The 56,249-nt window shown below is 52.3% G+C and carries 55 protein-coding genes, 10 tRNA genes and 1 other RNA gene (2 of these 66 running past the window's edge); 26 read left to right on the top strand and 40 right to left on the bottom strand.

Translation table 11 applies throughout. The annotated features are described in order from the left end of the window. A protein-coding gene (gene mrcB, locus LN341_RS02195) for a penicillin-binding protein 1B (protein WP_255783092.1) crosses the window boundary here: on the top strand, positions 1-471 show its 3' end. It extends 1,956 nt beyond the left edge of the window; 471 of the gene's 2,427 nt are visible here — the last part of the coding sequence; the start codon falls outside the window, past its left edge; its stop codon occupies positions 469-471. Positions 472-506: 35 nt separating this feature from the next. Here mrcB and LN341_RS02200 read toward each other — a convergent pair whose 3' ends face one another. From LN341_RS02200 to mutY, 16 genes are all read right to left on the bottom strand, one after another. Next, positions 507-1,772, bottom strand: a complete 1,266-nt coding sequence (locus LN341_RS02200) for an HD-GYP domain-containing protein (RefSeq protein WP_046220523.1) — start codon at positions 1,770-1,772, stop codon at positions 507-509. 237 nt (positions 1,773-2,009) lie between these two features. Beyond that, positions 2,010-2,085 (bottom strand) — tRNA-Thr (locus tag LN341_RS02205). 143 nt (positions 2,086-2,228) lie between these two features. Next, positions 2,229-2,304 (bottom strand) — tRNA-Asn (locus tag LN341_RS02210). A gap of 149 nt (positions 2,305-2,453) precedes the next feature. Next, a tRNA-Phe gene (locus LN341_RS02215) sits at positions 2,454-2,529 on the bottom strand. A gap of 254 nt (positions 2,530-2,783) precedes the next feature. Next, positions 2,784-4,409, bottom strand: coding sequence for a methyl-accepting chemotaxis protein (locus LN341_RS02220; RefSeq protein ID WP_046220522.1), 1,626 nt, complete (start codon positions 4,407-4,409; stop codon positions 2,784-2,786). Between the two features lie 276 nt (positions 4,410-4,685). Then, positions 4,686-5,852 (bottom strand): lytic polysaccharide monooxygenase, encoded by a 1,167-nt coding sequence (locus LN341_RS02230; RefSeq protein ID WP_304622694.1) that lies wholly within the window; start codon positions 5,850-5,852, stop codon positions 4,686-4,688. Between the two features lie 563 nt (positions 5,853-6,415). Further along, a tRNA-Asn gene (locus tag LN341_RS02235) sits at positions 6,416-6,491 on the bottom strand. A 6-nt stretch (positions 6,492-6,497) separates the two neighbouring features. Further along, positions 6,498-6,573, bottom strand: a tRNA-Phe gene (locus tag LN341_RS02240). 139 nt (positions 6,574-6,712) lie between these two features. Beyond that, positions 6,713-6,788, bottom strand: a tRNA-Asn gene (locus LN341_RS02245). 48 nt (positions 6,789-6,836) lie between these two features. Further along, positions 6,837-6,912, bottom strand: a tRNA-Phe gene (locus LN341_RS02250). Positions 6,913-6,945: 33 nt separating this feature from the next. After that, positions 6,946-7,021, bottom strand: a tRNA-Thr gene (locus LN341_RS02255). Between the two features lie 116 nt (positions 7,022-7,137). Then, positions 7,138-7,213: transfer RNA gene (locus tag LN341_RS02260), tRNA-Asn, on the bottom strand. 43 nt (positions 7,214-7,256) lie between these two features. Further along, a tRNA-Phe gene (locus LN341_RS02265) sits at positions 7,257-7,332 on the bottom strand. 151 nt (positions 7,333-7,483) lie between these two features. Then, positions 7,484-8,620 (bottom strand): membrane-bound lytic murein transglycosylase MltC, encoded by a 1,137-nt coding sequence (gene mltC / locus LN341_RS02270; protein ID WP_046220635.1) that lies wholly within the window; start codon positions 8,618-8,620, stop codon positions 7,484-7,486. Between the two features lie 130 nt (positions 8,621-8,750). Further along, positions 8,751-9,023 carry an oxidative damage protection protein gene (locus tag LN341_RS02275; protein ID WP_046220520.1) on the bottom strand — a complete coding sequence of 91 codons (273 nt, stop codon included), beginning with the start codon at positions 9,021-9,023 and terminating at the stop codon, positions 8,751-8,753. Between the two features lie 114 nt (positions 9,024-9,137). Continuing rightward, positions 9,138-10,151 (bottom strand): A/G-specific adenine glycosylase, encoded by a 1,014-nt coding sequence (gene mutY, locus LN341_RS02280; protein WP_234203958.1) that lies wholly within the window; start codon positions 10,149-10,151, stop codon positions 9,138-9,140. 292 nt (positions 10,152-10,443) lie between these two features. Here mutY and trmB point away from each other — a divergent pair, with 292 nt between their 5' ends. Beyond that, positions 10,444-11,181: a tRNA (guanosine(46)-N7)-methyltransferase TrmB gene (gene trmB, locus LN341_RS02285; RefSeq protein WP_046220519.1), complete on the top strand. Its 738-nt coding sequence runs from the start codon at positions 10,444-10,446 to the stop codon at positions 11,179-11,181. A 116-nt stretch (positions 11,182-11,297) separates the two neighbouring features. Continuing rightward, entirely contained in the window at positions 11,298-12,218 is a 921-nt protein-coding gene (gene glsB, locus LN341_RS02290; protein WP_046220518.1) for a glutaminase B, read from the top strand. A gap of 68 nt (positions 12,219-12,286) precedes the next feature. Here glsB and hemW read toward each other — a convergent pair whose 3' ends face one another. From hemW to LN341_RS02325, 7 genes are all read right to left on the bottom strand, one after another. Further along, positions 12,287-13,447 carry a radical SAM family heme chaperone HemW gene (gene hemW / locus LN341_RS02295; RefSeq protein WP_234203959.1) on the bottom strand — a complete coding sequence of 387 codons (1,161 nt, stop codon included), beginning with the start codon at positions 13,445-13,447 and terminating at the stop codon, positions 12,287-12,289. Next, a complete protein-coding gene (locus LN341_RS02300; protein ID WP_234203960.1) occupies positions 13,447-14,040 on the bottom strand; it encodes an XTP/dITP diphosphatase in 594 nt (197 codons plus the stop codon). The genes hemW and LN341_RS02300 overlap by 1 nt, the downstream gene beginning before the upstream one ends. Positions 14,041-14,144: 104 nt before the next feature. Beyond that, positions 14,145-14,573 carry a DUF4426 domain-containing protein gene (locus LN341_RS02305; protein ID WP_046220515.1) on the bottom strand — a complete coding sequence of 143 codons (429 nt, stop codon included), beginning with the start codon at positions 14,571-14,573 and terminating at the stop codon, positions 14,145-14,147. Positions 14,574-14,698: 125 nt separating this feature from the next. Beyond that, positions 14,699-15,004, bottom strand: a complete 306-nt coding sequence (yggU, locus tag LN341_RS02310; RefSeq protein WP_370643725.1) for a DUF167 family protein YggU — start codon at positions 15,002-15,004, stop codon at positions 14,699-14,701. Beyond that, on the bottom strand, positions 14,989-15,546 hold the full coding sequence (locus LN341_RS02315) for a YggT family protein (protein WP_046220514.1): 558 nt from the start codon (positions 15,544-15,546) through the stop codon (positions 14,989-14,991). Before LN341_RS02315 ends, yggU begins: the two co-directional genes overlap by 16 nt. A 9-nt stretch (positions 15,547-15,555) precedes the next feature. Further along, complete coding sequence (proC, locus tag LN341_RS02320) at positions 15,556-16,374, bottom strand: pyrroline-5-carboxylate reductase (protein ID WP_046220513.1); 819 nt, start codon at positions 16,372-16,374, stop codon at positions 15,556-15,558. Positions 16,375-16,420: 46 nt separating this feature from the next. Beyond that, positions 16,421-17,122, bottom strand: a complete 702-nt coding sequence (locus LN341_RS02325; RefSeq protein ID WP_234203961.1) for a YggS family pyridoxal phosphate-dependent enzyme — start codon at positions 17,120-17,122, stop codon at positions 16,421-16,423. 23 nt (positions 17,123-17,145) lie between these two features. Here LN341_RS02325 and LN341_RS02330 point away from each other — a divergent pair, with 23 nt between their 5' ends. The 3 genes from LN341_RS02330 to LN341_RS02340 all read left to right on the top strand — a co-directional run bounded on the left by LN341_RS02330 (position 17,146) and on the right by LN341_RS02340 (position 20,811). Next, on the top strand, positions 17,146-18,180 hold the full coding sequence (locus LN341_RS02330) for a type IV pilus twitching motility protein PilT (RefSeq protein ID WP_046220511.1): 1,035 nt from the start codon (positions 17,146-17,148) through the stop codon (positions 18,178-18,180). A gap of 16 nt (positions 18,181-18,196) precedes the next feature. Next, on the top strand, positions 18,197-19,303 hold the full coding sequence (locus LN341_RS02335) for a PilT/PilU family type 4a pilus ATPase (protein ID WP_234203962.1): 1,107 nt from the start codon (positions 18,197-18,199) through the stop codon (positions 19,301-19,303). 191 nt (positions 19,304-19,494) lie between these two features. Then, entirely contained in the window at positions 19,495-20,811 is a 1,317-nt protein-coding gene (locus LN341_RS02340; RefSeq protein ID WP_046220509.1) for a YjiH family protein, read from the top strand. A 154-nt stretch (positions 20,812-20,965) separates the two neighbouring features. On the opposite strand, the gene ruvX is transcribed toward LN341_RS02340, so the two are convergent. The 4 genes from ruvX to rsmE all read right to left on the bottom strand — a co-directional run bounded on the left by ruvX (position 20,966) and on the right by rsmE (position 23,802). Beyond that, positions 20,966-21,394, bottom strand: coding sequence for a Holliday junction resolvase RuvX (gene ruvX, locus LN341_RS02345; RefSeq protein WP_046220508.1), 429 nt, complete (start codon positions 21,392-21,394; stop codon positions 20,966-20,968). Then, positions 21,391-21,954 (bottom strand): YqgE/AlgH family protein, encoded by a 564-nt coding sequence (locus tag LN341_RS02350; RefSeq protein ID WP_046220507.1) that lies wholly within the window; start codon positions 21,952-21,954, stop codon positions 21,391-21,393. Before LN341_RS02350 ends, ruvX begins: the two co-directional genes overlap by 4 nt. A 150-nt stretch (positions 21,955-22,104) precedes the next feature. After that, positions 22,105-23,055 carry a glutathione synthase gene (gene gshB, locus LN341_RS02355; RefSeq protein ID WP_046220506.1) on the bottom strand — a complete coding sequence of 317 codons (951 nt, stop codon included), beginning with the start codon at positions 23,053-23,055 and terminating at the stop codon, positions 22,105-22,107. Between the two features lie 15 nt (positions 23,056-23,070). Further along, positions 23,071-23,802 carry a 16S rRNA (uracil(1498)-N(3))-methyltransferase gene (rsmE, locus tag LN341_RS02360; protein WP_234203963.1) on the bottom strand — a complete coding sequence of 244 codons (732 nt, stop codon included), beginning with the start codon at positions 23,800-23,802 and terminating at the stop codon, positions 23,071-23,073. 260 nt (positions 23,803-24,062) lie between these two features. On the opposite strand from rsmE, the gene LN341_RS02365 reads away from it, so the two are divergent. Then, a complete protein-coding gene (locus LN341_RS02365) occupies positions 24,063-25,376 on the top strand; it encodes a hypothetical protein (RefSeq protein WP_234203964.1) in 1,314 nt (437 codons plus the stop codon). Between the two features lie 45 nt (positions 25,377-25,421). Here the strand turns inward: LN341_RS02365 and LN341_RS02370 are convergent, their stop codons facing one another. The 3 genes from LN341_RS02370 to metK form a co-directional block, all read right to left on the bottom strand. Then, positions 25,422-26,141: an endonuclease gene (locus LN341_RS02370; protein WP_234203965.1), complete on the bottom strand. Its 720-nt coding sequence runs from the start codon at positions 26,139-26,141 to the stop codon at positions 25,422-25,424. Positions 26,142-26,243: 102 nt separating this feature from the next. Further along, on the bottom strand, positions 26,244-26,741 hold the full coding sequence (locus LN341_RS02375) for a SprT family zinc-dependent metalloprotease (protein ID WP_234203966.1): 498 nt from the start codon (positions 26,739-26,741) through the stop codon (positions 26,244-26,246). Positions 26,742-27,132: 391 nt separating this feature from the next. After that, a complete protein-coding gene (gene metK, locus LN341_RS02380; RefSeq protein WP_046220500.1) occupies positions 27,133-28,287 on the bottom strand; it encodes a methionine adenosyltransferase in 1,155 nt (384 codons plus the stop codon). Positions 28,288-28,926: 639 nt separating this feature from the next. Between metK and epd the strand changes: the two genes are divergently transcribed. The 4 genes from epd (at position 28,927) to mscS (ending at position 33,561) form a co-directional block, all read left to right on the top strand. Next, positions 28,927-30,003 carry an erythrose-4-phosphate dehydrogenase gene (gene epd, locus LN341_RS02385; protein ID WP_046220499.1) on the top strand — a complete coding sequence of 359 codons (1,077 nt, stop codon included), beginning with the start codon at positions 28,927-28,929 and terminating at the stop codon, positions 30,001-30,003. A 44-nt stretch (positions 30,004-30,047) separates the two neighbouring features. Beyond that, positions 30,048-31,211 carry a phosphoglycerate kinase gene (locus LN341_RS02390; RefSeq protein WP_046220498.1) on the top strand — a complete coding sequence of 388 codons (1,164 nt, stop codon included), beginning with the start codon at positions 30,048-30,050 and terminating at the stop codon, positions 31,209-31,211. A 126-nt stretch (positions 31,212-31,337) separates the two neighbouring features. After that, positions 31,338-32,414, top strand: a complete 1,077-nt coding sequence (fbaA, locus tag LN341_RS02395) for a class II fructose-bisphosphate aldolase (protein ID WP_046220497.1) — start codon at positions 31,338-31,340, stop codon at positions 32,412-32,414. 262 nt (positions 32,415-32,676) lie between these two features. Beyond that, complete coding sequence (mscS, locus tag LN341_RS02400; protein WP_234203967.1) at positions 32,677-33,561, top strand: small-conductance mechanosensitive channel MscS; 885 nt, start codon at positions 32,677-32,679, stop codon at positions 33,559-33,561. 71 nt (positions 33,562-33,632) lie between these two features. Here mscS and LN341_RS02405 read toward each other — a convergent pair whose 3' ends face one another. Beyond that, positions 33,633-34,265, bottom strand: coding sequence for a LysE/ArgO family amino acid transporter (locus LN341_RS02405; protein WP_234203968.1), 633 nt, complete (start codon positions 34,263-34,265; stop codon positions 33,633-33,635). 141 nt (positions 34,266-34,406) lie between these two features. Between LN341_RS02405 and LN341_RS02410 the strand changes: the two genes are divergently transcribed. Together LN341_RS02410 and LN341_RS02415 are read left to right on the top strand one after the other, a co-directional pair. Continuing rightward, on the top strand, positions 34,407-35,303 hold the full coding sequence (locus LN341_RS02410) for a LysR family transcriptional regulator ArgP (RefSeq protein ID WP_046222257.1): 897 nt from the start codon (positions 34,407-34,409) through the stop codon (positions 35,301-35,303). A 166-nt stretch (positions 35,304-35,469) separates the two neighbouring features. After that, positions 35,470-36,165 carry an oxidative stress defense protein gene (locus tag LN341_RS02415; RefSeq protein ID WP_234203969.1) on the top strand — a complete coding sequence of 232 codons (696 nt, stop codon included), beginning with the start codon at positions 35,470-35,472 and terminating at the stop codon, positions 36,163-36,165. 66 nt (positions 36,166-36,231) lie between these two features. Here the strand turns inward: LN341_RS02415 and serA are convergent, their stop codons facing one another. The 5 genes from serA to LN341_RS02440 form a co-directional block, all read right to left on the bottom strand. Further along, complete coding sequence (gene serA, locus LN341_RS02420) at positions 36,232-37,461, bottom strand: phosphoglycerate dehydrogenase (RefSeq protein ID WP_234203970.1); 1,230 nt, start codon at positions 37,459-37,461, stop codon at positions 36,232-36,234. Positions 37,462-37,713: 252 nt separating this feature from the next. After that, positions 37,714-38,373, bottom strand: a complete 660-nt coding sequence (rpiA, locus tag LN341_RS02425) for a ribose-5-phosphate isomerase RpiA (RefSeq protein ID WP_046222260.1) — start codon at positions 38,371-38,373, stop codon at positions 37,714-37,716. 108 nt (positions 38,374-38,481) lie between these two features. Next, positions 38,482-39,114 (bottom strand): 5-formyltetrahydrofolate cyclo-ligase, encoded by a 633-nt coding sequence (locus tag LN341_RS02430; protein ID WP_234203971.1) that lies wholly within the window; start codon positions 39,112-39,114, stop codon positions 38,482-38,484. Positions 39,115-39,183: 69 nt separating this feature from the next. Continuing rightward, positions 39,184-39,365: non-coding RNA, 6S RNA (gene ssrS, locus LN341_RS02435), on the bottom strand. Positions 39,366-39,372: 7 nt separating this feature from the next. After that, a complete protein-coding gene (locus tag LN341_RS02440) occupies positions 39,373-39,675 on the bottom strand; it encodes a cell division protein ZapA (protein WP_046222262.1) in 303 nt (100 codons plus the stop codon). Between the two features lie 290 nt (positions 39,676-39,965). On the opposite strand from LN341_RS02440, the gene LN341_RS02445 reads away from it, so the two are divergent. The 4 genes from LN341_RS02445 (at position 39,966) to gcvH (ending at position 43,593) form a co-directional block, all read left to right on the top strand. After that, entirely contained in the window at positions 39,966-40,541 is a 576-nt protein-coding gene (locus LN341_RS02445; RefSeq protein WP_046222263.1) for a UPF0149 family protein, read from the top strand. Between the two features lie 26 nt (positions 40,542-40,567). Continuing rightward, positions 40,568-41,755, top strand: coding sequence for a 2-octaprenyl-6-methoxyphenyl hydroxylase (gene ubiH, locus LN341_RS02450; RefSeq protein ID WP_234203972.1), 1,188 nt, complete (start codon positions 40,568-40,570; stop codon positions 41,753-41,755). Positions 41,756-41,757: 2 nt separating this feature from the next. After that, positions 41,758-42,969, top strand: coding sequence for an FAD-dependent 2-octaprenylphenol hydroxylase (locus tag LN341_RS02455; RefSeq protein WP_234203973.1), 1,212 nt, complete (start codon positions 41,758-41,760; stop codon positions 42,967-42,969). Positions 42,970-43,197: 228 nt separating this feature from the next. Next, the gene (gene gcvH, locus LN341_RS02460) at positions 43,198-43,593 is read left to right on the top strand and encodes a glycine cleavage system protein GcvH (RefSeq protein WP_046222266.1); all 396 of its coding nucleotides are present in this window, start codon (positions 43,198-43,200) and stop codon (positions 43,591-43,593) included. A gap of 48 nt (positions 43,594-43,641) precedes the next feature. Here gcvH and LN341_RS02465 read toward each other — a convergent pair whose 3' ends face one another. The 3 genes from LN341_RS02465 to ygfZ form a co-directional block, all read right to left on the bottom strand. Beyond that, on the bottom strand, positions 43,642-43,845 hold the full coding sequence (locus LN341_RS02465; protein WP_046222267.1) for a DUF1107 domain-containing protein: 204 nt from the start codon (positions 43,843-43,845) through the stop codon (positions 43,642-43,644). Between the two features lie 460 nt (positions 43,846-44,305). After that, a complete protein-coding gene (locus LN341_RS02470; protein ID WP_144409113.1) occupies positions 44,306-44,770 on the bottom strand; it encodes an aminoacyl-tRNA deacylase in 465 nt (154 codons plus the stop codon). After that, positions 44,770-45,753, bottom strand: coding sequence for a tRNA-modifying protein YgfZ (ygfZ, locus tag LN341_RS02475; protein ID WP_046222268.1), 984 nt, complete (start codon positions 45,751-45,753; stop codon positions 44,770-44,772). The genes LN341_RS02470 and ygfZ overlap by 1 nt, the downstream gene beginning before the upstream one ends. A 244-nt stretch (positions 45,754-45,997) precedes the next feature. Here ygfZ and LN341_RS02480 point away from each other — a divergent pair, with 244 nt between their 5' ends. The 3 genes from LN341_RS02480 (at position 45,998) to LN341_RS02490 (ending at position 48,675) form a co-directional block, all read left to right on the top strand. Continuing rightward, positions 45,998-46,258 carry a succinate dehydrogenase assembly factor 2 gene (locus tag LN341_RS02480; RefSeq protein WP_046222301.1) on the top strand — a complete coding sequence of 87 codons (261 nt, stop codon included), beginning with the start codon at positions 45,998-46,000 and terminating at the stop codon, positions 46,256-46,258. Continuing rightward, positions 46,230-46,640, top strand: a complete 411-nt coding sequence (locus LN341_RS02485; protein WP_160296985.1) for a protein YgfX — start codon at positions 46,230-46,232, stop codon at positions 46,638-46,640. Before LN341_RS02480 ends, LN341_RS02485 begins: the two co-directional genes overlap by 29 nt. A gap of 208 nt (positions 46,641-46,848) precedes the next feature. Continuing rightward, positions 46,849-48,675, top strand: coding sequence for a methyl-accepting chemotaxis protein (locus LN341_RS02490; RefSeq protein ID WP_046222270.1), 1,827 nt, complete (start codon positions 46,849-46,851; stop codon positions 48,673-48,675). Between the two features lie 52 nt (positions 48,676-48,727). Here LN341_RS02490 and nadB read toward each other — a convergent pair whose 3' ends face one another. Further along, the gene (gene nadB / locus LN341_RS02495) at positions 48,728-50,347 is read right to left on the bottom strand and encodes an L-aspartate oxidase (protein ID WP_046222302.1); all 1,620 of its coding nucleotides are present in this window, start codon (positions 50,345-50,347) and stop codon (positions 48,728-48,730) included. A gap of 317 nt (positions 50,348-50,664) precedes the next feature. Between nadB and rpoE the strand changes: the two genes are divergently transcribed. From rpoE to lepB, 6 genes are all read left to right on the top strand, one after another. After that, positions 50,665-51,243: an RNA polymerase sigma factor RpoE gene (gene rpoE, locus LN341_RS02500; RefSeq protein ID WP_027253576.1), complete on the top strand. Its 579-nt coding sequence runs from the start codon at positions 50,665-50,667 to the stop codon at positions 51,241-51,243. Between the two features lie 24 nt (positions 51,244-51,267). After that, positions 51,268-51,909, top strand: a complete 642-nt coding sequence (locus LN341_RS02505; protein ID WP_234203974.1) for a sigma-E factor negative regulatory protein — start codon at positions 51,268-51,270, stop codon at positions 51,907-51,909. Between the two features lie 14 nt (positions 51,910-51,923). Continuing rightward, complete coding sequence (gene rseB, locus LN341_RS02510; protein WP_046222272.1) at positions 51,924-52,895, top strand: sigma-E factor regulatory protein RseB; 972 nt, start codon at positions 51,924-51,926, stop codon at positions 52,893-52,895. Further along, the gene (locus LN341_RS02515) at positions 52,892-53,404 is read left to right on the top strand and encodes a SoxR reducing system RseC family protein (RefSeq protein WP_046222273.1); all 513 of its coding nucleotides are present in this window, start codon (positions 52,892-52,894) and stop codon (positions 53,402-53,404) included. The genes rseB and LN341_RS02515 overlap by 4 nt, the downstream gene beginning before the upstream one ends. A gap of 73 nt (positions 53,405-53,477) precedes the next feature. Next, positions 53,478-55,274, top strand: coding sequence for a translation elongation factor 4 (gene lepA / locus LN341_RS02520; protein ID WP_234203975.1), 1,797 nt, complete (start codon positions 53,478-53,480; stop codon positions 55,272-55,274). A 99-nt stretch (positions 55,275-55,373) separates the two neighbouring features. Then, on the top strand, positions 55,374-56,249 hold the 5' portion of the coding sequence (gene lepB, locus LN341_RS02525; protein WP_234203976.1) for a signal peptidase I. Its footprint extends 24 nt past the window's final position; only the first 876 of its 900 coding nucleotides appear in the window; the start codon lies at positions 55,374-55,376; its stop codon lies off the right edge, out of view.

Genomic DNA, 56,249 nt, shown 5'->3' on the forward strand with positions numbered 1-56,249 from the left:
CGCCAGGTGGTGCCGGAGCAGGCGGCCTGGCTGACAACGTATGCGATGAAGCGGGTGGTCAGCCAGGGGACTGGACGGTATCTGCAGCCTCGCTTTGGCTGGGCCGCTCTGGCTGGCAAAACCGGCACCACAGATGATACCCGTGATAGCTGGTTTGTTGGGGCGGACGGCCGGGAAGTGGTGACGGTCTGGATTGGCCGGGATGACAATCAGCCGGTGAAACTGACTGGCGCCAGCGGCGCATTACGTCTCTACGGTGGTTATCTGGAGCGTCGTCAGCCAGAGCGGCTGCAGCTGAACTGGCCGCAGAAACTCAGTACGCTCAAGTATCACAGGTTGCAGAACGGCGCGCTGGGCCTGGATTGCCGGGGCGAGCAGTCGTTGCCGGCCTGGGATCCGAACGGCCAGTTGGCCGCACAATGCCGGGAAAGCAAGCCCGAAGGCTGGATCAAAGAGATGTTTACCTGGTAAGGCGCTGTGCCTTACCAGATTCAGGCGGGAACCGGTTAATTTTCCGGATCGAAGTAGTAGGAAATACGGGCTCTGGGATTGAGGTACTGGCGAATGGGTTCGGGCAGTTTCTGGGGATGCAGTGCCCGCTCGATCGTCAGTTCACTTTGTTCCAGATCAAGCACTGGCGCCTCATTGGATGGCACACTCGGGTCATAAATTAAAATGTTGGGGTAAAGCAGGCGTTTGGCATTCACGGAAATCACCATGCCAAGTTGCTGATTGGACAGCAGCACCACACTGCCCGGTGGGTAAACGCCCATCATACGCACCATTAACGCGATGAACTCCTCACTGTATTGCCCTTTCTTGTGTTTAAACAGGTAAGACAAGGCGCTGTAGGGGATTTTGGCTTTACCGGGATCCATCGGGTGACATAAGTTGTCGTAGGCGTTCACGACAGCAACCAGCTGGGCAAAGCGATTGATCTGGTTGCCCCGCAGCCCCAGCGGATAACCGCTGCCATCCATCAATTCATGGTGCTGACTGAGAATCGGTTTGGCGGCCTCCGGGAAGTCGCTACTCAACTCGGCCAGTTCAAGGCTGTACTTTGGGTGTAGTTTGAGAAAATTCGCTTCTGGCTCTGTCAGCGGGGATATTTTGCGCAGGATATGTGTCGGTATTTTTTGTTTCCCGATGTCATGAAACAATGCACCGAGCGCAATGGTCTTAATATCACTGGCTGGCATCCCGTTTGATTTGGCCAGCAACATGGACAGGACGGCGACATTCAGAGAGTGGTAGTAAATATCTTCCGATTCTTTCGCATCGCTCATCAGGTGCAACACCAGATTATCGTTATCCAGCAAAGCGTCCACCATGTCATTGACCAGCTCTTTCGCATCAGCAAAGGCTGTCACCGGACGGTTTTTTATCTTTTGTGAAATCGCACGTAACTTGGATAGAGAACGCTGAAAGTTCTTCTCACAACGCTGAAGATTGCGTTTGTAGTTTTTCAGGTGCTCAATGCGTCGCTGCTTTTCTTTCCAGAGCTTATCAGCCTGTTTATTGATAAAGCGGGCTTCTTGTTCTGAGAGGGGAGCGGGTTCTGTCTTGTCCGATGTTTCCGTGAGCGGGTGCGTGTCGCTTTTATCCGGATAGAGAATCACAAACTTCAGCCCGAGGTTTTTAATCATACGGATCTGCTGGTTATCTTTAATCTTGAAGTGATTCAGCATAAACGGATGTTCCGTCCACTGCAGCGGTAGCTTGATATACAGACCAGGAGTTAAACACTCGGTAGGGAGTTCTATGCTTGTCATTACCTTGTTCTATGTGTTCACTATTTCAGGCAGGCAATGCACGGTGCATCCTGTGTCTGTCATGCTTTGACAGTCGAGTCAGAGAGAGGTTATTCCGTGCTGTGTGAAATGTTTATCACAATCGTGTTCTGAAATCGATGATTAAGAAGATCGTTAATAAAAAATGGGCTTAATGTCGTGAAAACTGTGCAAAAGAGACAGATAAAAAAAACCTCGCTATAAGCGAGGTTTAAAAGATGGTGCCGACTACCGGAATCGAACTGGTGACCTACTGATTACAAGTCAGTTGCTCTACCTACTGAGCTAAGTCGGCGATTTTTTTGTTCTTAAGTTATTCTTAAAAACTAAACTGGCTCCCCCTGCTGGACTTAACGCGGCCGGCCAGGCCAGCGACATTAAGCACTAAGTGCTTACCAGTTTGGAGGACATACACTGCAGTGAAGCAATGTAATTAATTGGCTCCCCCTGCTGGACTTGAACCAGCGACATACGGATTAACAGTCCGCCGTTCTACCGACTGAACTAAGGGGGAATTGTTCTTTTTTATGACGTTACCAGAACACCATAAAGAATTATGGTGCCTCGAGGCGGAATCTACCGCGCCCGGCCAGGGACCGACACGTTGTCGCATCGCGACAAACAGATATCGTTGCTGCTTAGTAGCACCATACTATTGAATTATGGTGCCTCGAGGCGGAATCGAACCACCGACACGAGGATTTTCAATCCTCTGCTCTACCGACTGAGCTATCGAGGCAACGGGGCGCATTAAAAAGGTTTTGCGTTATACCGTCAATGGTTTTTTTTAAAAAAACGAACAAGATTCCTTTTTTTGTACGGATTGTCTGGATTTTAATCTTTCAGTCCGGCGAGAAAGTGAAAACTGGCAGATTCCAGCGTTGCTGGTCAATCTGCTGATGGTTGTGAATGGAGACGTTTCTCGTGTTTTCGTGAAACATTCAGCCCCCGCAGAAGCATGGGGGCTGTGATCCTTTGCTCGGGGAAATCCAATCAGGATTTCAGACTGAATTTGCCGGTCCAGGTTTCCAGTTCATGATAGAGCTCTTGCAGCGAGCGGGTACTGCTATGGCTTTGATTGACCACCTCAGATAGCTGGTTGCCGTTTTCTTCAATCATATTGATCCGCGCCGAGATATCGTCACTGACCTGTGTCTGCTCGGCGGCCGCAGTGGCAATCTGGTGACTCATTTCGGTAATGCTCTCCAGGGCTGAGACTATCTGGTTCAGTGCATCTGAGGCTTCCTGGGATTGCTGCACAGTGGTCTGGCTGGTTTCGGCACAGGTTTCCATGGTTTGAATGGCATTGCGCGATCCACTTTGCAGGCGGCTGATCATCTGCTGAATTTCCTTGGTGCTGTTTTGCGTACGGCCCGCCAGGTTACGTACTTCATCGGCCACCACCGCAAAACCGCGTCCCTGCTCGCCGGCACGAGCTGCTTCAATTGCGGCATTTAAGGCCAGCAGGTTCGTCTGCTCAGCAATATCACCGATGACCTCCAGCACTCTGGCGATACTGTTCACTTCGGTATCCAGATGGGCAACTGCCTGACTGGCGATGCCTAACTGATCAGCCAGCCCCTGAATATTATCGACGGTTGATAAGATTAGGTTCTGAGTGACCTGGCTTTGCTGATCAGCACGCTCAGTATTGCTGGCCGTTTCGCTGGCCGATTCGGCGACATTATTGGCTGAAGAGGCCATTTCAGTCATCGCGGTGGCAATCATCACGGTCGATTGCTGCTGGCTGTCGGTCAGGCCGGTAATCATGCCGGAACGTGACGTGACCTGGTCAATTTCGCTGCGCAGCGCTGACATGGATTGCTTGAGATTATTGATCAGTTCTGCCAGCGACAGGCTCATGGTCTGGACGGCATAGTAAATGCTGCCCGGCGCCGCCCGGTGGGCAAAATGCGTGGTGATCTTGCCATCTGCCACCGCCTGAACCGCGGCCTGCACATCGTCGGGTTCGCCGCCCAGCAGATGAATCATGCGTTGACTGGCAAAAATCAACACACTGAGAATGGCCACAGTGATGAACAGACACAGAACGAGCTGCCAGCTGGTGGTTGACCAGAAACGCTGATTCACTTCGTTATAGCCAATCCCTGTCCCGACATACCAGCCCCAGTAAGGTGTCTGGCGGGCAATCGATAGTTTTTCTTCAATGCTGCCGTCAGGCTGCTTCTGGGTCCAGGTGTATTGAGCGAGCTTGCCCCCGCTGGCTGCCACGGCCTGCTTGAGAATGTTACCGACACTGTTACCTTGGCCGTCTTTGAAGTCATGGAAACTGGTACCGTGCAACTGAGGATCCAGCGGCGCAGCAATAAACATCAGTTTGCTGTCCGCCACGTAGACATATTCATTGTCTTTATAGATATTTTTTTGTAACAGGCGGGTCGCCAGTGCTTTGGCCTGAGTCTCATCGAGAATGCCTTCCTGCGACATCTTCTCGATTTCAGTCAGGATATTATAGGTACTGCTAAATAACTGCGTGACTCTGGACTCATTGTCCTGATTGCTGGCCATTCGCAGCGTCCACAGGCCAGTCATCATAATCAATAATAAAGCGAACAATATGATGCCGGATAGCCAATATGTTTGTGTCCTGAGTTTCATTCCCTGCTCTCTTGGTAATGCATAAGAGGCCTCCTGACATGCGGTCAGGAGGAGTTATTTTACATCGTGAAAAAATAGTAATTCAGGTTGCGAAACGTTCAGAGAAGGAAAGTGACAAAACATGATCTGGCTTAAGAGGATAAGTTTTCGCTATTTACCTTTTGAATGAATTATGGTTAATGATTGATATAACAATAGCGTTCCGGGCTGGTCATGGCAGGTGCTGCAGAGCGAACAAAGGGTGGTATTTTACAGCTCATACCACCCAGAGTCCGGTTAGTTTAACTGCCAGACATCAGCCTGACCGGGTTGATCGCCTTTCGTCCACCATTTCGCAGTGTAAAGCTGGCCCTGGTAGAGCACCTTGTCGCCGGCGACATAAACCTGACTGGCAATCCACTCAGGGGCAGCCGGGACCACTTTGATATCCAGCTGGTAGGTGTATCCCTGATTTTTCAGGAAAACCTGGTTGCCGAACAAATCCTGAGCATCAAAAGCGATCGTACCACCGCTGTCTTGCTTGCCGACCTGGACCATTTGCGGATAAGTCTGGTTGATTGTGGCAGCCAGATCTTCCGCCCAGATTCCCTGAGCCTGATTGGCTGTGGTAATGGCTAACTGCTCTGAGACAGTTTCCTGACCATTGTGATCAAAAATACGGAACCAGGCTGACTCACCGGGCTGTGCTATGTCTGTTGCTTTGACATAAGCGCCCGCGCTGGTCCAGCTATCCGGTTGACCGCTGTCTGTGCCTGCAAAGCGGATGTCACTGCAGTTATAAAAACCTTCACCGGCCGGGTCGGCGCGCTGCCAGCGTGTGAATAACACGGCATCGCCGGTACGATCCGTCGGCAGGGTGATGGTCATCTGGTAATACTTGAGGCCATTGATTGTGGTGGTCGGCACATTCCCCACTTCAGCCACCAGATCCAGATCTGACCAGGCTAACGGTTGTGCCGCACTGTCGAAACCAGGCTTGCTGAGATAAAACTTCCAGAAGCTGGGACTGTGCGGTGTTTCAGCACGGTACAGCAGTGTCAGCTGGCCATTGTCAGTAAGTTCGACCAGGGTTTTCTGCCAGTAAGGGGAGGGGAGATCGATGCCGGATTTTTTACTATCGGCACCTGAACACAGCGAGCCATCAGGAATGGCTTGCTCGACTGCAGCCTGATTATTGTAATCGGACACCAGGCGGGCAAACTCAGGTTTTTGGATAAAAGGATACCAGCCTGATTGTAAAAATGCGGCCCGGCAGGCGGCGTTTGGAATGGTTGAGCCGTCTGTGGTGTCCCAGTAGCCACCGTCACGGTCGCAGATTTCCTGTCTGGCCGGTGGATAGTCCATATATCCATGGGCGTGAACCGTCGCTGACAGTGAGCTGAGCACTGAAGTGATCGCAAAGCACAGCAGCCCTTTCCTCCATGAAGCGTGTTGAACTAACATTCTCTCTCCTTAAAACAAGTTGAATAGTGCGTCATTGCACCTAAGGGTTTGGACGAAGTGTGCTCGACAGGCAATTCATGGAATGTAAATAAGGGAAGTGATTCAAAACCTGAGATGATAATTTGCATCGCGTATTAAATACTTGGGACTAAAAGCGGGTTTCTTAGATGCCGTTGCTACTTTACTCGTTGATAGAGATCATATCAGTCACTCAGCCAGGTCGACAAAAAGCGGGCTGTGAGGCTTTGCAGCGCGTCCGAGCGGCTTTGGTGACAGCGATGCATCTGATGGCGTGAATGTGGCGACCAGGTGCGGCCGGCCAGGCCAGCGACAATGAATGCACTGCATTCAGGATGTCGAAACGCTGATGGCTGAGGAGAAGAGGATCTGATAGCTCTTGAGGTTTGTCGGGACACATAAAGAAAAACCCCGGTCTTTCGACCAGGGTTTCTGAAGTGGCTCCCCCTGCTGGACTTAACGCGGCCGGCCAGGCCAGCGACATTGAGCACGAAAGTGCTTACCAGTTTGGAGGATATACACTGCAGTGAAGCAATGTAATTAATTGGCTCCCCCTGCTGGACTTGAACCAGCGACATACGGATTAACAGTCCGCCGTTCTACCGACTGAACTAAGGGGGAATTGTATGGTGCCTCGAGGCGGAATCGAACCACCGACACGAGGATTTTCAATCCTCTGCTCTACCGACTGAGCTATCGAGGCAGAACAAAGATTAAAATCTTCGTTTTGCTTGTTTGGCTCCCCCTGCTGGATTTAACGCGGCCGGCCAGGCCAGCGACATTGAGCACATCGTGCTCACCAGTTTGGAGGTCATACACTGCAGTGAAGCAATGCATTTAATTGGCTCCCCCTGCTGGACTTGAACCAGCGACATACGGATTAACAGTCCGCCGTTCTACCGACTGAACTAAGGGGGAATTGTTTGTTATTGTTTTGTCACTATCTGATGACACCACAATGAAATATGGTGCCTCGAGGCGGAATCGAACCACCGACACGAGGATTTTCAATCCTCTGCTCTACCGACTGAGCTATCGAGGCAGGGTAAAGCATGACTGCTTTACTCTCAATAAATGGTGCCGACTACCGGAATCGAACTGGTGACCTACTGATTACAAGTCAGTTGCTCTACCTACTGAGCTAAGTCGGCACACGAATTTGTGCCCCCCTGCTGGACTTAACGCGGCCGGCCAGGCCAGCGACATTGAGCACGAAAGTGCTTACCAGTTTGGAGGATATACACTGCAGTGAAGCAATGTAATTAATTGGCTCCCCCTGCTGGACTTGAACCAGCGACATACGGATTAACAGTCCGCCGTTCTACCGACTGAACTAAGGGGGAATTGTCTTGCTTATGACGTTACCAGAACACCATAAATAAATAATGGTGCCTCGAGGCGGAATCGAACCACCGACACGAGGATTTTCAATCCTCTGCTCTACCGACTGAGCTATCGAGGCAACGGAGCGCTATTAAACGGGTTTTGGCTCTCATCGTCAATACCTTTTTCCATAAAAAAGTGCGATTGTCGATTGCTTGCTCGCTTTTTGTTCGCTGCGGTTCAGGAGTCAGCACTATTCCTGTCATTTAGCGCAAAGTGATTACTCTGTATCAGGTTTTTCCGTTGTTGAACTCTTTTTGATAGCGGGTCACTTTCTCTAAATAACGGCGCGCTTCTGCTTTGGGATGCTTGTTGGTTAGTGCCCAATAAACCTGATTCGGCTGCAGCTGATTTAAATCCTGCATGGCCCGTTTACGGTTGCGATTGAACGCGCTCAACACGCCGCCGGTGCCGCCATTATAGGCTGAGATCATACTGTAGTGCAGCGACAGCGGGTTGCGGACCTCTTTCAGATAGCGGTTTTGCAGCAGGTAAAAATAGGCGGTGCCAGTATCGATATTTTTCGCCGGATCAAACAAATATTGCGGGGAAGGCTGCCCGGCTTGCTTTTTCACCAGCTTAAAGACATCTGCGCCGGCGGTTTTCGGCACAACCTGCATCAGGCCATAGGCATTGGCCGGGCTGACGGCATAAGGGTTGAAGCTGCTTTCAGTTTTAATGATGGCGTAAATGAGGTCTTCTTTAATGCCATAACGGCGAGCGGCATCCCGCACAATGTCAGCGTATTTGTAGCTTCGCTTACTGACGTGATCGGCCACCATGGGGATATCGACGTAGTAGGCCTGCTGAAAGCGCACCTGCTTTTTCTTGAGCTGGTTGTTGACCAGATACTCGGCATAACGCTTCGCCCGCCAGGACCATTCAATGGATTTACCATCCTGATCCAGCACCTGGCCCAGTAAAAACGGGCTGCCGCTCAGGGCAAAATCCTGGGCAGAATACAGATCGACTTCCGCAGGATCGGCCGGCGTGAGCAGTGTGGTTGCGATGGCATTGATCAGGTGTTGTTTGGGGTTGGTGGTCGCGACGGTTTCAATGGTCACGACCCCTTTATCGAAATCAACATGGGCCCGGCTCTGGTAGCCATCGGTATATTTGACGTAGTGGCGCTTGCTGGCAATGAGGACGTTATCATCCCCCCAGCGTTGCTTCACCTGGCCACTGAAAGTATGGATGAGACGGTCAAGAGCCGCGGTATCTTTGGTAAATTGTCCGGGCAATGGCGCCAGATTTTTGGCAAACCGATTGGTCGGTGCGTAATTCACACCATAGATATTTTCAACCAGTTCACGGCTGCAACCACTCAGGCTTAGTGCCAGTGTGGCAAGAAAGAGTATTTTTTTCATGTGATTCATATAAAAAATGACATTACTTGCGTTGAGCAAATCATGTCATTTTATGATTGTTCACGGTACGTTTTTCAGGCATCGGCGCCTGAGAACGTGACATTCGTGCACATGAAACCGGCGTTGAGTGTTACTCGCTTGGCGGTGTGTAACCGTCGATGATCACATCCTGACCTTCGAACAGGAACTTCACCATTTCTGTTTCCAGCAGCTTGCGGTGCTCCGGATCCATCATGTTCAGTTTTTTCTCATTGATCAGCATGGTCTGTTTGCTTTGCCACTCAGCCCAGGCTTCTTTTGAAATGTTATCGAAAATACGTTTACCCAGTTCACCCGGGTACAGCTGGAAATCCAGACCATCGGCTTCTTTCTTCAATCGGGCACAAAATACAGTACGGCTCATGGGATCCTCAATTTTGATGAGTGGGCAGCCTGCATGGCTGCCTGAATCGAATTTCTGGGGCTAGTTTCCTGCTTCTGTCTGCAGGATTCAAGTTTGTTGCGTGCAGGATTTGCCTCAGGCGCGTTTTTCAATGAATTTACGGATTGGCGTCGGCAGGCCTAAATCACTCAGGGCATCCATGGCAAACCACTGCTGGTTACCGGTCTGATCGCTCAGGCGATCCACCGACCAGACGCTGGCGTTCAGTTTGTAATGGGTGAAGGTATGTTTGAAGGTGCCTTTGAGCTCAACATGGCCTCCGAGCTGTTCGGGTTCCAGGTAGATTTGCGGCAGACACCAGAGTGCCCCCCAAATGCCATTCTCTTCCCGTTTTTCCAGTAGCAGCTGACCCTCAGATTCGATCCACAGAAACTGGCCGGGCCGGGTCGGGACAACTTTTTTCGGTTTGGGTGTCGGCAGGTCGGCGACGCGGTCGGTATTAAAGGCGATACATTGGTCCTGAAAAGCGCAGTCACCGCAGGTTGGATTTTTCGGTTTACAGACGGTTGCTCCCATGTCGAGCAGCCCCTGTGCAAACGCCCGGTTGTTTTGCTGCGGGGTGAATTGTTCAGCATGGTGCCAGAGCTGTTTGTCGACCTGAGTGGTGCCCGGCACGCCTTCAATGCCAAAGAAACGACAGAACAGACGTTTAACGTTGCCGTCAACAATCGGGCCATAGGTATTGTAGGCAAATGAAGCAATGGCTCCGGCGGTATAGCGGCCGACGCCCGGAATTTTCAGCAGTTGATCAACCTGTGCCGGAAACTCGCCCGCACAGGCATCGGTGACATAAAGGGCGGCTTTTCTCAGATTGCGGGCACGGGAGTAATAGCCCAGTCCCTGCCAGTGGTTCATGACGTCATCTTCGGTGGCGGCGGCCAGTGCTTCAATGGTCGGGAAGCTGTCCATCCAGCGTTCAAAGTAGGGGATAACCGTGGCCACCTGCGTTTGCTGAAGCATGATTTCGGAGACCAGCACCCGGTAAGGGGTTGGATTGAGCTGCCAAGGCAAGTCATGGCGGCCATGGGTTTGCTGCCATTGGATCAGACGATCCTGAAAGGTTTCGGGTGGCAAAGGAAATTGCTTCATAAAATTATCTTCACAGTGCTGCTGAATCTGACCGCGCTTCAGTATGAACAACATCATCTGAGTGCCGCAGTGCATTGATATTCTTTGACTTGAGCCCGGTTGTCGCACGATGGTTTATCTACGACCCTGAGCCTGCTTTATTCGAGTTGACCATCCGGCCGACATTGCGGTGACGATTGCACCACATTCCGGGGCCGGCTTCAATGCGAAGACGGCACTTGCACTCAGCCGTGAACTTTGGATAATGCCGGATCCATTAGTGCCAAACACTCCAAATTTTAGGTAAGGACCCATGAGCCAAGAATCCAGAACAAACGCTGACGTCACCCTGACGGAATATACAGAAGACGGTAAGCTGGTACGCAAGATCCGCAGCTTTGTGCGTCGTGAAGGCCGTTTAACCAAGGGCCAGCAACTGGCGCTGGAAAATAACTGGTCGGCTATGGGGATTGATTTTGATAAGCAGCCGCTGAACTGGACAGAGGTGTATGGCCGTGAAGGCCATGTGGTGCTGGAAATTGGCTTTGGGATGGGCGCCTCTCTGGTTGAAATGGCAAAGAATGCGCCAGAGAAAAACTTTATCGGGATTGAAGTGCACAGCCCGGGCGTCGGAGCCTGTCTGATGGCCGCAGAAGCGGAAGGTCTGACGAATCTGCGCGTGATGTGTCATGACGCCGTCGAAGTGTTTGAGTATATGATCCCGGATGGCAGCCTGGACACAGTTCAGTTGTTCTTCCCGGATCCATGGCACAAAGCCCGTCACCACAAGCGCCGTATTGTGCAGCCTGCTTTTGTGGAAATGGTGCGTAAAAAGCTGAAAATCGGCGGTATTTTCCATATGGCAACAGACTGGGAAAACTACGCTGAGCATATGGTGGAAGTGATGAAAGCTGCACCGGGTTATGAGAACACGGCCACTGACGGGGATTACATTCCGCGTCCGGACGAACGTCCGCTGACTAAGTTCGAAGCCCGCGGGCATCGTCTGGGTCACGGTGTGTGGGATATGAAGTTCGCGCGTACAGAATAATGTGCTATGGTTCAAAGCCATTGCGGGGCAACATAGAGTAAGATGTTGACCTGAAAACATGATTAGCCTGAAAAGCCAGCCTCTGCGTTGGCTTTTTTGTCCTCTGGAGAGAGTGAATGAAGCCCAGTAAGCAGTTGCTGAATGACATTCTGGAAGAAGTCAGACCCTTAATCGGCCAGGGCAAAGTTGCCGACTATATCCCCGCGCTGGCACAGGTTCCCGCGAACAGGCTGGGTATTGCCGTTTGCTATAACGATGGTGAAATTATTCAGGCTGGCGACAGCGAAGAAGGCTTCTCCATCCAGTCGATCTCCAAAGTGCTGAGTCTGACGCTGGCTATGACTCTCTATGAGGCCGATGAAATCTGGTCCCGGGTCGGAAAAGAGCCGTCGGGACATGCGTTTAATTCCATGATCCAGCTGGAGCTGGAGCAGGGGATTCCGCGTAATCCTTTCATTAATGCCGGTGCGCTGGTGGTGTCGGATCTGCTGCACAGCCGTCTGTCGGCACCGCAATACCGGATGCTGGAGCTGGTGCGCAGTCTGGCGTGTAACCCGGATGTTGCCTACGACAAGGACGTGGCTGCATCGGAAATGCAACACAGCGATCGCAATGCGGCGATTGCCTATCTGATGCGGGCATTCGGCAACTTCAACAACGATGTTGTGCCTGTGCTGGGGAATTATTTCGGCTACTGTGCACTCAAAATGAGTTGTGTTGATCTGGCCCGGACCTTCAGCTACCTGGCCAACAAAGGCATGCCACTGGGCACAGATACCCCGCTGATTTCGCCCACACAAAGCAAACAAATCAATGCACTGCTGGCAACCTGCGGTCTGTATGATGGTGCCGGTGAGTTTGCCTATCGTGTCGGCATGCCGGGTAAATCCGGAGTGGGGGGCGGTATTGTTGCGATTGTGCCGGGGGAAATGTCGATTGCCGTCTGGTCGCCCGAGCTGGATGCCTCGGGCAATTCAGTGGCCGGCACTGCCGCGCTGGCGCTGCTGGCAGAGCGCATCGGCCGCTCTATTTTCTGACCGTCCCCGAACTTCTGTGTGGACGAGTAACAATCGCTGGCAGCAGGCTGCCAGCGAATCATAGCCTGTTACTGGTCTTCCTCGACAAAAGCGGCCAGTAAATCATTCAAAAAGAGCTTTCCCTGTTCGGTGATTTGCCAGTGATCGCCCTGATCCAGCAGATATTGTTTGTCCAGCGCCCAGCTGATCGGCTGTTGAATACTGTCCAGCGACAGGCCGGTCCGCTCGACATAGTCCCGTTTCGGACAGGCCTCCAGCAAGCGGAAACGGTTCATGAAAAACTCGAACGGACGCTCTTCATCACCGACCTGGGTTTCCTGATCCAAATATGCTTTTTTCGGATTGAGATAACCGCGCGGGTGCTTCACTTTCACGGTACGGGTGATGCGACCGTCAGCAAAGCTCACCTTGCCGTGGGCGCCGCAGCCGATGCCAAGGTAATCCCCAAAGCGCCAGTAATTGAGGTTGTGCTGGCACTGCATGCCGGGTTTGCTGTAACCGGAAATTTCATACTGCTGATAACCGGCCTCGGCCAGCAGCACATGGCCCTGTTCGAAAATATCCCACAGATCATCGTCATCCGGCAGAGTCGGCGGTTTGGAATAAAACAGCGTATTGGGCTCGATCGTCAGCTGATACCAGGACAGATGCGGCGGGTTCAGGGCGATTGCTTGCCTGAGATCCGACATGGCATCTTCAACGGACTGATCCGGCAGGCCATGCATCAGATCCAGGTTAAAGCTGTTCAGCCCGGCCTCTTGAGCCAGCCCGGCTGCGCGCACCGCTTCACCTTTGCCGTGAATCCGGCCAAGGCGTTTGAGCTTGTCATCCTGAAAACTCTGCACGCCGATAGAGATCCGGTTGACGCCCACCTCGCGGTAGGCCTGAAACCGGCCGGCTTCCACTGTGCCTGGATTGGCTTCCATGGTGATTTCAATCTTGTCACTGAACGGGATTCTGGCCTCAATGCCTGCCAGCAGCCGTCCGATCTCCGGTGCGGAAATCAGGCTCGGGGTGCCGCCACCGATAAAAATGGAATGCAGCGCCCGGCTGCCATCGGCCAGCTGATAGCGATCAAGATCGATCGCCAGATCCTCTAGCAGGGCGTCAATGTAATCCAGCTCGGGAATGTCGTGCTTCAGCGCATGAGAGTTGAAATCGCAGTAGGGACATTTCTGGACACACCAGGGAATGTGGACATACAGGCTCAGTGGTGGCGGTACTAACATCAGGCGTCCTTCAGAGCAGCAAAGAGGTGTTGCAAGGCTTTGCCGCGGTGTGACAATTGCTTTTTATGTTCAGGGGAGAGCTCGGCTGAGGCGCAATCGGCTTCCGGTACCCAGAAAATCGGATCATAGCCAAAGCCATTCTCGCCTCTGGCCTGGCGGAGAATACGGCCTTCCCATTTACCGTGGCAAACCAGCGGTGTCGGATCATCGGCATGGCGCATCATCACCAGCACACAGTGGAAGCGGGCGGTGCGTTCAGCCTCCGGTACGTCTTTCATGGCATCAAGCAACTTTTCCAGATTCGCCTGATCACTGGCGCCTGCTCCGGCATAACGGGCCGAGTAAATCCCGGGTGCGCCTTTGAGAGCATCCACTTCCAGACCGGAATCATCAGCAATTGCGGGCAGGCCGGTTTCTCTGGCGGCGTGACGCGCTTTAATGATGGCATTTTCAATGAATGTCGTGCCGGTTTCGGCCACATCAGAGACGTTGAGATCCGTCTGGGCGATGACCTCGAAACCGAAATCGGCAAGCAAGTTGGCCATTTCACTGACTTTCCCCTGGTTGCCGGTCGCAAGTACTAATTTGCTCATGAAGACTCCTGGTCTGTAAGGCTGGGGCGCTATGATACCCACAGCCAGAGCAAATGCCAAAGACAGAAAAGAAGCGTGCTCTGTTGCTTTTCTGCTGGCGCGGCTTATTCGGCGAAATAGGTCTGTTCGAACTGAATATTACCGCTGGTGGACTGACGGGAGATATCGATATTGAAACGGAAGCGCTCCTCGTTGGCATGACTCAGTTCGGCAATGTAGTAGATAGCATCGCCTTCGCGCACTTCACGGAAAGTGAGGTTTTTCTCATTGCCGACCAGATTACGTGCTGTGCCTTTCACCAGGGCTGCCACGGCGGGTTTACCTTCAACGCTGGTATCGAGCACAGTGACATTAATCAGTGCCGAATAACGGCTGCGCTGAATACGGTAATTTTTCGCGATATCCGCCGTCAGAAAGGTCGACGGAAAGGTTGAATAGTGCACTTCCAGCTCGCCGATATTTTTAAGTTGTTCTGCCTGTGCGGGCAGGGCCAAACTGATGGTTGCAATTACAGCAATCAGTAACTGTTTCATGGTGTTGTCCTTCTATCCTGTTGAAGAATGCCAGATGGCCTAAGACCTTACATTCAAAAGGGATAATATGGTAATTGTTTACAGTATAGAGTGGTCCGCGGACGGCGTCTTTGCGGGTATCAGAATTACAGCAAGGCGCTGATGAGCGGGGGTATGACTTGTGGCGCTTGTATCCGGATGAGTTTGTGCCGGCCCGTTTCTCCCTTTTCGATGATGATTTGCCCTTTGGCTACCCTAAACTGCTTGGCCAGAAACTTGACCAGGTGGCCGTTCGCTTTGCCGTCAACCGGCGGAGCCGTGATGGCGACTTTGATTTCGTCGCCATGCAGGCCGATCAGTTGATCCCGGCTGGCCTTGGGTTGTACATAAAAGCGGATCAAAAGATCCGCTTTATCATGACAAACAGGGCTCAGGCTCACAGCTGGAACCAGATCGGGCCAATCAGATCGCCCATCAGGATATTGGCGAAGTGCAGGCCAACAAAAAGCACCAGTACGCTCAGATCCAGGCCGCCAATGGCCGGAATGATGCGGCGGATTGGCGCTGTCATCGGCTCGGTCAGCTGATGCATCACGTACTCGATCGGGCTGCGTCCCTGACTGACCCAGCTCAGGATGGCACGGATCAGCAGCACCCAGAACAGCAGGCCACCGGCCGCTTTGAGCAAGGAGAGTCCGGCGATCCAGAACAGATCCGGGCTGAATGCCACGCCGCCATTGGTCAGCACGAATTGCAGCGCAATAAACTTACCGACCGTGAGCAGGTAAGCAAACAGCACTGTGGCCAGATCAAGCGAGCCGATTGAAGGGATCACACGGCGCAGCGGGCCGAGAACCGGCTGGGTGACTTTCACCACAAACTGGGAAAAGGGGTTATAGAAATCCGCCTTGGCCCATTGCAGCCACAGTCGCAGCAGCACCACCATGATATAAAGATCAAAAAGGGTGCTGACTAAAAAAGCAATAGCATTCATATTGTTACCTTAAAATAATTTTTCCATTTCCTGTGCGCGGCTGACAGCGGCCTGCATGGCTTTGGCTACGATATCACTAAGTTGCGCTTCATTAAATGTGCGGATCGCCTCTGCTGTGGTGCCGCCTTTGGAAGTCACCTGTTCACGCAGTGTCGACAGCTCAGTATCCGGGTTAGCGATCACCATACCGGCAGCGCCCAGTGCAGCTTGCTGCACCAGTTCACGTGCGGTTTCTTTGTCAAAGCCCTGACGGATCGCTTCGTTCTGCATGGCTTCCATGAACAGGAAAAAGTAAGCAGGCGCACTGCCGGCTGCGGCAATCACGCCATTGATCCCTGACTCTTCAGATACCCAGCAGGTTTTGCCGACTGCCGCCATCAGGTTGTCAGAAAACTGGCGATCCTCGCTGCTGACATCTGAATCGGCATACATACCGCTCATGCCTTTGCCAATCAGCGAAGGGGTATTGGGCATCACTCGTACCAGGCTGACTTTGGCGGCCAGCATGGCCTGCAGGCGCGCCACTGAGATCCCCGCTGCAATGGAAATGACCAGTTTGCCGTCGAAATTGATGGCTTGCAGCGGTTCACAAACGCTGGCCATCAGCTGGGGTTTGACAGCCAGTACGATGACCTCGGCTTGCTGGGCGGCGCGCAGGTTGTCACTGTCGGTATGAATACCGTATTCACGCGCCAGGGGTTCACGGCGCTCGGCACTTGGCGCGGTGGCCGTGATCTTATCGGCGGGATAACCGCTGGCAACCAGGCCGGCGATGATAGAACGGGCCATGTTACCGGCGCCGATAAAAGCGATTGTACGTTGTTCCATGAGAAATCCTTCTGAACGTATTGAGCGCCTGATGCTTCAAGCGAGTTTAACTGTAATCCCTGGCGCCAAAGATAGCGGTCCCGATGCGCACCATAGTGCTGCCTGCGGCCACGGCCGCTTCCATGTCGCCGCTCATACCTATCGATAGGGTATCCAGTCGGGTTTGCGGCAGACGTTGCTGCAAAGTGTCTCTGGCTTTCGCCAGTGCAGAAAAAGCCTGGAATTGACTGGTATAATCGTCGGCTTTTTCCGGTATCGACATCAGACCGCGCAGCTCGATATTGGGTAAGGCGGCAACCTCTGCAGCCAGCTCTGCCAACTGATCAAAATCGACACCTGATTTAGAAGCTTCGCCACTGGTGTTGACCTGAAGCAGGATTTTCAGCGGCGGCAGCGTTGCCGGGCGCTGATCGCTGAGCCGACGGGCGATTTTAAGCCGGTCGACCGAATGCACCCAGTCGAAATGTTCGGCGATCGGTCGTGTCTTGTTGGACTGGACAGGGCCGATAAAATGCCAGACTAACGTTTGATCTGACTGAGAAAAATGCTGAATTTTCTCAACGCCTTCCTGGACATAGTTTTCGCCAAAGGCGCGTTGCCCGGCGGCTATGGCTTCCGCGATGGCGCTGACCGGTTTGGTTTTACTGACCGCCAGCAGTTGCACTGAATCTGTATCACGGCCGCATTTTTCGCAGGCCTGCCGGATCTCTCGGGTGACCTGTGTAATATTTTGTTTGATACTACTCATAATTGATTCTTTAGGGAAAATGTATGGATATCACCGAACTACTGGACTTTAGTGTAAAGCATAACGCCTCCGATCTGCACCTTTCCGCTGGGGTATCGCCAATGATTCGGGTAGACGGTGATGTCAGGCCGCTCAGCATACCGCCTCTGAGCCATGAGGAGGCGCACCGGCTGATCACCGATATTATGAATGACGGCCAGCGGCGTGAATATGAAGAAAGGCTGGAAGTGGATTTTTCTTTTGTTCTGCCCGATGTCGGACGGTTTCGGGTCAATGCGTTTCAGCAGTCCCGCGGGTGTGCTGCGGTGTTCCGGACCATTCCCCAGTCTGTGCCCTCACTGGAAACCTTGCAGGTGCCTGAGGTGTTTTACCAGATTGCCCAGAGTCAGCGTGGGCTGGTGCTGGTTACCGGAGCAACCGGTTCAGGCAAATCGACCACCATCGCCGCTATGGTGGATCATATTAACACCCACACGCACCGTCATATTCTGACCATTGAAGATCCGGTGGAGTTTGTCCATCAAAGTAAGCGCTGCCTGATCAATCAGCGCGAGGTGCACCGGGATACCCACAGTTTCCAGAATGCGCTGCGCTCGGCGTTGCGCGAAGATCCCGATGTGATCATGGTGGGTGAATTGCGCGATCAGGAAACCATACGCTTAGCGCTGACCGCGGCCGAAACCGGTCATCTGGTGCTGGGTACGCTGCACACCAGCTCAGCGGCCAAGGCAATCGACCGGATCATTGATGTCTTCCCCGGCAATGATAAAGCTATGGTGCGTTCTATGCTGTCGGAATCACTGCGGGCGGTGATCGCGCAGAGCCTGCTCAAATGCCCCGGCGGTGGCAGGATGGCGGCCCATGAAATCATGCTGGCAACGCCGGCGATCCGAAACCTGATCCGGGAAGACAAAGTGGCCCAGATGTATTCCATGATCCAGACCGGCGCCGGGATGGGGATGCAGACAATGGAGCAGGCCGTGAACCGTCTCATGGCACAGGGGTTAATTGAACCCGAGGAAGCCGCCAAGGTGGTGGAACGTAATCAGGGATTATGAGGCAGGAAATCGACCCATGAATTTGGATTTTATGCTCTGCCAGATGACAGACCAGCAGGCGTCCGACCTGTATCTCACCGTGGCTGCGCCCTGCCAGCTGAAAATCAACGGGCGGCTGTGTCCGCTCGGTGAAAGCCTGTCGGCAGAACAATTGATGGCCTTGTGCCAGCAGTCGATGTCGGATGAGCAGTGGCAGAGCTTTGTTGCACTCAAAGAGGCGAACTTTGCGCTGGTACGCGGTGAGCGCCGTTTTCGTATCAGTGCCTTCTGGCAGCGCGAGCAGCCGGGCATGGTGATTCGCCGTATTGAAACCGTGATTCCCGACATGGATTCCCTCTGCCTGCCTGAACCCATGAAGGCGATGGCGCTGGCAAAACGGGGCTTGATCCTGGTGGTCGGAGCGACCGGCTCGGGGAAATCAACCTCCATGGCGGCGCTGACAGGGCACCGAAACCGTCATAGCAGCGGTCATATTCTAACGGTGGAAGACCCGATAGAATTTATTCATCAGCACCAGCAATGCATCGTGACCCAGCGTGAGGTCGGTTTAGATACTGCAAGCTATGAAGTGGCACTGAAAAATTCTTTGCGTCAGGCACCGGACATGATTTTGATTGGTGAAATACGCAATCAGGAAACCATGGCGCATGCGCTTAATTTTGCTGAAACCGGCCATCTGTGTATGGCAACCCTGCATGCCAATAACGCCAATCAGGCGCTGGAACGGATACTGCATTTAGTGCCCAAAGAGCAGCGGGAGTCGCTGTTATTTGATTTGTCGCTGAACCTGAAAGGGATACTGGCGCAGCAACTGATCCCCGATCCCGCCGGAGAGGGTCGTCATGCGGTGTTTGAGTTACTGATCAATACCCCCAGAGTGTCGGATTTGATCCGGCGTGGCGAGTTGCATGAACTGAAAGCCACCATGGCCAAAGGCCGTGAGCATGGCATGATCACCTTTGATCAGTCGCTGTATGCACTGCTCAGCCAGGGAAAAATCTGCGAGAACGATGCGCTCAGCTATGCCGATTCGGCCAATGATTTGCGCCTGATGATCAAAACCGGCCAGCCAGGCCAGAGCTCAGCTGGCGGGCTGGACGGGGTCACGATCCGGTTTGAATGATAGCGGATACGACAAGGGAAGCTTTTGCCCACCCATGATCCCAAAGCGGGATAAGCTGTACGGGCTGTGATGTTGTTACTTTTGCGTTAAATCTTTGTGATCCCCCTAGTGGTTTCAAAATAACCACCTTGTGCTCTGTTTGCTCTCTCTTTATATGTATATACAAATAACGTGTAGAGGGAGTGAATCACATGGAACAATCTCAGTCTCGTGTCAGTGCATCGGATGCACTGGCACGTTTCCGCTTACTGTTTCTCAGTGCTGTCGGGATATTTTTCTTTTTCGTGCCCATTTCGGTAAATGGAAAATCGACGATCCCGTTGGATCATTTGGTTAGTCAAATCAAAGTCTGGCTGGGGAGCGGTGTTGCCTGGTATGCCTTTGCCATGATCGTAATCGGTGCAGTCTATCCGTTTGTCACCGGCCAATGGTCAAAGAGCCTGACAGATAAAGTCTTTTCTGTGCTGAAAGTCATGGGTGCCGGCGCAGCACTGATGGCGGTCACAGGAGCAGGACCTGAGTTCCTGCACAGCAAAGACATGCTGCCGTTTCTGTTCGAGAAGCTGGTGATCTCGGTCGGTCTGATTGTTCCTGTCGGGGCGGTGTTTCTCTCGTTTCTGGTCAGCTATGGCCTGCTGGAATTGATTGGTATCCTGGTGCAGCCAGTGATGCGACCGATCTGGCGTACGCCGGGGCGCTCTGCGATTGATGCGGTTGCCTCATTCGTCGGCAGTTATTCTCTGGGTCTGTTGATCACCAATAGAGTATACAAATCAGGGCAATATTCAGCCAAAGAGGCGGCGATCATCGCTACCGGCTTCTCGACTGTGTCGGCCACGTTTATGATCATCGTGGCGAAAACTCTGGATCTGATGGCGGTCTGGAACCTGTATTTCTGGGGCACGTTGGTGATTACTTTCATCGTGACTGCAATTACGGTTCGTTTGCCCCCGTTACGTCAGATGGATGAATCCGTGGCTGATCCTGAACCGGATGCCGGCAGTGAAGGCCGACTGCAGACGGCGTACCAGACCGGCATGAATGTGGCCCGGCAGGCCCCGGCTCTGGGCAGCAATGTTCTGTCGACCATCAAAGACGGTCTGCTGATGACCATTTCCATCCTGCCATCCATTATGTCTGTGGGCCTGATTGGTTTGCTGGTGGCGAAATACACCCCAGTGTTTGAGTGGCTGGGCTATCTGTTTTACCCGTTTACTGCGGTGTGGGGCATTGAGGGTGCGAAAGAGCTGGCGCAGGCCTCGGCATCGGGTCTGGCGGAAATGTTCCTGCCTGCGCTGCTGCTGCGCGAGGCGGAATTTGTGGTGCGTATGGCGGCCGCAGTGATCTGTGTGTCCAGCGTGCTGTTTTTCTCAGCGTCAATTCCCTGCATTCTGTCGACCTCTATTCCGCTGAGTGTCGGACGTCTGGTGGTGATCTGGTTTATCCGGACCGCGCTGAGTTTGCTGCTGGCGATTCCGTTTGCGATGTTTGTGGCCGGGCAAATGTAATTTCGCTATCACCGCTGATAGCTGATAGCTGATAGCTCACGCTGAGTGATGAAAAAGCCCTGAAGTCGTAACTGTCAGGGCTTTTATTTTGTTGCTGGTTTGAAGGGCTTTGGACCACCGATGATCTCAAAGCTAAAAACGCTGTACAGAGCGCTCAACCGTATTGCTGTTCGAACCAGCTTTCGAGGATCACCACGGCAGACTGAGAGTCGACATTGCCTTTGCTGAGTGAGCGGTAGCCACCGCGGGCAAAGAGATCCGAGCGCGCTTCGACCGTACTCAAACGTTCATCATGCAACTCGACCTGGCACCCGAACCGGCCATGCAGGCGGTTGGCAAATTTGCGCGCGCGAGGGGTGATACTTTCCAGTTCTTGGCCGTATACATCCAGCGGCAGGCCGACCACAATGAGGTCTGGTTGCCATTCTTTGAGTAATTTTTCAATCGCTTCCCAGCTGGGAATACCGTCGTTGGCTTTCAGGGCCGGCAGGGGACTGGCTGTGCCTGTCAGCTCCTGGCCGATGGCGGCGCCAATGCTTTTGGTGCCATAGTCGAAGGCAAGTACCGTACGAGAGGTGCTCATGAGTGTCCTATTTCAGTGGATAAGTTTGCAGAATGGATACCCAGTTTGGCGACGGCTTTGTCCCAGCGTTCATTGATCGGGGTTTCAAACACCACTTCAGGATCGGCTTCCATGGTCAGCCAGCTATTGTCAGCCAGTTCCTGCTCCAGCTGACCGGCGGTCCAGCCGGCATAGCCGAGGGCGACCAGAAATTGGCTCGGCTCATTCTGGGTACCCAGCAGGGGCAGGATATCGGTTGAGGTGGTCATCTTGATTTCTTCGGTCAGAGCAAGGCTGGAGCTGTATTCCTCTTTGCTGTTGTGCAGGATAAATCCCCGGTCACTGGCCACCGGACCGCCTATCATGACAGGTTTTTCCAGGCTGGCAGGATGCGCAACGGGTAAGTCGCGCTCCACCTTGATCTGCTCCAGCATGCTGCCGACAGACACATCAATCGGCAAGTTGATGACAATGCCCATCGCGCCTTCATCGTTGTGCTCGCACACATACACCACACTGCGTTTGAAGTGCGGATCCTGCAGACTGGGCATGGCCACCAGAAAATGATTGGTGAGATTCATCGTTCAGTCCTTACACACTCTCAGACAGGCTCTCACATTAAGTATGGGGATGAATTGGCCTAAATGGTAAGTCTGAGAACAGTGTTGTTAAAAATGAAAACGTGACGTGTTGTCAACTTTGACAGACAACACGCCGAGGTTTCAAAAGGATTATGCGCTTTTCAGGCGACCTTCAATGGCATCCATGAGTTTGCCCGTAATCGAAATATCATACGCCGCTTCAATTTCGCGAATACAGGTTGGGCTGGTGACATTGATTTCCGTCAGCTTGTCGCCAATCACATCCAGGCCTACAAAAATCAGCCCTTTTTCTTTCAGTGCCGGTGCGACTGCTTCAGCAATTTTGCGGTCAGTTTCGCTCAGCGGGCGGGGTTCGCCGCGGCCACCAGCGGCCAGGTTGCCGCGGGTTTCCCCTTCGGCCGGAATCCGGGCCAGACAGTAAGGCATCGGCTCGCCGTCCACCACCAGAATGCGTTTGTCACCGTTACTGATGTCTGGCACGAAGGTTTGCGCCATACAGTAGTATTCACCGTGATTGGTCAGGGTTTCAATGATCACCGACAGGTTCGGATCGCCGGCTTTGACGCGGAAGATCGACGAGCCGCCCATACCGTCCAGCGGTTTGAGAATGATATCGCCGTGTTCCTGCTGGAAAGCGCGGATCTTCTCTGCCCGGCGGGTCACGATGGTGGTCGGTGTCAGTTCCGGGAACCAGGCGGTGTAGAGTTTTTCATTACAGTCACGCAGGCTCTGGGGCTTATTGACGATCAGAGTGCCTTGCTCTTCTGCGCGCTCCAGAATATAGGTGGCGTAGATGTATTCGGTATCGAACGGCGGATCCTTGCGCATCAGTACGGCATCAAGCTCGCTCAGTTCGATTTCCTGCTCACCGTGGAAGCTGAACCAGTCGGTCGGATCTTCTTTGAGTTTGACGATCCGGGTGCGGGCGATTGCTTTGCCTTGCTCCAGAGACAGATCAGCCATTTCCATATAATGGATTTCCCAGCCGCGACGCTGTGCTTCAAGCATCATCGCAAAGCTGGAATCCTTTTTGATGGTAATGGACTGGATGGGATCCATCACAATACCCAATTTGATCATGTCTTTTCTCCTTGGTTAGCCAAGATCGCCAAAGCGGACCTGTAGCGCAGTTATCGCCGTCATCGCGGCAGTTTCAGTTCTAAGAACCCGGGGACCGAGCAGCACTTCGCTGAAGCGGAACGTTTCTGTCATACTGATTTCCTGCTCCGACAGGCCACCTTCCGGCCCGATCAGCAGACGGACGCGGGTGACAGGAGCGGGCAGGGTATTCATGGAATATTGGGCTCTTGGGTGCAAATTCAACTTCAGGCCGTCAAATTCTTCCGCGCACCAATCTTCCAGCTTCATCACAGGACGGATTTCCGGTACCACATTGCGGCCGCACTGCTCGCAGGCGCTGATGGCGATTTTTTGCCACTGAGACAGTTTCTTGTCGAACCTGTCTTGCGTCAGTTTGACACCGCAGCGCTCTGAGATCAGTGGCGTAATGCTGTTTACGCCCAGCTCGACAGATTTCTGAATCGTGAATTCCATCTTATCGCCGCGGGAGATCACCTGGCCCAAATGCAGATCTAAAGGGGATTCGACACTGCGTTCAACCCGGGCTGAGATTGCGACTTCAACCTGCTTTTTACCGGCTTCGGTAATGACCGCCGGGAATTCAGCATTGCTGCCGTCGAACAGCAGAATTTCCTGACCGGGCTGCATGCGCATGACGCGGCCGACATGGTTGGCGGCGTCATCACTTAATAACACTTTTCCGCTTTCAGGCAGGCGCTCAGGATGGAAAATACGTGGTACTCTCATAGTCTCAATTCGTTGGCTTTGATGGTTATTCCTGGCGCCAGTATACCAAGCTTGGCGCTAATGTACCGAACAATGCATCGTGCTGAATCATGCGCGATGAGACGCTGCGGAGCTATCCTGAAGTGTTATCTCGCGCAAAAGCTGTACGAACCAACATTGATGCGGCTCATAACTCCGGCAAAAATTCAGTGGGATTGGCCTCTGTATCCCCTAAAATGCCGGCTTTGCGGCGGCGCTATTGAACAGGGGACAGAACAAGAATGACAATCACACAAGGAATCCGCCGACTGGCGCTCCTTATGACGACCTTGCTGGCGGCGGGCTGTGGCGGTGACGGCAAGTCTGGCGAGCGTAGTCTGAATGTGAATGGCGATCCTTTGCTGGCCAGCCTGCAACCCTATCTGAGTACCAGTCCGTACGGATTGGCAGCTGAAGATTGTGCCATCATCTATAAGCAAGGGCGGTCCTGCCAGATGCAGGATATCGCGCCGCTCGGCTATGACATTCAGGGCGACCTGACCCCGGAGGATATTGCCGAGCGATTGCTGGTGTCTCATCACTGGATGGGGGACAGTTTCATGGATGTGGTGCGTGACTTACCGCAGGATGTACTGAACCTGTTCAGGCCACTGAATGTCATCGTCCTCAGTCTAGATATCCGCCCGTCTTTCTATCACTCAGAGACTGCCGGTATTTATATCGATCCGCGCTATCTGTGGCGTAATCAGGCCGAATGGAATGATATCTACCAGCAGCAGGATTACCGTGCGGGCTTTACCGAGTCGCTGCCGTTTCTGGCTCTGCAGCGCTATGTGCACAGCAATGGCGAGTATGTCACTTACAGCAATACCTTTGACGCGACTGTCAATTCCTGGCGAAGCAAATCTGAAATCGCGCCGGGACTGTTTAACCTGCTGGTCCATGAACTGGCGCATGCCAATGACTTCCTGCCGCCGGATCAACTCAGTGTACTGGATGTGTCAACCAGTATCGGCAGAAACATCCAGCTGATTCAAGGCGACTGGATTCAGACGGCATTGCAGCAAACCCATGGGCTTTCTGCGGACAGTTTGCAGTTGATGGCCGAGCGTTATTTTGGCGGCGCTTCTGCGTCAACCTCCATGTCGCCTGAGCAGGCCGGCGCGGCGTTCGAGCCCGATGGTGCCGCCGATTTTTACGGGTATTACACCGGGGCGGAAGATGTTGCCATGCTGTTTGAAGCCTACATGATGTGGCGTGAATATGATGCGGTCTCAGATGTGGCGTTTACCGCTTCACCGGCTTTTGCGAACTACAGTTGTGACGATCTGATCATTGGCTGGGGCCAGCGCAACCGGCTGGCGCAGCAAGAAGTTATGCCGCGCGCCAGGCTGGTCTCGGAAAGTATATTGCAACAGGATCTGAGTGCGGAATTTGCATCCATAGAAAGCGTCACGCCGGTGGATTTGCCATACGGTTACGGCTGGTGCCAGGCTCGTACGTCAGTCATGTCTGCCCGATATGAGCGCGTTTACCGTCAGGAGTCGGTGCCGGACAACAGCAAACGCTATTTGGATGAGATGCTGCGTCACTAAGCACAGGTAAACGGCTGAGATTCCCTGATCTCAGCCGTTGTTATATTAAAGTCCGGTCTGCTGACACGCTTCCAGCACAAAGCTGTTGTGCTTGTTCTGGATTTTCGCGATTCTCCGATCCCTTTCGCACTCCCAGGGACTGACCGGATAGCTCTTGTGCCAGGCCTGCATCAGCTGACGCTGATTTTTCGCCAGCCGGAAGCGGTATTCCTGCTCCATGTAAAGATAGGTGCGGGCAATGGCGCCTCTGGCACGTGGTGGCGGATCCACCCGGCGGTTCTTGAAATCCACTTTGATATCGCACTGACCGTAATAGGCACCGTCATTTTCACGCCAGGGGGTAAAGCGGTAGTTGGAACGATCGCCGTTCACTTCGCCGATGGCCGGGGTCAGGTTATGCATGTCAGCCTCCATTCGGCTGAAGGTCGGGTCTTTACGGCAGTTTTTACGCCCGCCATCCTGCCAGCATTGCAACTGATGGCCAAATTGCCAGGCTGGCACCACGTGCTCCCACTCAATCCGGCTGGCACGTTTTTCCTGTTTGCGCACCTGATAGCCACAGCTGTTCAAATCCGGAACGCCCTTTTTCCCTTGCCATTCAATCCGGCAGCCACAGTAAAAGCTCTCGTTGTGATCCTGATAAATATTGACCAGCAGTTTTTTGGCTTTGGAGAAGGTTGGCGGTGAGTCTGCCAAGACGGGATGGGGCAGGGCACTGACGCTTAGCAGTACGACGGCTATTCGCCATTTCAGCTTGATTAACATGGGATTTCCGGTGACTGAATACAGGGTTGATGATGTTATCAGTACCGGAATTTTTTAGAAGTGTTTCACGTTATCTGTGTGTAAAAAATCAAATTTTCAATCTCACTGCGGCGCACTTCCAGCAACAAGCGTTAAGGGCTGGTGGCATTGCATGCAGTGATAGATGGCTTGCTGACGCAGAATCTTATGATGCCGTCTGACCGTGAGTTGATGCTCACGGCATTGGCAGCGATAGTGAAAAGTCCGTCCGCTTACAGAAGAGACATCGAAGCTGTGCGTGGTCCGTGCCGGCACATGAAACACCTCTGTCATCATCTTCTGCCATTCCGGGCCGTGCGGACGCACTTTGCCATAGCAGGCATACGTGAGCAGGTGGGCCAGTTCATGGGGAACCACTTCGTTCAGAAAAGCCTGCGGGTTTTCTGCCAGCAATATTGGGTTATAGCGGATCTCCCAGCTCTGCATCCGGGCACTGCCTGCAATTTTACCGCGCTGGGTAAAACGGATGACCGGTTGAGGAAACTGTTTGCCAAGCTTTTTTTCAGCCTGGCGAAGGCAGGCGAGGGTACGCTCAATAATCGCTTGTTGTAGTGAGTCCATAACGCTGAAAGGTGAACAAACAAGGGACTCAGTATGAAAGGTCTGGCGCTGATTTTCTACCCGCGATAGGCCTGAAATGCGTCTTGTACAGCAATGACAGCATTTGGATCATAGGTGTTCAAAACCTCAGTAAGCTGTACAGCCACAGATGATCAGCTGATTGAGCGATTGGATCATGGGAAGTAAAAAGCACTAAAATATTTTTATTTTCATGGTGTTATCTATTTTTTTGAAGAGGGGGGACAGCTTGTTCTGCTTTTAGATCATCGGTGACCTGAAGCTGAAAGCGCTGTACAGGGGAGCGGACGGAGCGAAAGGAAAGCAATGAAAAAGGAAGCCGAAGCTTCCTTTTTTATGAGTAAGAATCACAGCCTTGCTGATTCGGAACGGATTACTTGATGTTGGCGTAATCGCGCAGCAGCTCAGCCTTGTCGGTTTTCTCCCAAGGGAACTCTTCACGGCCAAAGTGACCGTATGCCGCTGTCTTCTTGTAGATAGGCTGCAGCAGATCCAGCATTTCGATCAGGCCGTATGGACGCAGGTCGAAGTGATGGCGCACAGCGTCAACGATCAGATCATGAGAGACTTTCTCGGTGCCGAAGGTTTCCACCATGATAGAGGTTGGATCGGCAACACCAATCGCGTACGACAGCTGGATTTCACAGCGATCAGCCAGGCCAGCCGCGACAATGTTTTTCGCCACATAACGGGCGGCGTAGGCTGCACTGCGGTCTACTTTCGATGGATCTTTACCCGAGAAGGCACCACCGCCGTGACGCGCTGCACCACCGTAGGTATCAACGATGATTTTACGGCCAGTCAGACCACAGTCACCCATTGGACCGCCGATCACGAAACGACCGGTTGGGTTGATGAAGTATTTGGTGTCTTGAGTCAGCCATTCTGCTGGCAGCACAGGTTTGATGATCTCTTCCATTACGGCTTCTTGCAGTACAGGAAGTTCAATGCTGTCACAGTGCTGAGTGGACAGAACGACGGCATCAATCCCTACAATTTTGCCCTGATCGTAGGCAAAGGTAACCTGGCTTTTCGCGTCCGGGCGCAGCCAAGGCAGCGTACCGTTTTTACGGACTTTCGCCTGACGCTCAACCAGACGGTGCGCATAAGTCACAGGGGCTGGCATCAGTACTTCTGTTTCATTGGTGGCGTAACCGAACATGATGCCCTGATCGCCCGCACCCAGATCTTTCGGGTCGCTGCGGTCAACACCCTGGTTGATATCAGGAGACTGCTTACCAATCGCGCTCAGAACGGCACAAGAGTTGGCATCAAAACCCATGTCTGAATGCACGTAACCAATTTCACGCACCGTCTGACGGGTCAGCTCTTCGATATCCACCCAGGCAGTGGTGGTGATTTCACCACCGACCATGACCATACCGGTTTTGACGTAAGTCTCACACGCAACACGTGCTTTCGGGTCTTGTTCTAAGATCGCATCCAGGACTGCATCTGAGATCTGGTCTGCAATTTTATCTGGATGGCCTTCCGATACCGACTCAGAAGTAAACAGGTGTTTCGCCATGAGTATTCTCACTATTAGAAAAACTTTAAAGGTGATTGGAGGTGTGATTTTCAGCAGTCTGAGTGATAAACCATCAGTCTGTATGTATAGAGCTACCTCCGTCTAGACGGCTATAATAACTGGTATGGGATCAAAATCAACAACTAGATATGTGTGGAAATCAGATATTTTTCAGCCAAACGATTATCTTCATTGTGTGGTTTGTTATCTTGTTGGTGAATAATACTGGTTTCAATGAAAAAATCAGACCATTTACCTTCTTTGTGAGTTGGCAGCCTCTTCTTACGTTTTTGCGAAAGGTATCCTGGCCCTCGCGGTCTCGGTGCGGATTGTTTTTATACTGCGATGGCCTGATTACACAGCGGTGATCCATAGTTGGCAGCAATTGTTATTGATAGGTTGCAGAAAAATTATTTCGGACAATGAAAAAAATACGTCAGACGGGCGCTTTATTTATTCCGATGAAGCACTATTTATATATCTGTTATAAGGAAAGATGGCGTGACAGTGGGCGTATTTACTGGCATTGCGCCAGGTTCACAGACAATCATCCTGGGGAGTGAGGCGGGTCACAATTAGGATGAATCTCGTTAACGCTTGGTATACACTAGAGCGGCTTTTCACTTACGTAGCACGGATATGACATTACGAGTCGCAATTAATGGATTTGGCCGTATCGGCCGCAGTGTACTGCGGGCCTTGTATGAAAGCGGCAAACATCATCAGATAAAAGTCGTGGCAGTGAACGAACTGGCTCAGCCTGAAGCGATGGCCCATCTGCTTCAGTATGATTCCAGTCATGGTCGCTTTGGCCGCAAGGTCAGCCATGATCAGGAGCACCTGTTCATTGCCAATGGTCAGAGTGAAGACGCGATTCGTATTCTTCATCTGAGTGATATCCAATTGCTCCCGTGGCGGGATCTGGCAGTGGATATTGTTCTGGACTGTACCGGCGTCTACGGCTCCAGAGCCGACGGTGAAGCCCATATTCAGGCCGGTGCCAAGAAAGTCCTGTTTTCCCATCCTGCTGCCAATGACATTGATAACACCATCATCTTCGGTGTGAACCAAGACAGCCTGTCACCTCAAGATCGCATTGTTTCCAACGGTTCCTGTACCACCAACTGCATTGTACCTGTGATTAAAGTGCTTGATGATGCTTTCGGCATTGAATCTGGCACGATCACCACCATTCATTCAGCCATGAATGACCAGCAGGTGATCGATGCCTACCATACGGATCTGCGCCGGACACGCGCTGCAAGCCAGTCGATCATTCCGGTAGACACAAAATTACACTTAGGTATCGGCCGTATTTTTCCTCATTTTGCGGATAAATTTGAGGCGATTTCAGTCAGGGTTCCTACAATTAACGTCACCGCGATGGATCTGAGCGTCACGGTGAAGACTAATGTCTCGGTTAATGATGTAAATCAAGCCCTGGCCGAGGCTGCCAGGTGTACATTGACGGATATTGTCGATTACACCACAGCGCCACTTGTTTCTGTTGACTTCAATCATGATCCCCACAGTGCCATTGTTGATGGCACCCAGACCCGTGTCAGTAATCAGCATCTGCTGAAGTTGCTGATCTGGTGCGACAATGAATGGGGATTTGCCAACCGTATGCTGGATACAGCGCTGGTGATGCATCAGGTCAGTGGCCAACTGAAAGACGTTTCTGAATTTCCCAGCCAGGCAAAATCGCAGGGCTGAACGTATTTATCATTTACACAGTAAGACTATTGAGAGGACAAACCATGTCTGTAATCAAGATGACTGATCTGGATCTGGCCGGTAAACGTGTGCTGATCCGTGCCGATCTGAACGTGCCAGTCAAAGCAGGTAAAGTAACTTCTGATGCACGAATCCTGGCATCTCTGCCAACGATCAAGCAATGCCTGGCAGCAGGCGCAAAGGTAATGGTTACCTCTCACCTGGGTCGTCCGACCGAAGGTGAATATGCTGACGAGTTCTCTCTGCAGCCAGTCGTGAACTATCTGCAAGACGCGCTCGACTGTGATGTGAAGCTGGCGAAAGATTACCTGAATGGTCTGGATCTGAACGCTGGCGAGCTGGTGGTACTGGAAAACGTTCGCTTCAACGTGGGCGAGAAGAAGAATGACGAAGCACTGTCTAAGCAATACGCGGCACTGTGTGACGTGTTTGTGATGGATGCATTCGGTACGGCTCACCGTGCACAGGCATCGACGCACGGTGTGGGCATGTTTGCGCCTGTGGCGTGTGCCGGCCCGCTGCTCGCCGCGGAACTGGACGCTCTGGGTAAGGCGCTGGGTAATCCTGCCCGCCCTATGGTGGCCATTGTTGGCGGCTCGAAAGTGTCGACCAAACTGACCGTGCTTGAGTCACTGGCTAAGATTGCCGATCAGGTTGTGGTGGGTGGCGGTATCGCGAACACCTTTATTGCGGCTGAAGGTCACGGTGTTGGTAAATCTCTGTACGAAGCCGACCTGATTGATACAGCGAAAGCCCTGATGGCGCAAACCAATGTGCCGGTTGCAACTGATGTGGTCTGCGCCAAAGAATTCTCTGACACCGCTGAAGCGACCATCAAGTCTGCTTCTGAGATTGCAGAAGACGATATGGTACTGGATATCGGTCCGGATTCTGCGGCTGAACTGGCCCGCATTATCAAAGAAGCCAAAACTATCTTGTGGAACGGCCCGGTCGGTGTGTTCGAGATTGAGCAATTCGGCAAAGGAACTGAAGTCGTGGCACAAGCGATTGCGGACTCTGCAGGTTTCTCGATTGCCGGTGGCGGCGATACGCTGGCTGCGATTGATAAGTACGGTATCAAAGATAAGGTATCTTACATCTCAACGGGTGGCGGTGCGTTCCTGGAGTTTGTAGAAGGTAAAAAGCTGCCGGCAGTTGCTATGCTGGAAGAACGAGCGAAAGCCTGATAAAGCGGCGTAGGTATTCCTGCGCTCTGAACACGCAGTGTGTGGCTAATCATGAAGGTTTGGCCGCACACAAGAGTAACGAGTTTATCTTTAAACCCAGACAACAAAGCTAATAGGACTATTGTTATGTCTAAGATCTTCGACTTCGTAAAACCTGGTGTGATTTCTGGCGACGACGTACAGAAAGTATTTGCAGTCGCAAAAGAAAACCAATTTGCGCTGCCAGCAGTGAACGTGGTGAACACGGATTCTATCAACGCTGTGCTTGAAGCTGCGGCGAAAGTGAAAGCCCCTGTTGTTGTTCAGTTCTCAAACGGCGGTGCTGGTTTCTTTGCAGGTAAAGGCCTGAAGCTGGAAGGTCAGAACGGCCCAATCCTGGGTGCGATTGCCGGTGCAAAATATGTTCACGCCGTGGCTGAAACTTACGGTGTGCCAGTGATTCTGCACACTGACCATGCGGCGAAAAAACTGCTGCCATGGATCGATGGTCTGCTGGATGCGGGTGAAAAGCACTTTGCTGAAACCGGTAAGCCGCTGTTCTCTTCTCACATGATCGATCTGTCTGAAGAGTCTCTGGAAGAAAACATCGAAATCTGTGCGAAGTACCTTGAGCGCATGAGCAAGATGAACATGACGCTGGAAATTGAACTGGGTTGTACCGGTGGTGAAGAAGACGGTGTGGATAACTCTCACCTGGATCAATCTTCTCTGTACACTCAGCCAGAAGATGTTGCCTACGCCTACGAGAAACTGAATGCAATCAGCCCGCGTTTCACTATCGCGGCATCTTTCGGTAACGTGCACGGTGTTTACAAGCCAGGTAACGTGGTTCTGACCCCAACGATTCTGCGTGATTCACAAGCGTATTGCTCTGAGAAATTCGGTATTGAGTCCAATGCACTGAACTTCGTATTCCACGGTGGTTCAGGTTCTTCTCTGGAAGAAATCCGCGAATCTATCGGTTACGGTGTGATCAAAATGAACATCGATACTGATACTCAGTGGGCCACCTGGAACGGTATCCGTGAATACTACCTGGAAAACGAAGCTTACCTGCAGGGCCAGATCGGTAACCCAACCGGTGAAGATGCGCCGAACAAAAAATACTACGATCCACGCGTATGGCTGCGCAAAGGTCAGGAATCTATGGTGAAGCGCCTGGAACAAGCGTTCTCTGATCTGAATGCAGTCGACGTACTGTAATTGATCAGCCTGAGCCGATTCGATTGTAAAAGCCCGCATCGCGGGCTTTTTTATTTGGTTTAATAGCCAGAGCTGAATAAAGTTACCTTAAGCCGCATAAAAAAGTCTTGCTTGTGACTGTTATGACGGCAATGATTGCGCATGTCGTATCATAATTATCTGAGTCCAGATATGTGATTCATGTTAGGGCAATTTCGTTCTGTTTGTTATGTATCACGGGACTTGAGCATTACCGCATCATCCCCAATGTAGAGAGAGCGCTATGACTGAGAGTGTAACGGATAAAGTAGTGGATACTATTGCCAATAATGAGCTGGCAGATGGTGTCAAACAAGCGGGTAACTGGGTGGTCGATAATCAGGAGCTGTTAATTCAGTACGGCGTTAACCTGATTTCAGCCCTGCTCATCCTGTTTATTGGTAATCTGGTATCGAAAGGGGTGGCAAGCGGGTTCGGCAAAATGCTGCGCCGCAAACAAATGGATGAGGCGGTTGTCAAATTCCTGCAGTCACTGGTCCGTTACCTGTTGTTTGTAATCGTGCTGATTGCCGCATTGAGCCGTGTTGGCGTGCAAACGGCCTCTGTGGTGGCTGTCATCGGTGCCGCCGGCCTGGCCATTGGCCTGGCCTTGCAGGGTTCACTGTCCAACTTCGCTGCCGGTGTGCTGATTGTAGCCTTCCGTCCTTTTAAATCCGGCGATTATGTTGAAGTGGCTGGTGTGGCCGGTTCTGTTGAATCGATTCAGGTTTTTCAAACCGTACTGAATACCCCGGACAATAAAATGGTGGTTGTTCCTAATGCGGCTGTGATTGGCGGAGCTATCACCAACTACTCCAAACATGAAACCCGCCGGATCGATTATGTGATTGGGGTTTCGTACAAGTCGGATCTGAAAAAGACCAAAGAAGTGCTCAAGCGCGTTGTGGATGCCGAGCCGCGTTTGCTGAAAACGCCAGCCCCAACCATTGGCGTGGTGGCACTGGCAGACTCTTCAGTGAACTTTGTGGTTCGTCCCTGGGTGAAAACCGCCGATTACTGGGCTGTGTATTTTGATTTGCTCCAGGCAATCAAAGAAGAGCTGGATAAAGAAGGCATTGAGATTCCGTTCCCGCAAATGGATGTGCATCTCAACAAAGTTGAAGAGTAACTTCAGCGAGATAGAAATCACAATGGAGCCTGTTGGCTCCATTGTTGTTTTTGGCAGGCGCCATGCTGATGTTAGAAAACATACTGTGCCAGCAGGCGATGCGCCAGATGGGCTGCAATGATGAACATCATGGCGGCAACGGCAATATCGATTGCGCGTTTCACTTTGGGTCTGGACAAGGTTGGCGCCATTTTTGCCGCAGCAACCGATAAGGTAAAGAACCAGACGAAAGATGCCAGTATGGTTCCGAGGGCAAAAGCAATACGGTCCTGGCCTTCAAACTGCCCGCCAATCGAACCCAGAATCACAACAGTATCCAGATACAGGTGCGGATTGAGCACAGTCACGGCCAGCGCGCCTGCAATCACAGCCCGCCTGCCACGAGCCATCATTGCCATTTGCGCCTCTTCTTCAGAAGTCTGACTCAAGGCACTTTTTAAAGACAGGCTGCCGTAAAACAGCAAAAAAGCGATCCCGCCCAGTGTCACGGCGAGTAACAGGTATTCATTGCTGGACAGCAGTGCGCCGCCACCAAAGACCCCCAGGCTGATGAATAACACATCAAGCAGGCTGCATACTGCAGCTGTGGTTAAATGATGATTACGTTTGATACCTTGATTGAGTACATACGCATTTTGAGCGCCAATCGGAATGATCATGCTGGCGCCAAGGCCAAAGCCTTGTAATAACGGCCATAGGCTCATGAGTGATATTGTCCTTATTCTGTGGTGAAAATAACGGGCTATACAGCTTTCATCTGGCTAAAGCTTAAATCGCTCGCTATGATTTAGTAAATCTAATAATTTTTATGATTTATAAGAATTTCTAATAATTCGAGGGCTGACATGGAAGGACTGGATTATCGCTGGATACAGGCGCTGGATGCCGTGGTGTCTCAGCGGGGCTTTGAGCGGGCGGCAGAAATGCTGTGCATTACTCAGTCTGCGGTCTCGCAACGGATAAAGCAGTTGGAAAAACACATGGCTCAGCCACTGCTGGTGCGGGAGCAGCCACCCAGACCTACACCGGCTGGCCAGAAATTACTGGGCCTGTACCGCCGTGTTCGTCTGCTGGAGCAAGAACTGCTGCCGGATATCCGTCCGGGAGAAAACAGCCAGCCACTGCAGATGTCGATTGCTTCAAATGCCGACAGCCTGGCCACCTGGCTGCTGCCGGCACTCAGTCCGCTGCTCAGGCAGCGACGTATCGAAATTAACCTGATGCTGGAAGATGAGAGCCGGACCCTCGACAGATTACGCAGCGGAGAAGTGGTCGGGGCCATCAGCATGGAAGCCACGCCAATGCCCGGTTGTGTGTCTGATTACCTTGGCCGAATGGATTATCTGTGCGTCGCCAGCCCGGATTTTCAGGCGCGGTATTTTGCGGAAGGGGTCAACCGCGAGGCGCTGATGCGCGCCCCGGCTGTGGCATTTGATCAGTATGATGATTTACATGAAGTCTTCATTCAGCAGCATTATAACCTGCCGCGTGGCAGCGTGCTGACCCACAGGGTCCGCTCCTCAGAGGCCTTCGTCAAACTGGCACTGCAGGGCGTGGCATACTGCCTGATCCCTAAAATTCAGATAGAGTCAGAGTTGGACAGCGGCGGCTTGGTCAATCTGACCCCGGAGATCATGTTGACCCGCCGGATTTACTGGCATCACTGGGCGCTGGAAAGCGGCGTCTTTAGTGAAGTGACGGCTCAGTTACTGGCGCATGCCAGAAAGCGTCTGCCTCAGTAAGGAAGGCCAGCCAGTCAGCGAAGCGTGTGCAACTATTGATAATAGTCATTTTAATAAAATGATGTGCAAAATTTTTTGCGATCCCGGGATAATTTTTCTCAGCCCGGTGTCAAAAGCAGCAGAAGGCCAATGCGCTGAAACCTAACGTGATGATTTGGATGGTGTTATGAAGAAAACCTTACTTGCTGTTTGTTTGAGTGGAGTGACGCTGATCAGTCCGTTGGCAATGGCAGAAGACAGCTTTCCCCGTCTGGAAACCATTGGTGTGGGGGAAATAACCGCTCAACCGGACATGGCTGTCTTTACCGTGGCGGTTGAAGAGAATCGTAAAACAGCTCAGGAAGCGAAACAGGCAGCCGACAAAGCCGTCACGGCCTTTATGGATCGCTTGCAAAAAAGTGGCGTGAAGCGGGCAGATATCGAAAGCGCCAATATTTATCTGCACCCACAGTACCACAGCAGCAACGATGCGCCCCCTGAACTGGTGGGTTATCAGGCGTCGCGGCAGGTCACTGTGACAGTCCGGGATTTGGAAAAACTGAATACCTATCTGGACAACGCGCTGGGTGACGGCATCAACCGGATTCAGAATATCGAGCTGAAAGTCAGCGATGCCGAGAAATACATGGAACAAGCCCGTCAGGCCGCCATCAAAGATGCGCAGAGTAAGGCGAAATCACTGGCGCAAGGCTTTGATACCGATATTGATGGGGTGTGGAATATCCGTTATTTCGATCCGATGCCGCGTCCGGTGATGGGGCATATGAAAATGGATGCGGCGATGGAAACTCAGGCTACCTATCAGGATGCCGAGATTACTTTCCGTGACCGAGTGGAAGTGGTGTTCCGTCTGGAAAAATAATCCAGTAGGCCAGATAGCAAAAAGCTCACCTCAGGGTGAGCTTCTTGGTTTCAGGTGGTTTGAAAATTAGTGCAGAATACGGGCACGGATTGTACCGTCGATCGCCTTCAGCTTATTCAGTGCTTCTTCTGAGCGTTCGGTTTCTACGTCAATCACCACATAACCCAGTTCAGGGCTGGTTTGCAGGTACTGAGCTGCGATGTTAATACCTTCAGAGGCGAAAATTGTGGTGATCTGATTCAGGATTCCCGGACGGTTTTCGTGAATGTGTAGCAGACGCGAACAGCCACGGTGCTCAGGTAAAGACACCTCAGGGAAGCCAACGGCCGACACGGTTGAACCGTTGTCTGAGTATTTCACGATTTTGCCAGCCACTTCGATACCAATGTTTTGCTGGGCTTCCTGAGTCGAACCGCCGATGTGCGGCGTCAGGATCACGTTATCAAAGCGTGTCAGCGGTGATTCGAACAGATCTTTGTTGGTTTTTGGCTCAACCGGGAAGACGTCAATCGCTGCGCCTGCCAGATGCTTGCTTTCCAGTGCGCTGCACAAGGCATCGATGTCGACGACTGTGCCGCGAGCGGCATTGATAAAGATCGAACCCGGTTTCATGCGCGCGAACTCTTCGGCACCCATCAGGTTCTGAGTGTCCAGTGTCTCTGGCACATGCAGGCTGATGACATCGGATTTATTGAGCAGCTCGCTCAGGGAATCCACCTGGGTTGCGTTCCCTAAAGTCAGCTTGTTTTCGATGTCATAGAAATACACATCCATACCCAGGTTTTCAGCCAGAATACTGAGCTGAGTCCCGATATGGCCATAGCCGATGATACCCAGCTTCTTACCCCGGGCTTCATAAGAAGAATCTGCTGTTTTTTGCCACTCACCACGGTGGGCTTTAGCATTTTTTTCCGGAATGCCGCGGAGCAGCAGCAAAATTTCACCCAGTACCAGTTCGGCCACACTGCGGGTATTGGAGAAGGGGGCGTTAAAAACAGGAATACCACGACGGTTGGCTTCATTCAGATCAACCTGATTGGTACCAATGCAGAAACAGCCAACAGCAATCAGCTTTTTGGCAGCGTCAAAGACTTCTGCTGTCAGCTGGGTGCGGGAACGAATGCCAACAAAATGGGCATCTTTGATCGCCTCAAGCAGCTCATCACCTGCCAGCGAGCCCTTATGATATTCAATATTCTCATAGCCGGCTTGTTTGAGTACTTCAAGTGCAGAGGGGTGAACGCCTTCCAGCAGCAGAACTTTAATTTTGTCTTTATCCAGCGAAACTTTTGCCATGGTCCTTTTCCTTAAAAACAACAGGTATTCCATTCAGCAGGCAGGATATCGTGTGCATGCAACAGCACATTGTGATGTCGCACGGTGACAGGCGTACATCCTGTGTTGCCGTCTGGTGAGCTTAAACGATTGCGTTCACATTAAAGTATCAAAATTTTCGACGAAGTGGCGAGAATATTACGAAATGGATAATAAAAAACGGCATATATTATGCCGTTTCGTCATCAAGCCTGATGAATCGCGCTGAAACTGTTATTTCGTGACAGTTTTTACGCCATCAGGAGACCCGACCAGCAGAACATCCGCTCCGCGTTGGGCAAAAAGACCGACAGTAACCACACCTGGCAGTGCATTAATCTTACTTTCCAGATCTTTTGCATCGGTGATCTTCAGGTTGTGTACATCTAAAATGATGTTGCCGTTATCTGTGATGACACCTTCACGGTAGACAGGATCGCCGCCCAGCTTCACTAATTCACGGCCGATGAATGAACGGGCCATTGGAATCACTTCGACCGGAAGAGGGAAAGCACCCAAGACATCGACTTCTTTGGTATTGTCGACGATACAGATGAATTTTTTGGCAATTGCCGCCACAATTTTTTCGCGTGTCAGTGCCGCACCGCCGCCTTTGATCATGTCAAAGTCAGGGTTGATTTCATCGGCACCATCCACGTAGATATCCAGCGCAGACACTTCATTGGCATCAAATACCGGAATACCGATAGCTTCCAGACGCTGTGTTGACGCCACTGAGCTGGACACGGCGCCTTTGATTTCTTCTTTGCGGGTTGCCAGCGCATCGATGAAGTGATTGACGGTAGAACCGGTACCAACGCCGACAATGCTGCCTTTGGTTACGTAGTCCAGGGCTGCCCAGCCAGCCGCTTTTTTCATTTCATCTTGTGTCATGCTTTTTCCTCGTGATGGCCTATGGATTGCGGAGCGCTGATTATAGCCGACCATTGCTACTCTGGCAGGTTAAAATCATGATGAAGATCCCTGTTTAGGGAACTGGTGTCAGCTTGATGACCAGCGATGATGCGCCGAAGGCGTGATAATGGCGGGCAGGGGCACATCCCAGGCCTCTGACGGCAGATGCCGGACCTGCTGGCAATCGTGAGCCAGCCCGAGTGGGCGAGGGCCAGTCCCGGTATGGTGCCACTGGCTTAAGGTGCGATCGTAATATCCGCCTCCCATGCCTAAGCGTTGTCCCTGTTCATCGAAGGCCACCAGTGGGGTGCAGATCAAATCCAATTCGTGTACGGGTTTCACCAGGCGGACATCCAGCACAGGTTCGGCAATCCCATAGCGGTTACAATGCATTTTGGTCTCAGGCCGGTAATGGAGAAACAGCAGATGACCTTTGCTGAAAGGATGGAGCACGGGCAGATAGACGTTCTTGTTCTGGTGCCACAGCCACTCGATTAACGGCTCGGTATCTAACTCACCGTCATTGTTGAGGTATAAAGCCACATGCTGCGACTGGCGAACCTCTCTGAGCTGACAAAAGCGGCTTAGCACAGCCTTACTTGCCTGTTCCTGTTGTTGCGGGGTCAGGGCCTGGCGCTTAAGGCGAACCTGCTGGCGAAGTTGCTGGCGTGTGGTTTGGGTTGTTTGTGCGGTGAAGCCTTGCGGGTGAGCTGCATCCATAACATTCTATGCCTGTCGTCGCCTGCTCAAAGAGAGAACTGCGGGCTGTGAGCAGAATAGAAAAAGAGGGGGTGCCCCAAGGTGCCGTTGCGAATTGTTGCCCTTGAACCAGACGTTCAAGGTGGATCGGCAACATTAACCGTAGGCTTCTCAGTCGTGCTGAGCATGCTCAATAGCTAATAAAAGCAAATCCTGGTTTTTTGCTTATCGGCTCGGGGACGTCGATTCGCTGACGCACACCCCAGGGTCAATTCATTATCAACGTTGCGGTTGATTTTGCAATGCCTCAGTCAGAGTTTCTGTTAATTGGCCGATGCGCTCGGACAAAGAATCAGCATTGGTGTTAAATTCTTTTCGTTCATTATGCAGTTCACTGCAAATGTTCAGCCCGGTAAACATGAGTAACTGCTCCGGGTTGGATATTTTGGTTCGCTGTGACAGTTCATTCAGGCGGCTGTCAAAATCCGCCGCGGCTGCCCGTAATGCTGTTTCCTGGCCAACGGGGCAATTTACCTTAATGGTACGGCCTAAAATTTCAATTTCAACTGCCTGCGAGCTCATAGCTGTTTTGTATCCGTGTCAGTCACTGTGAATTCGTGAAGCGAAGATCGGCCGCTAATATAGAAAAAGCCTATTTAACTTGCAAGCCTGCGACCTGTCGGTCTGAAATGCCCGCAAGAGAGATGACAAATCTTCAACAGTTCGGCGTTATTTTTGCCGTTAAGCCAGCGAATGGCAGTAAAAATATCGACTCAATCAACCGCCTTTTGCTTTAGGTTAGCCTGAATCCAGCCTTAGTGGTAGCATATCACAAACCCATCTGACACCAATCTTATTAAGGTGAAAAGCCCATGAGCGAAGTAAAATTGCCGGCTTATGAAGCGGTTGAAGCCGCGCTGAAAAGTCAGGCTCTGGCGGTGACGCCCTCAGAATTACACGGATTACTGACGGGCATGCTGTGCGGAGGATTACCCGCTGCCGGCGAGCACTGGATGGGGCCGATCTCAGATTACGCGAACAATGGCGAATCCCTGGGCGGTGATGCCAGAACACTGACGCAGCATCTGGTGGACATGACGTCGAAGGAATTGGCCGGTACGGGCTTTGAGGCGTCTTTGTTGCTACCAGATGATGAGGAAGATTTGATGGTTCGGGCAGAAGCTTTAAGTGAATGGGTGAACTGTTTTCTGTCCGGATTGGGTCTGATGGGTCTGAATCAGGAAAAGCTGCCGGCTTCGGTGCAGGAAGCGTTAGGTGATTTGCAGGATATTGCGCAGCTGGGGATCGATGATGAGGATGATCTGGAAGAGCAGGCGGCGTTGTTTGAGCAGGTGATTGAGCATGTCCGGATGTGCGCGCTGACCTGTTATTTCGAGCTGGTGTCGCGGCACCAGTCTGGTCAGGGTGATGCGCCAACGCTGCACTGACAGGGTTGGTTTGAGGTAGGACAGACATGAAGCAGTATGATGTTGTCATTGCGGGTGGGGCCATGACAGGCGCCAGCCTGGCGTTGGCCCTGGATACCCTGAGCCAGGGGCACTTGCGCATTGCCGTTGTAGAAGCGGTTTCTCCTGAACAGACAGGCCACCCCGGTTATGATGCCCGCAGTATTGCCATGTCGTTAGGCTCCGTTCGTTTAATGGAGCAACTCGGTCTCTGGTCATCCCTGGCCGGTGAAGCCACGGCTATCTCCCGTATTCATGTCTCTGATCGGGGGCATCTCGGGCTGGCCCGGATGTCAGCCAGCGAGTACGGCCTCGGCGCGCTCGGTTATGTGATTGAACTGGCGCAGGCGGGAGCCGTGTTCCACGAACAGCTGTTGCAACGTGCGGCGATTGATCTCTTTTGTCCGTCCAGAATTGATTCGCTGCATCGCGATCAGGCAATGGTCAGTCTGCAGCTGTCCACCGGCGAGTCCCTGCAGGCCAGCTTGCTGGTCGCGGCCGATGGCGGGGTGTCGGGTTGCTGTGCGCAACTGGGGATAGGCCATCAGAGTCTGGATTTTGAACAGGTCGCCGTGATTGCCAATGTCTCGACTGCTTTATCTCATCAGGGCGAAGCTTTTGAACGATTCACGCCTGATGGCCCGGTCGCCTTACTGCCGATGAGCCAGGGGCGAAGCTCGCTGGTCTGGTGTATCTCGCCGGAGCAGCAGCAGGAAGTCATGGCGTGGAATGACGAAACGTTTCTGGCGAAATTACAGGCCATTTTTGGCTGGCGTATGGGCAAGATGGAAAAAACGGGCCAGCGATTCATCTATCCGCTGAGTCTGCGTCAGGCTGAGCGCCGGGTTTCACACCGTTTTGCTGTGATTGGCAATGCCGCACAGACATTGCATCCGATAGCGGGGCAGGGGTTCAATCTGGGCTTGCGTGATGTTGTGACTTTGGCAGAAGAAGTGGTGGCTGGCTATCAGGCGGGTGAAGATCCGGGCTCCATGGCCATTTTGAGCCGCTTTCGTCAGCGCCGGGAGCCGGATCAGGCCGCAACAGTGGCGATGACAACGGGTCTGGTGAAACTGTTTGCGAATGAGTACTGGCCTTTGGTTGCCGGGCGGAATGCCGGCCTGATGGCGATGAGTATGATGGATACAATTAAAGCGCCGCTGATGAAGCGTGCGATGGGACAGGTAGACAGATAATCATGATGCAAAGTGTGGATATAGCCATTATTGGTGGCGGTATGGTTGGCTTAACGCTGGCGGCAGCCCTGGCAGATACCGATCTCCGTATTGCCGTCATTGAAGGCCATTTGCCTGACCCTGAACTGACCCCTCTACCGGATGTACGTGTTTCTGCATTGAGCCGGGCCAGTGAGCGGATTTTGCGCCGAGTCGGTGCCTGGCAAGGCATGGCGGAGCGCAGAATCAGCCCTTACCAGCAGATGGATGTCTGGGAGCAGGACAGCTTTGCGCAGATCAGTTTTGATGCGGCCTCGCTGGCGCAGCCTGATCTTGGCCATATCGTCGAGAATCGTGTGATTCAGCTGGCACTGCTGGACAAAGTGAATGCTCAGCCAAATGTGACCATGATTGCCCCGGTGCGTTGCCAGCAACTGGCACTGGGTGAGCGTGAAGCCTGGCTGACACTGGACAACGGCCAAAGCCTGACCGCCAAACTGGTTGTGGGGGCGGATGGCGCCAATTCATGGGTACGCAGGCAGATCGATATCCCGCTGACCCACTGGGATTATGGCCATCACGCGATTGTGGCAAGTATTCGCTGTGAAGAATCACATGGGCGCACTGCCCGACAAATTTTTACGCCGGACGGCCCTTTGGCATTTCTGCCCTTGTCAGAACCGGATTTGTGCTCGATTGTGTGGTCTGTGTCGCCGCAAAAGGCGGAAGACTTAATGGCCCTGGATGCCGACAGCTTTAGTCATCAGTTGTCAGCCGCCTTTGATTGCCGGCTGGGGGTGTGCAGGCTGGAGGGGGAACGCCAGGTCGTGCCACTGAAAATGCGGTATGCCCGTGATTTTGTAAGCGATCGGGTGGCTCTGATTGGTGATGCGGCGCATACGATACACCCGTTGGCGGGACAAGGTGTGAATCTTGGCTTGCTGGATGCTGCCAGTCTGGCGGAAACCGTGAGTCTGCTGTGGCGTCAGGACAAAGATATCGGAGCCCACCAGCACCTGCGCTATTTTGAGCGCTGGCGCAAAGCCGAAGCAGCAAAAATGATTGCTGCGATGCAAGCGTTCCGGGAACTGTTTGCCGGCACTCATCCGGCGAAAAAGCTGATCCGTGATGTTGGACTGCTGCTGGTCAATCATGCGCCAGGCGCCAAAGATCAGTTGATGCGCCGAGCTTTGGGACTGACGGGAGAATTGCCTGCGCTTGCCAGAGCTGAGTAAGGATCTGATGACCGGGATTCTCTTGTCCTGAAACCTTAACTGTTTTGATAAAGCCAGTCGCGTCAGCGGCTGGCTTTTTTTGTGAGTCCAATTGCTTTCAATCTGTTTTTTTTCTCCTAAAGTAATCTTAGGCAGGGCACAGTGCCCTGAAGATCAGACTCACCCGTGATTGCTTTTATGTTGGCAAATCACTAAACGGGCACTTCAGACTTTAGTAAGGATAACTTTATGGCTCACGTTCCTTCTGAATTGAAATACACCGAATCACATGAATGGGTACGCCCTGAAGGGGATGGTGTCTATACCATTGGCATCACGGATCATGCGCAGCAATTGCTCGGGGATATGGTGTTTGTTGATTTGCCGGAGGTTGACAGAGCAGTCAGTGCAGGAGATGAGTTTGCGGTGGCGGAATCCGTCAAAGCGGTATCCGAGGTCTATGCACCTTTGTCCGGGGTTGTTGTGGCAATCAATGAAGAGCTGGAGATGTCTCCTGAGTTATTAAATCACGATCCGTACGGGGATGGCTGGCTGGTTCAGATTAAGGCCGATGATGAAGCTGAGCTGGATGAATTACTGGATGCGAACGCCTATACCGAATTAGCGCGTGAAGAAGAAGATTAGCGCTGAGCAAGACTGAATGAGGCCGGTTGTGAACCGGCCTTGATACAATTAAGCGGCTTCTTTGAGTCGACGGATTTCCAGATTGACTTCTTTGACTGTTTCGAAATGACGTTGTTCTGCCTTCACGGGCAGTTTCAGCATGCCATTGTCAAATTCATACCCGCCACGGCCGTCAATGTATAAGCGGCCACTGAATAACCTGCTAACGTGTTTGGCCACAAGTTTCGGTAAATATTGTTTAAACATGCGCATAATGATGAGCAACCTTGCCTTATTTCTATTGTTGTTGTGTTTATGACCGGGCCATTATAAAGAATTGACTATGAAATATTTGTGATATTCTCAGCATAATGTTTATGTGAAATGGCTCATCGCTGTCATTAATTTTTACATATCTCTCATTATTCAGAATAATATTCTTATTTGTAGCGTAAGTGCTCAATTACAATCTGGTGATGATTTGGCGATGGGGAAGTCAATTAATTTTAATTTAATTGTTAGATATCAGTATTTTATTGGTGTTTGGTTTGGGGCGGTCAGGTAACAAGAGGGGATTTGCTACAGAAATGTGTTGGTGTCTTTTTGTACTCGATGGTGAAAAGGTGACAGCAAAAAAGTATTTTCTGCTAGCGAGGACAACTGCTCTGATCTCTGATTTATTGTGCGAAAAGGGTGAATGGTTACGCAAAAAGTGAAACTAAGTGTGGCCGGACTAGCGGCAGATATCACCATATCGTGGCTCACACAGCTGAACCAGGTCGCTCATGGCCAGCTCAATACCCGCCATGCGATTGCCGCTGCTGATATTCACGGTCTGATATTCACACAGGGACCGATCAAAAATCACAGGCAGTGGCTGTTTGAGTCCGATGGGGGCAACCGTGCCGATAGTCAGGCCGGTGACGTCTTCAACATCTTGGGCATCTGCGCAAGTCATCCGGCGACAGTTCAATAAGGTGCGCACCTTTTTCGGATCAACCTGCCGGGTACCGGGCACACATGCCAGAACGTGTAACCCGCCCATATCTCGCAGCAAGATCGATTTCACCAGCCGGTGTGCTTCTACTCCGCGCTCTGCCGCAGCTTCTTGAATGGTGCGGGCGGGTTTGTGATGAGGAAGCAGCAGGAAGTCGATGCCTTCCTGCTGCAGATAACGTGTGATGGGGGTATCCAGCATTACGCGTCTTCTTCCAGCGAATACGGCAATGGTAATTGCTGCCAGCGGCTTTCGGGCTCGTCAGCCAGGCGGAAGGCGGTGCCTTCTTCCAGGTCATTGGGCAGGACGACCAATGCCAGAGATTGTTGATCGCTGAACTGATAGCCCGCAATGATAGTGCCACCTTTACGCCAGTTGTCACCCACACTGCGCTCCAGTACATCGCCGGCTTTCGGGCAGCGTTCAGCCTGACCCGAAACAATGTACATTGCCCGTTTGTTGATGCCGCGCCATTTGGCTCTGGCAACGGTTTCCTGGCCGGTGTAGCAGCCTTTTTTGAAGCTGATACCGCCCAGAGCCTGCAGGTTCATCGATTGCGGGATGAACTCCAGCTCAGTGTCGGTATCAATCCGAGGGCATCCCTGGCGGATGTCGTACAGATCCCAGAGCGTATCATCAGACAGTACGGCGCTGGCGGCGAGCTTCTCGGCCAGGTGACGGACAGTATCGCTGTCTGCAGCAATCAACCAGCGCTGTTCATCAATTTTGACCGCAGTGCCATGCTCACTGGCCCGCACATCGCCTTCGCCACCCCAGACGGTGTCAATGGTGGCTTGTGCCTGTTCTCCCGTTAATCCTAACAAGGCGTCAGTACTGGCCTCTATGGTGGTTTTTGAAAAGATGGCGTACTTTTTCAGCTCAGGTAACTGGCTGTCCATGACACTTTTACGTTGCAGCCAGCCCAGACCGTCTCTGTGATGAAAGAGGCGGAAAATGGTGCGCATCTTACCTTTAGCATCACAGTGTGCCCCAAGGGTGGACTGCCCGGCATGCAGAGACACCACATCGCAGGTGACCTGCCCCTGAAGATAGGAAATGCTGTCCTGACCAACCAGAGTCACCAGCCCCCAATGGGTGAGATTTACCAGGGCAAGCGATGGCAGCGGAGCGTCAGCGGAAAGAGAAAGTGTGTCGAATTGCAAAGTATCTGACCAGGTGCTCATAGTCGAATCCGTCGTTGATAAGGAAAGCTGGTGTCCAGCCTTCAGAAAAGCTGCGAATAAGCGTTATGTTATCGCTCTGACTGAAGTTTGTCAGCCTGCAAGCAACAGTCGCTGCGTTTTTGTGTCGGGGATTATCACGACCAGCTCTCATTTTGTTGCGTCATCTGTGACTGCAGATAGTCGGCAGGAAAACGGGCTGGTAGTATTGCCGCAGAATGAACACCACCAGGAGTTGAGGTTGGAAATGATAGGTGCAGACGATAAAGCACGAATTAGATGGGCCTGCCGTCGTGGCATGCTGGAGCTGGACGTCATTATCATGCCGTTCTTTGAAGAGTGCTTTGATGATTTAAACCCGCAGGAGCGCCAGGATTTTGTGTCTTTGCTGACGTGCGATGACCCGGATCTGTTCAACTGGCTGATGGAACACGGTCAAAGCGCGAACCCTGCGCATGCTGCAATGGTGGACAAGATTGTTGCCCACAACAAGAGCAAGCTTCGCTAACCTGACGCTTCACCCTTCTTCTCTCTTGCTTGCCGCTTTAACCGGAGCATATCTGGCCGTGGCAAGCTTGTTGTCTTTTTTGATGTTTGTGGATGTGCTGCCCGTACCCGTCTGGTGGCTGTTGTGTGAATGGCTGTGGGGCGAGTATCTTTGCGCCAGAATCCAGCTTGCTTCCCTTCATGGTCCGCTGATTCTATTTGATGACCGGCACATTGAATGGCGGCACAACCGCTGGCAATTGGTCCATACCCGGCTGCTGACTTCACGGTTGCTGATCATCGAGTTGAAGCACGCCCATCAGGATTACTGGCTTGCCGTCAGCCGTGATGCCTGTTCAGACAAAGATTTTCGTTTGCTGAGCCTTTTCTGCCGTAACTGCTGACGGTGGCATTGATTGCGGTTAGTCGCAGTTTCTGGGAGCCATGTCATTTTTGAACGGCTCGTTTTTACCGAATTGCGGTTATAAAATCGCACAGAGTAATATTCTGCTTCATATTTGATGTAATTCCTAGGTTGGGAATTTATAATGCCTTACTAGTTTTTCGGTGTATAAAACGCTGACATTTTATGCTGTTAAGGGATTTTGTGTAATGAAGGTTAGGCATAAGCTGCTGGGGCTGGCAGGGTTAAGTATCACAGCCATTTTTTTATTGTTTGGAATCAACAGCTATACCAATCATAAGCTTGTCAGTATGGAAGCGGCTGGCAGCCAGCTTGATCAATTAGAAGTCACCTTGCTGAATCTCAGGCGTAATGAGAAAGATTTTCTGGCACGTATGGATCTGAAGTACCTCCAGACTTTCAATGACAACTACGGCAAATTTCAGTCACAATTGGCACAGCTACAGCAAGACCTGGCTGCTTTGTCGGTTCATCTGCCGCAAGTGGCATCGCTGCAGAGCCAGATACATGACTATCATGCCGGTATGCAGGCATTGGTCTCAGGTTATCAGACGCTGGGACTGACAGCATCGGAAGGAATGTATCAGTCACTGTACCAAAGCGGTGAGCAGTTAATGGCTGTGGGGTCTGAAAGTCCTCAGACTTTGGAGATCTATCGTTTGATACTGACCGCAAAGTTATTTGCGGCAACTGATGATAAAGGCTTGCTGGCGGACTATCAGGCATATGTGGCGCAACATGGCGACCGGCTGGAAAGCCAGTTCGGCCGAGATTACCGTAAATTTAATCAGTTATTGAGCCAGCTGGTGGCGCAGAAAACCCGAATTGGCCTGACACATAAAGATGGCCTGAGAGGACAAATCCGCACTTTATCTCATCAGGTTGAGGCTGAATTCGGACAAATGCAGCAACAGATCGATCAAGAAGCTGCTCAGGTTAAGGTTTCTATCAATCGCATGACCTGGCTTGTTGTTGCGCTCATTATGGCGGGACTTATCGCGCTTTCATGGAAAATCAGCGTCTCGATTCTGGCGCCGGTTGAGCGTTTGAGCCGTTTAATGAACCGCATTGCCACCAGTCATGATCTCACGCTCAGCGCAGACACTTCAGGTAAAGATGAGCTTGCCGCGATGGGGGCGCATTTTAACTCTCTGCTGAACAGTTTACGCAAGCTGGTCGGGGATGTTCAGTCTGCGGTCTCTGAGCTCGGTGCGGCTTCTGCCCAGCTTCAGCGTCGCAGCCAGGAGGCAGAGCAGGCGCTGGCAGCCCAGTTGGTGGACAGTGATTCGGTGGCGGCGGCCAGTACCGAAATGCAGGCGACCATCAGCGAAGTGGCGCATATCACCCATGACGCGGCTGCACAGACGGGTCGCAGTCATGATGAAGCCACGCAGGGGTTAGCGGAAGTTGTCGAAACACGGGCACGGATTGATCAGTTGTCCGCCGGGCTGGCTCAGAGCAGTCAGGAAGTGTCCAGCCTTTCCGGATTATCAGACAGTATCGGCTCAGTGGTTGTGGTGATTAAAAACATTGCCGAACAAACTAACCTGTTGGCATTGAATGCCGCGATTGAGGCCGCCCGGGCCGGTGAGCAGGGACGGGGATTTGCCGTGGTGGCTGATGAAGTTCGCTCTCTGGCCATGCGCACCCAGCAGTCCACTCAGGAAATTACCAGCATTATCAGCTCACTGCAGCAGCAGACGGAACAAGTGGTCAGCCATATTGAGCACTGCCGGACGCAAGGGGAGAGCAGTGTGGCTCAGGCGCAAAGTGCCGAGGCGAAGATCCGAACCGTGATTGCCGATATGCAGCGGATACTGGATTCCAGCATGCAAATCGCTGCGGCGGTCGAGCAGCAGAGTCAGGTGTCTGACGATATTGGCGCTCGTGTGGTGTCGATCCGTGATGTGACCAACAGCAATGTAGTGGTGGTACAGGAAAATGCGCAGGCAGCGCACTCCGTGTCCGTGCAGGCTCATACCTTATCGCAGGCAATCAAAGCCTATCAGGTCTGAGCTGAGCTGAGATGACAAGCGGGAGCCTGTGCGGCTCCCGTTGGTCTGGTTATTATTTTGGATGACGCGGATCTAAGATAGTGGGTGACAGCGTCTCCAGCATATCCGGGTAATCCAGGGTGTAATGCAGCCCCCGGCTTTCTTTCCGCTCCAGCGCACAGCGCACCATCAGCTCAGCGACTTGCAGCAAGTTGCGCAGCTCCAGCAGGTTGTTGGACACCCGGAAGTTACTGTAGTACTCGTCAATTTCCTGCTTCAGCAGTTGGATCCGGCGCATGGCCCGCTCGAGGCGTTTGGTGGTGCGCACGATGCCGACATAGTCCCACATAAACAGACGCAGCTCATGCCAGTTGTGCTGAATGACGACTTCTTCGTCTGAATTGGAGACTTTACTCTCGTCCCACTGCGGCAAAGACGATGGCAGCTTGATTTCATCAAGGTGCTGGCTGATATGGCTGGCCGCCGACCAGGCATAGACCACACACTCAAGCAGCGAGTTGGACGCCATGCGGTTGGCACCGTGCAGGCCGGTATAGCTGACTTCACCAATGGCATACAAGCCGTTCAAATCTGTTTGCCCCTGCTTGTCGACCATGACACCGCCACAGGTATAGTGGGCAGCCGGGACGACGGGAATGGCATCTTTGGTAATGTCGATACCGTAGCCGAGCAGTTTCTCGTAGATGGTCGGAAAATGCTTGGTCACAAAATCAGCGGGTTTATGGCTGATATCCAGATACATGCAGTCAGCACCCAGTCGTTTCATTTCATAGTCGATCGCGCGGGCGACGACGTCCCGCGGGGCCAGCTCAGCACGCTCGTCAAACTCCTGCATAAAGCGGGAGCCGTCCGGGCGGCGCAGATACGCCCCTTCGCCACGCAGAGCTTCGGTGAGCAGGAAATTACGTGCTTCTGGATGGAAAAGGCAGGTGGGATGAAACTGATTAAATTCCAGATTTGCAACGCGGCAGCCCGCCCGCCAGGCCATGGCGATGCCATCACCGGATGAAACGTCCGGGTTCGAAGTGTACTGATAAACTTTCGAAGCCCCGCCGGTGGCCAGCACCACGAATTTGGCGCGCACGGTTTCAACGGACTCACGCTGGCGGTTCCAGATATAAGCGCCGAGAACCCGGTTGGGTGCATCAGTCTCCCCAATTTTGTGGCTGGTGATCAAATCCAGCGCATTGTGGCGCTCCAGCACTTCAATATTCGGGTGGTTGTGAACATTGTCCTGCAGCGACATCTGCATCGCCATGCCCGTCGCATCGGCGGCATGCAAAATCCGGCGGTGGCTGTGACCGCCTTCGCGGGTCAGATGATAGCGCGGATGGTCATCGGTGCTGTTGTCTTCCTGATCAAAGGGCACCCCGGCATCGATGAGCCATTGCACGCAATCGCGGGCATTTTCAGCAATGAAGCGAACCACTTCTTCATCACAAAGATGGGCACCGGCAATCTGAGTATCTTCAACATGAGAGTCCACACTGTCTGTTTCATCAAAAACAGCAGCGATACCGCCCTGAGCATAGTAAGTCGCCCCTTCACTCCGTGGGCCTTTGCTCAGGACGAGCACTTTACACATCGGAGCCAGACGTAAGGCCAGAGAGAGGCCTGCTGCGCCGCTACCGATGACCAGGACGTCACAACTGTGTTCTCGGTTCTCGTTCATATTGATCTCATATCCCTGTGGTAAGCTCGCCATATTACCAAAAAACCCTGTATGTGGGGCTTTTTTGATCTGTAAAGCTGGGTAAGGCAAATTGCCCCAGACGGTGTTCATCTGCCAGAATGAATGGCAGTTGCACCCGGACGAATGTGCCAGTAAGGTGTGCGGGAACTTTGCGCTTTTTTTGGGGTCAGTAATTCTTTAGGCTTCTATGTCCATAGAATATAAATAGTTCTGAATACAGGATGGGTAAAATGGCTGCATCCGGTTCGGTTCAGAACAGAAATGACCTTGTCACAGACAGAGGAGTACACGCTCGAATGAGCGAGCAGTTAACTGACCAGGCACTGATTGAGCGAGTACAACGAGGGGACAAGCAAGCCTTTAATTTACTGGTCGTCAAGTACCAGAATAAGGTTTGCAACCTGATTGCCCGATATGTTGGCAATTCCGGTGATGTGCCGGATGTGGCGCAGGAAGCCTTTATCAAAGCTTACCGTGCGCTACCGTCTTTTCGTGGGGAAAGTGCATTTTATACTTGGCTGTATCGTATCGCCGTGAACACGGCTAAAAATTATTTGGTTGCTCAGGGACGTCGCCCGCCGGCGACAGACGTGGATGCGGAAGATGCCGAGTACTATGAAAATGGCAGTGCATTAAAAGAAATTTCGAACCCTGAGAACCAAATGTTGTCTGATGAATTGAAGCGGGTGGTATTCAGTACCATAGAAAGCCTCCCGGATGATTTGAAAACTGCAATTACGCTTCGCGAACTTGAAGGATTGAGTTACGAGGAAATTGCGGAAGTCATGGGCTGTCCGGTGGGTACGGTACGTTCCCGTATTTTCCGGGCTCGGGAGGCGGTAGAAAAACGTATTGCCCCCCTAATGCAGCGCTAATATTTGGGCCAAACGGTGACAAAGATGGCTGATAAAGAAAAGATTTCGGCTTTGCTTGATGGTGAAGACGTTGATCAAAGTATCATTAACCAGCTTTTGGTGGATGATCATGCAAAGCAAAGCTGGCAAGCTTATCAATTGATGAGCGATGTGATGCACGGTGAGGCGCCAGGGCATCCTAAATGGGATATCGCCGGAAAAGTGGCGATGGCGCTCGAGAATGAACCCGCGCACAGTCTGGCTGACGCCGGTAGTGTCGTGGCGGCGAATGTGGTGTCTCTGCCGCAGGTGGAGCAACCTAAGCCCCATCAGGCTCGCCGCACCCTGCCAGCCTGGCTGACACAATTTGGTCAGGTGGCTTTAGCGGCCTGTGTTTCTTTGGCAGTGATAGTCGGCGTACAACAATATAACGGTGGTGAAGAGGCTGGGTTCGCGAGTGATGCGAATACTCAGGTGCCTGTTTTACAGACCATTCCTTTTGCCGGCACTGCTGAACCTGTCAGCCTGACGCGCGATTCTGTTCGGACCCGGACTGAATCGCCAAGCGAAGCACAACTGATGGAACAAAGACGTCGCATTAATGCGATGTTGCAGGACTATGAGTTGCAACTGCGCCTGAATGCGGAAGACGGCAGTCTGGATAGAACCCTGTTGGAATCACACTGATTCGTGGCGGTGATATGAAGAAAATTCTGGTCGGTGCTCTGACACTGGTCAGCTTGGCTATGCCTTGGCAAGCCTCTGCGGAAGAAGACGCGATGACTTCTGCAGAGGCTTTGTTGCATCAAATGGATCAGGCAACCAGGCAGTTGAGCTATGAGGTGTCTTATATCCTCATCAAGAAAAACAGTATTGAACCCTTACGCTATCGCCATGCGGTAGAAGACGGGGAGACTTTTGCACACCTGGTTTACCTCAGCGGCCCGCCGCGTGAGGTGATTCAGCGTGGCAAAGAAGTCAGTTATTTTGAGCCCGGGCTGGACCCCTTTACGATCGACAGCAATCGTATGGTCGCCCCTTTGCCACCAATTATGCGCACCAACGTGGCTGAGCTGGCCCAGTTTTATGACTTCATTCCCATGGGACGCTCCCGTGAAGCGGGGACTGCCTGTGATGTGGTACGGATTGCACCCAAAGACGGCGCCCGCTATTCCTACCTGTTGTGGATGGACACCCGTACGCATTTAGTCTTGCGGGCTGATCTGCTGGATCGGGACGGTGAGCCTTTAGAGCAGTACCGGGCTGTGTCGTATGTTGTGAATGAGAAAGTCGCCGATATTCTGGAAAGTCTCAAATCAGTTAAGTTGCCTGAGGTGGTTCAGTTACCGCCACAGCCCCAGGTGGAGTTGTCCTGGCAGGTCGACTGGCTGCCGCTGGGCTTTGAGAGTATTTCGCATAACAGGCACCGTCTGATGCTGACTGAGCGTCCGGTTGAAAGCCAGATGTACACGGATGGGCTGTTTAGTTTCTCAATTTATGTCTCGGCCGCAGATGGCTTCAGTGTGCGTGAGCAACTGGTTCGCCAGGGGCGTCGTACGCTGCACAGCCAGTTACTGAAAGACAAAGAGATCACGGTTGTCGGTGACATACCGCCGGCAACGGCGCGCCGGGTGGCTGAGTCGGTCTCTTTTCAGGGAGCCAGGCAGCCATGATGCATTCACTGGCCACAGTGGTGGCCGTTGATAAAAAGCAGATCACCGTGAGTTGTCAGCAGCAAACCAGCTGCGGCTCCTGTGCCTCGCAAAACAGCTGTGGCACAGGTGTGGTCAGCAAAGTTTTGCCTGGTCGCCAGCATCAGCTGACGGTATCGACAGCGCATATTCGTGAGCCCATTCATATTGGACAACTGGTCGAAATCGGATTATCTGAGCGCAGTGTACTGCAATCGGCGCTGTTGGTTTACGTGCTGCCGTTAGTCACTTTGTTACTGGGGACTTTGCTGGGCCAGTGGTGGTTTGTCGAACTGGCCGGTGGCGGCGAAGGCGGTGTGATAGCTGGCGCCCTTGCAGGCGGAGCGCTGGGGCTGCTGATTGCGCGATACCGTGCCAGAGGATTATCGGCTCAGGGCGATTATCAACCCAGCCTGATCCGGGTGCTCGGAAAGCCTGTCACACAAGGGCTGGAAACAAATGCATTATCGAAAGATAGCAGCAGCCGTTGAAATTCGGTAGAATCTGCCAACTTGATCGTAAGATCCCATTCATTTTTTAATCACGAGTTAGTCACGCCAATTCATGAAGCACATTCGTAACTTTTCGATTATTGCACATATCGACCACGGTAAGTCGACGTTATCTGACCGCTTGATTCAAGTCTGCGGTGGCCTTTCCGATCGTGAAATGGCTGCGCAGGTACTGGATTCAATGGATCTGGAACGTGAACGTGGCATCACCATCAAGGCCCAGAGCGTGACGCTCAATTACACGGCAAAAGATGGTGAAACCTATCAACTGAACTTTATCGACACCCCGGGACACGTCGACTTTTCCTATGAAGTTTCCCGTTCTCTGGCGGCCTGTGAGGGTGCGCTGCTGGTGGTCGATGCCGGTCAGGGCGTGGAAGCCCAGACACTGGCGAACTGTTATACCGCGATTGAAATGGATCTGGAAGTTGTGCCGATCCTGAACAAGATCGATCTGCCAGCTGCTGATCCTGAGCGTGTTGCGGAAGAGATTGAAGAAATCGTCGGTATTGATGCGTTAGAAGCCACGCGCTGCTCCGCCAAAACTGGTCTGGGGGTTGACGAGGTGCTGGAAAATATCGTGCGCTCGATCCCTGCGCCGGAAGGCGATCCGGATGCGCCGCCGCAGGCGCTGATCATTGACTCCTGGTTCGATAACTACCTGGGTGTTGTTTCTCTGGTCCGCATTAAAAACGGTGCCCTGAAGAAAAACGACAAGATCAAAGTCATGAGCACAGGACAGAGTTGGAATGTTGACCGTATCGGTATCTTTACCCCGAAACAGGTGGATAAAGACATTCTGAAAACGGGCGAAGTGGGCTGGGTGGTCTGTGGTATTAAAGATATCCTGGGCGCGCCGGTGGGCGATACCCTGACACTGGCCAAGAACGGCTGTGAAAAGGCGCTGCCAGGCTTTAAGAAAGTGAAACCTCAGGTGTATGCCGGCCTGTTCCCGGTCTCGTCTGACGATTATGAGAACTTTCGTGATGCACTGGGCAAGCTGAGCCTGAATGATGCTTCGCTGTTCTATGAGCCGGAAAGCTCGGCTGCGCTGGGCTTTGGCTTCCGTTGTGGTTTCCTGGGCATGTTGCACATGGAAATCATTCAGGAGCGTCTGGAGCGTGAATACGATCTGGATCTGATCACCACAGCACCGACGGTTGTGTATGAGGTGAAGAAGAGTAACGGCGACATGCTGTATGTTGACAGCCCGGCCAAACTGCCGCCTATCAATGATATTGAAGTCATTGGTGAGCCGATTGCCCGCTGTAACATTCTGGTGCCAAGCGAATATCTGGGTAACGTGATCACACTGTGTGTGGAAAAACGTGGCTCTCAGGTCGACATGGTGTACCACGGTAACCAGGTGGCACTGACGTATGATATTCCGATGTCAGAAGTGGTTCTGGATTTCTTCGACCGTCTGAAATCGACATCACGCGGCTATGCATCTCTGGATTATGGTTTCCAGCGTTATCAGGAATCCGACATGGTTCGGGTGGATATCCTGCTCAATGGTGACCGTGTTGATGCATTGGCGATTATTACTCACAAAGACCATGCGCAATCCCGTGGTCGTGATGTGGTTGAGAAAATGAGAGAGTTCATTCCTCGCCAGATGTTTGATATTGCGATTCAGGCAGCGATCGGTAACCACATTATTGCTCGCTCGACCGTGAAACAGCTACGCAAAAACGTTATCGCCAAGTGTTACGGTGGTGACGTGAGCCGTAAGAAAAAGCTGCTGCAGAAGCAGAAAGAAGGTAAAAAGCGAATGAAGCAGATCGGCAATGTCGAACTGCCGCAGGAAGCCTTCCTGGCCATACTGCATGTAGGTAAAGACAAATAATTCGAGTCCGCCTTCCGCCGCATTATGCGGCGGAATGGTTAGGGTCTTCCGACCCTGAGAGACCATGAAACATTCATCATAGGGACATTAGGAACAGCAATGGCAAATCTGTTTTCGTTAATTTTAGTGCTGGCAACCCTAGTGACCGGGGTTATCTGGGCACTGGACCGGTTTATCTGGGCACCGAAACGTCAGCTGAAAATTGATGCGGCGGCGGCAAATGCCGGTGGTCAGGTGGATGCTAAAACCTTAGAAGCCGTTGCGCCTCAGCCTGGCTGGGTCGAGTCCACCAGCTCCATGTTCCCTGTGATTGCGATTATCATGGTGTTTCGCTCGTTTATTTATGAGCCGTTCCAGATCCCATCCGGTTCGATGATGCCAACCTTGCTGGTTGGTGATTTCATTCTGGTTGAAAAATTTGCTTATGGTCTGCGCGATCCTGTTTTCCGTCATAAACTGGTGGAAACTGGCGAACCTGAGCGCGGAGACATTGCCGTCTTTAAATACCCGGTCAGTCCTAACGTGGATTACATCAAACGTGTTGTGGGTCTGCCCGGTGATTTAGTCCGCTATAGTGACAATAAGCAGATCTGTATTGCACCCAAAGGCACCACAGAATGTAAACCTGTGATGATGAGCCAAATGCACGACAGTGACTTTGTTCAGAACAGAACCCGGCTGGTTCAGTTTACTGAGCAGCTCGGTGAGGTCAAACATGACATTCTGATCCATCCGCTCAGGCCGAATCAGACGTTTGATTATCAACCGCGTCCGGGTCTGGCTGAGTGGGTGGTTCCTGAGGGTCAGTACTTCGTGATGGGTGACAATCGTGATAACAGTGCCGACAGCCGCTACTGGGGTTTTGTACCGGAAGCAAATCTGGTTGGCAAGGCGGTCGGGATCTGGATCAGCTTTGAATTTGAACGAAGTGCCGATAGTGTACTTCCCTCTTGGATTCCTACCGGTGTGCGCTTC

Source organism: Photobacterium sp. TLY01 (genome assembly GCF_021432065.1).
GTDB lineage: Bacteria > Pseudomonadota > Gammaproteobacteria > Enterobacterales > Vibrionaceae > Photobacterium > Photobacterium halotolerans_A.

Excerpts from the sequence above, each read along its gene's own strand:
- LN341_RS02200 (WP_046220523.1), bottom strand. The coding sequence starts at position 1,772 with ATGACAAGCATAGAACTCCCTACCGAGTGTTTAACTCCTGGTCTGTAT.
- LN341_RS02220 (WP_046220522.1), bottom strand. The coding sequence starts at position 4,409 with ATGAAACTCAGGACACAAACATATTGGCTATCCGGCATCATATTGTTC.
- LN341_RS02230 (WP_304622694.1), bottom strand. The coding sequence starts at position 5,852 with ATGTTAGTTCAACACGCTTCATGGAGGAAAGGGCTGCTGTGCTTTGCG.
- mltC (WP_046220635.1), bottom strand. The coding sequence starts at position 8,620 with ATGAAAAAAATACTCTTTCTTGCCACACTGGCACTAAGCCTGAGTGGT.
- LN341_RS02275 (WP_046220520.1), bottom strand. The coding sequence starts at position 9,023 with ATGAGCCGTACTGTATTTTGTGCCCGATTGAAGAAAGAAGCCGATGGT.
- mutY (WP_234203958.1), bottom strand. The coding sequence starts at position 10,151 with ATGAAGCAATTTCCTTTGCCACCCGAAACCTTTCAGGATCGTCTGATC.
- trmB (WP_046220519.1), top strand. The coding sequence starts at position 10,444 with ATGAGCCAAGAATCCAGAACAAACGCTGACGTCACCCTGACGGAATAT.
- glsB (WP_046220518.1), top strand. The coding sequence starts at position 11,298 with ATGAAGCCCAGTAAGCAGTTGCTGAATGACATTCTGGAAGAAGTCAGA.
- hemW (WP_234203959.1), bottom strand. The coding sequence starts at position 13,447 with ATGTTAGTACCGCCACCACTGAGCCTGTATGTCCACATTCCCTGGTGT.
- LN341_RS02300 (WP_234203960.1), bottom strand. The coding sequence starts at position 14,040 with ATGAGCAAATTAGTACTTGCGACCGGCAACCAGGGGAAAGTCAGTGAA.
- LN341_RS02305 (WP_046220515.1), bottom strand. The coding sequence starts at position 14,573 with ATGAAACAGTTACTGATTGCTGTAATTGCAACCATCAGTTTGGCCCTG.
- LN341_RS02315 (WP_046220514.1), bottom strand. The coding sequence starts at position 15,546 with ATGAATGCTATTGCTTTTTTAGTCAGCACCCTTTTTGATCTTTATATC.
- proC (WP_046220513.1), bottom strand. The coding sequence starts at position 16,374 with ATGGAACAACGTACAATCGCTTTTATCGGCGCCGGTAACATGGCCCGT.
- LN341_RS02325 (WP_234203961.1), bottom strand. The coding sequence starts at position 17,122 with ATGAGTAGTATCAAACAAAATATTACACAGGTCACCCGAGAGATCCGG.
- LN341_RS02330 (WP_046220511.1), top strand. The coding sequence starts at position 17,146 with ATGGATATCACCGAACTACTGGACTTTAGTGTAAAGCATAACGCCTCC.
- LN341_RS02335 (WP_234203962.1), top strand. The coding sequence starts at position 18,197 with ATGAATTTGGATTTTATGCTCTGCCAGATGACAGACCAGCAGGCGTCC.
- LN341_RS02340 (WP_046220509.1), top strand. The coding sequence starts at position 19,495 with ATGGAACAATCTCAGTCTCGTGTCAGTGCATCGGATGCACTGGCACGT.
- ruvX (WP_046220508.1), bottom strand. The coding sequence starts at position 21,394 with ATGAGCACCTCTCGTACGGTACTTGCCTTCGACTATGGCACCAAAAGC.
- LN341_RS02350 (WP_046220507.1), bottom strand. The coding sequence starts at position 21,954 with ATGAATCTCACCAATCATTTTCTGGTGGCCATGCCCAGTCTGCAGGAT.
- gshB (WP_046220506.1), bottom strand. The coding sequence starts at position 23,055 with ATGATCAAATTGGGTATTGTGATGGATCCCATCCAGTCCATTACCATC.
- rsmE (WP_234203963.1), bottom strand. The coding sequence starts at position 23,802 with ATGAGAGTACCACGTATTTTCCATCCTGAGCGCCTGCCTGAAAGCGGA.
- LN341_RS02365 (WP_234203964.1), top strand. The coding sequence starts at position 24,063 with ATGACAATCACACAAGGAATCCGCCGACTGGCGCTCCTTATGACGACC.
- LN341_RS02370 (WP_234203965.1), bottom strand. The coding sequence starts at position 26,141 with ATGTTAATCAAGCTGAAATGGCGAATAGCCGTCGTACTGCTAAGCGTC.
- LN341_RS02375 (WP_234203966.1), bottom strand. The coding sequence starts at position 26,741 with ATGGACTCACTACAACAAGCGATTATTGAGCGTACCCTCGCCTGCCTT.
- metK (WP_046220500.1), bottom strand. The coding sequence starts at position 28,287 with ATGGCGAAACACCTGTTTACTTCTGAGTCGGTATCGGAAGGCCATCCA.
- epd (WP_046220499.1), top strand. The coding sequence starts at position 28,927 with ATGACATTACGAGTCGCAATTAATGGATTTGGCCGTATCGGCCGCAGT.
- LN341_RS02390 (WP_046220498.1), top strand. The coding sequence starts at position 30,048 with ATGTCTGTAATCAAGATGACTGATCTGGATCTGGCCGGTAAACGTGTG.
- fbaA (WP_046220497.1), top strand. The coding sequence starts at position 31,338 with ATGTCTAAGATCTTCGACTTCGTAAAACCTGGTGTGATTTCTGGCGAC.
- mscS (WP_234203967.1), top strand. The coding sequence starts at position 32,677 with ATGACTGAGAGTGTAACGGATAAAGTAGTGGATACTATTGCCAATAAT.
- LN341_RS02405 (WP_234203968.1), bottom strand. The coding sequence starts at position 34,265 with ATGAGCCTATGGCCGTTATTACAAGGCTTTGGCCTTGGCGCCAGCATG.
- LN341_RS02410 (WP_046222257.1), top strand. The coding sequence starts at position 34,407 with ATGGAAGGACTGGATTATCGCTGGATACAGGCGCTGGATGCCGTGGTG.
- LN341_RS02415 (WP_234203969.1), top strand. The coding sequence starts at position 35,470 with ATGAAGAAAACCTTACTTGCTGTTTGTTTGAGTGGAGTGACGCTGATC.
- serA (WP_234203970.1), bottom strand. The coding sequence starts at position 37,461 with ATGGCAAAAGTTTCGCTGGATAAAGACAAAATTAAAGTTCTGCTGCTG.
- rpiA (WP_046222260.1), bottom strand. The coding sequence starts at position 38,373 with ATGACACAAGATGAAATGAAAAAAGCGGCTGGCTGGGCAGCCCTGGAC.
- LN341_RS02430 (WP_234203971.1), bottom strand. The coding sequence starts at position 39,114 with ATGGATGCAGCTCACCCGCAAGGCTTCACCGCACAAACAACCCAAACC.
- LN341_RS02440 (WP_046222262.1), bottom strand. The coding sequence starts at position 39,675 with ATGAGCTCGCAGGCAGTTGAAATTGAAATTTTAGGCCGTACCATTAAG.
- LN341_RS02445 (WP_046222263.1), top strand. The coding sequence starts at position 39,966 with ATGAGCGAAGTAAAATTGCCGGCTTATGAAGCGGTTGAAGCCGCGCTG.
- ubiH (WP_234203972.1), top strand. The coding sequence starts at position 40,568 with ATGAAGCAGTATGATGTTGTCATTGCGGGTGGGGCCATGACAGGCGCC.
- LN341_RS02455 (WP_234203973.1), top strand. The coding sequence starts at position 41,758 with ATGATGCAAAGTGTGGATATAGCCATTATTGGTGGCGGTATGGTTGGC.
- gcvH (WP_046222266.1), top strand. The coding sequence starts at position 43,198 with ATGGCTCACGTTCCTTCTGAATTGAAATACACCGAATCACATGAATGG.
- LN341_RS02465 (WP_046222267.1), bottom strand. The coding sequence starts at position 43,845 with ATGCGCATGTTTAAACAATATTTACCGAAACTTGTGGCCAAACACGTT.
- LN341_RS02470 (WP_144409113.1), bottom strand. The coding sequence starts at position 44,770 with ATGCTGGATACCCCCATCACACGTTATCTGCAGCAGGAAGGCATCGAC.
- ygfZ (WP_046222268.1), bottom strand. The coding sequence starts at position 45,753 with ATGAGCACCTGGTCAGATACTTTGCAATTCGACACACTTTCTCTTTCC.
- LN341_RS02480 (WP_046222301.1), top strand. The coding sequence starts at position 45,998 with ATGATAGGTGCAGACGATAAAGCACGAATTAGATGGGCCTGCCGTCGT.
- LN341_RS02490 (WP_046222270.1), top strand. The coding sequence starts at position 46,849 with ATGAAGGTTAGGCATAAGCTGCTGGGGCTGGCAGGGTTAAGTATCACA.
- nadB (WP_046222302.1), bottom strand. The coding sequence starts at position 50,347 with ATGAACGAGAACCGAGAACACAGTTGTGACGTCCTGGTCATCGGTAGC.
- rpoE (WP_027253576.1), top strand. The coding sequence starts at position 50,665 with ATGAGCGAGCAGTTAACTGACCAGGCACTGATTGAGCGAGTACAACGA.
- LN341_RS02505 (WP_234203974.1), top strand. The coding sequence starts at position 51,268 with ATGGCTGATAAAGAAAAGATTTCGGCTTTGCTTGATGGTGAAGACGTT.
- rseB (WP_046222272.1), top strand. The coding sequence starts at position 51,924 with ATGAAGAAAATTCTGGTCGGTGCTCTGACACTGGTCAGCTTGGCTATG.
- LN341_RS02515 (WP_046222273.1), top strand. The coding sequence starts at position 52,892 with ATGATGCATTCACTGGCCACAGTGGTGGCCGTTGATAAAAAGCAGATC.
- lepA (WP_234203975.1), top strand. The coding sequence starts at position 53,478 with ATGAAGCACATTCGTAACTTTTCGATTATTGCACATATCGACCACGGT.